The 55,358-nt window shown below is 62.9% G+C and carries 59 protein-coding genes (1 of these 59 running past the window's edge); 23 read left to right on the top strand and 36 right to left on the bottom strand.

From position 1 onward, the window contains the following. The 6 genes from AC0L28_RS29620 to AC0L28_RS29595 all read right to left on the bottom strand — a co-directional run. Nucleotides 1–1,052 carry the 5' portion of an NTP transferase domain-containing protein gene (locus tag AC0L28_RS29620; protein WP_128173196.1) on the bottom strand. 571 nt of this gene lie to the left of the window's left edge, so only the first 1,052 of its 1,623 coding nucleotides appear in the window; it begins with the start codon at nt 1,050–1,052; its stop codon lies beyond the left edge, outside the window. Further along, nucleotides 1,049–1,753 (bottom strand): XdhC family protein, encoded by a 705-nt coding sequence (locus AC0L28_RS29615; RefSeq protein WP_473481758.1) that lies wholly within the window; start codon nt 1,751–1,753, stop codon nt 1,049–1,051. The genes AC0L28_RS29620 and AC0L28_RS29615 overlap by 4 nt, the downstream gene beginning before the upstream one ends. 67 nt (nt 1,754–1,820) lie before the next feature. Further along, nucleotides 1,821–2,159, bottom strand: coding sequence for an XdhC family protein (locus tag AC0L28_RS29610; protein WP_027154201.1), 339 nt, complete (start codon nt 2,157–2,159; stop codon nt 1,821–1,823). Between the two features lie 28 nt (nt 2,160–2,187). Then, nucleotides 2,188–3,438, bottom strand: coding sequence for a vWA domain-containing protein (locus AC0L28_RS29605; RefSeq protein WP_287237543.1), 1,251 nt, complete (start codon nt 3,436–3,438; stop codon nt 2,188–2,190). 3 nt (nt 3,439–3,441) lie between these two features. Next, on the bottom strand, nt 3,442–4,371 hold the full coding sequence (locus AC0L28_RS29600) for an AAA family ATPase (protein WP_287228940.1): 930 nt from the start codon (nt 4,369–4,371) through the stop codon (nt 3,442–3,444). Between the two features lie 32 nt (nt 4,372–4,403). Then, entirely contained in the window at nt 4,404–4,898 is a 495-nt protein-coding gene (locus tag AC0L28_RS29595) for a flavin reductase (RefSeq protein WP_123150093.1), read from the bottom strand. A 192-nt stretch (nt 4,899–5,090) separates the two neighbouring features. On the opposite strand from AC0L28_RS29595, the gene AC0L28_RS29590 reads away from it, so the two are divergent. Continuing rightward, on the top strand, nt 5,091–6,164 hold the full coding sequence (locus AC0L28_RS29590; RefSeq protein WP_473481755.1) for a branched-chain amino acid ABC transporter substrate-binding protein: 1,074 nt from the start codon (nt 5,091–5,093) through the stop codon (nt 6,162–6,164). Further along, entirely contained in the window at nt 6,164–7,165 is a 1,002-nt protein-coding gene (locus tag AC0L28_RS29585; protein WP_023798235.1) for a P1 family peptidase, read from the top strand. The genes AC0L28_RS29590 and AC0L28_RS29585 overlap by 1 nt, the downstream gene beginning before the upstream one ends. Before the next feature lie 23 nt (nt 7,166–7,188). Here the strand turns inward: AC0L28_RS29585 and AC0L28_RS29580 are convergent, their stop codons facing one another. Further along, on the bottom strand, nt 7,189–7,443 hold the full coding sequence (locus AC0L28_RS29580; RefSeq protein ID WP_128246624.1) for a DUF2171 domain-containing protein: 255 nt from the start codon (nt 7,441–7,443) through the stop codon (nt 7,189–7,191). 142 nt (nt 7,444–7,585) lie between these two features. Between AC0L28_RS29580 and AC0L28_RS29575 the strand changes: the two genes are divergently transcribed. Genes AC0L28_RS29575 through purB form a run of 3 tightly spaced genes read left to right on the top strand, consistent with a single transcriptional unit; the run spans nt 7,586 to nt 10,193 of the window. Then, nucleotides 7,586–8,311: a DUF2259 domain-containing protein gene (locus AC0L28_RS29575; RefSeq protein WP_473481753.1), complete on the top strand. Its 726-nt coding sequence runs from the start codon at nt 7,586–7,588 to the stop codon at nt 8,309–8,311. After that, entirely contained in the window at nt 8,308–8,826 is a 519-nt protein-coding gene (locus AC0L28_RS29570) for a hypothetical protein (protein WP_473481751.1), read from the top strand. Before AC0L28_RS29575 ends, AC0L28_RS29570 begins: the two co-directional genes overlap by 4 nt. A 59-nt stretch (nt 8,827–8,885) precedes the next feature. Further along, complete coding sequence (gene purB, locus AC0L28_RS29565; RefSeq protein ID WP_473481749.1) at nt 8,886–10,193, top strand: adenylosuccinate lyase; 1,308 nt, start codon at nt 8,886–8,888, stop codon at nt 10,191–10,193. Between the two features lie 178 nt (nt 10,194–10,371). Here purB and AC0L28_RS29560 read toward each other — a convergent pair whose 3' ends face one another. Continuing rightward, on the bottom strand, nt 10,372–11,184 hold the full coding sequence (locus AC0L28_RS29560; protein ID WP_473481747.1) for a VOC family protein: 813 nt from the start codon (nt 11,182–11,184) through the stop codon (nt 10,372–10,374). Nucleotides 11,185–11,490: 306 nt separating this feature from the next. Here AC0L28_RS29560 and AC0L28_RS29555 point away from each other — a divergent pair, with 306 nt between their 5' ends. Further along, nucleotides 11,491–12,039 carry an RBBP9/YdeN family alpha/beta hydrolase gene (locus AC0L28_RS29555; RefSeq protein ID WP_023798242.1) on the top strand — a complete coding sequence of 183 codons (549 nt, stop codon included), beginning with the start codon at nt 11,491–11,493 and terminating at the stop codon, nt 12,037–12,039. Here the strand turns inward: AC0L28_RS29555 and AC0L28_RS29550 are convergent. Both AC0L28_RS29550 and AC0L28_RS29545 read right to left on the bottom strand, forming a co-directional pair. Next, nucleotides 12,036–12,809 (bottom strand): HpcH/HpaI aldolase family protein, encoded by a 774-nt coding sequence (locus AC0L28_RS29550; RefSeq protein WP_473481745.1) that lies wholly within the window; start codon nt 12,807–12,809, stop codon nt 12,036–12,038. The genes AC0L28_RS29555 and AC0L28_RS29550 overlap by 4 nt on opposite strands. 212 nt (nt 12,810–13,021) lie before the next feature. Next, the gene (locus AC0L28_RS29545) at nt 13,022–13,342 is read right to left on the bottom strand and encodes a DUF1476 domain-containing protein (protein ID WP_091591813.1); all 321 of its coding nucleotides are present in this window, start codon (nt 13,340–13,342) and stop codon (nt 13,022–13,024) included. A 277-nt stretch (nt 13,343–13,619) separates the two neighbouring features. Between AC0L28_RS29545 and purC the strand changes: the two genes are divergently transcribed. From purC to AC0L28_RS29520, 5 genes are read left to right on the top strand one after another with little or no spacing between them, the layout of a single operon-like run. Continuing rightward, a complete protein-coding gene (gene purC / locus AC0L28_RS29540; RefSeq protein ID WP_023798245.1) occupies nt 13,620–14,414 on the top strand; it encodes a phosphoribosylaminoimidazolesuccinocarboxamide synthase in 795 nt (264 codons plus the stop codon). 42 nt (nt 14,415–14,456) lie between these two features. Continuing rightward, entirely contained in the window at nt 14,457–14,699 is a 243-nt protein-coding gene (purS, locus tag AC0L28_RS29535; RefSeq protein ID WP_023798246.1) for a phosphoribosylformylglycinamidine synthase subunit PurS, read from the top strand. 18 nt (nt 14,700–14,717) lie between these two features. After that, the gene (locus tag AC0L28_RS29530; protein WP_091591367.1) at nt 14,718–14,972 is read left to right on the top strand and encodes a hypothetical protein; all 255 of its coding nucleotides are present in this window, start codon (nt 14,718–14,720) and stop codon (nt 14,970–14,972) included. Beyond that, nucleotides 14,969–15,637 (top strand): phosphoribosylformylglycinamidine synthase subunit PurQ, encoded by a 669-nt coding sequence (gene purQ / locus AC0L28_RS29525; protein ID WP_473481743.1) that lies wholly within the window; start codon nt 14,969–14,971, stop codon nt 15,635–15,637. Before AC0L28_RS29530 ends, purQ begins: the two co-directional genes overlap by 4 nt. Nucleotides 15,638–15,681: 44 nt before the next feature. After that, nucleotides 15,682–16,098: a hypothetical protein gene (locus tag AC0L28_RS29520; protein WP_473481741.1), complete on the top strand. Its 417-nt coding sequence runs from the start codon at nt 15,682–15,684 to the stop codon at nt 16,096–16,098. Nucleotides 16,099–16,242: 144 nt separating this feature from the next. On the opposite strand, the gene AC0L28_RS29515 is transcribed toward AC0L28_RS29520, so the two are convergent. After that, complete coding sequence (locus AC0L28_RS29515; RefSeq protein ID WP_473481739.1) at nt 16,243–16,449, bottom strand: DUF1127 domain-containing protein; 207 nt, start codon at nt 16,447–16,449, stop codon at nt 16,243–16,245. A gap of 132 nt (nt 16,450–16,581) precedes the next feature. Here AC0L28_RS29515 and AC0L28_RS29510 point away from each other — a divergent pair, with 132 nt between their 5' ends. The 5 genes from AC0L28_RS29510 to AC0L28_RS29490 all read left to right on the top strand — a co-directional run bounded on the left by AC0L28_RS29510 (nt 16,582) and on the right by AC0L28_RS29490 (nt 22,544). Next, complete coding sequence (locus AC0L28_RS29510) at nt 16,582–17,994, top strand: aminotransferase-like domain-containing protein (protein WP_473481737.1); 1,413 nt, start codon at nt 16,582–16,584, stop codon at nt 17,992–17,994. A gap of 129 nt (nt 17,995–18,123) precedes the next feature. Further along, nucleotides 18,124–20,364, top strand: a complete 2,241-nt coding sequence (purL, locus tag AC0L28_RS29505; protein ID WP_473481735.1) for a phosphoribosylformylglycinamidine synthase subunit PurL — start codon at nt 18,124–18,126, stop codon at nt 20,362–20,364. A gap of 80 nt (nt 20,365–20,444) precedes the next feature. Then, nucleotides 20,445–20,678, top strand: a complete 234-nt coding sequence (locus tag AC0L28_RS29500; protein ID WP_023798252.1) for a BolA/IbaG family iron-sulfur metabolism protein — start codon at nt 20,445–20,447, stop codon at nt 20,676–20,678. 175 nt (nt 20,679–20,853) lie between these two features. Next, complete coding sequence (grxD, locus tag AC0L28_RS29495; protein WP_023798253.1) at nt 20,854–21,189, top strand: Grx4 family monothiol glutaredoxin; 336 nt, start codon at nt 20,854–20,856, stop codon at nt 21,187–21,189. A 110-nt stretch (nt 21,190–21,299) separates the two neighbouring features. Then, nucleotides 21,300–22,544: a multidrug effflux MFS transporter gene (locus AC0L28_RS29490; protein WP_473481733.1), complete on the top strand. Its 1,245-nt coding sequence runs from the start codon at nt 21,300–21,302 to the stop codon at nt 22,542–22,544. Nucleotides 22,545–22,557: 13 nt separating this feature from the next. On the opposite strand, the gene AC0L28_RS29485 is transcribed toward AC0L28_RS29490, so the two are convergent. The 8 genes from AC0L28_RS29485 to AC0L28_RS29450 form a co-directional block, all read right to left on the bottom strand. Next, entirely contained in the window at nt 22,558–22,791 is a 234-nt protein-coding gene (locus AC0L28_RS29485) for a hypothetical protein (protein WP_244529057.1), read from the bottom strand. 270 nt (nt 22,792–23,061) lie between these two features. Then, nucleotides 23,062–23,808 (bottom strand): pyridoxal 4-dehydrogenase, SDR-type, encoded by a 747-nt coding sequence (pldH, locus tag AC0L28_RS29480; RefSeq protein ID WP_473481731.1) that lies wholly within the window; start codon nt 23,806–23,808, stop codon nt 23,062–23,064. Between the two features lie 31 nt (nt 23,809–23,839). Beyond that, nucleotides 23,840–25,018 carry a pyridoxamine--pyruvate transaminase gene (gene ppaT / locus AC0L28_RS29475; RefSeq protein ID WP_473481729.1) on the bottom strand — a complete coding sequence of 393 codons (1,179 nt, stop codon included), beginning with the start codon at nt 25,016–25,018 and terminating at the stop codon, nt 23,840–23,842. Nucleotides 25,019–25,044: 26 nt separating this feature from the next. Then, entirely contained in the window at nt 25,045–25,851 is an 807-nt protein-coding gene (gene pldA / locus AC0L28_RS29470; RefSeq protein ID WP_473481728.1) for a 4-pyridoxolactonase, read from the bottom strand. A gap of 48 nt (nt 25,852–25,899) precedes the next feature. After that, complete coding sequence (locus tag AC0L28_RS29465; protein ID WP_023798259.1) at nt 25,900–26,835, bottom strand: putative B6 ABC transporter permease subunit 1; 936 nt, start codon at nt 26,833–26,835, stop codon at nt 25,900–25,902. Nucleotides 26,836–26,839: 4 nt separating this feature from the next. Next, a complete protein-coding gene (locus AC0L28_RS29460) occupies nt 26,840–27,937 on the bottom strand; it encodes a putative B6 ABC transporter permease subunit 2 (protein ID WP_473481726.1) in 1,098 nt (365 codons plus the stop codon). Further along, nucleotides 27,934–29,502 carry a putative B6 ABC transporter ATP-binding protein gene (locus AC0L28_RS29455; protein WP_473481724.1) on the bottom strand — a complete coding sequence of 523 codons (1,569 nt, stop codon included), beginning with the start codon at nt 29,500–29,502 and terminating at the stop codon, nt 27,934–27,936. The genes AC0L28_RS29460 and AC0L28_RS29455 overlap by 4 nt, the downstream gene beginning before the upstream one ends. A 78-nt stretch (nt 29,503–29,580) precedes the next feature. Next, nucleotides 29,581–30,609 (bottom strand): putative B6 ABC transporter substrate-binding protein, encoded by a 1,029-nt coding sequence (locus tag AC0L28_RS29450; protein ID WP_287193466.1) that lies wholly within the window; start codon nt 30,607–30,609, stop codon nt 29,581–29,583. Nucleotides 30,610–30,712: 103 nt separating this feature from the next. Between AC0L28_RS29450 and AC0L28_RS29445 the strand changes: the two genes are divergently transcribed. Then, on the top strand, nt 30,713–31,132 hold the full coding sequence (locus AC0L28_RS29445) for a hypothetical protein (protein WP_373420402.1): 420 nt from the start codon (nt 30,713–30,715) through the stop codon (nt 31,130–31,132). A 39-nt stretch (nt 31,133–31,171) separates the two neighbouring features. Here the strand turns inward: AC0L28_RS29445 and AC0L28_RS29440 are convergent, their stop codons facing one another. From AC0L28_RS29440 to AC0L28_RS29405, 8 genes are all read right to left on the bottom strand, one after another. Beyond that, nucleotides 31,172–32,182, bottom strand: coding sequence for an ABC transporter substrate-binding protein (locus AC0L28_RS29440; protein WP_023798264.1), 1,011 nt, complete (start codon nt 32,180–32,182; stop codon nt 31,172–31,174). A gap of 33 nt (nt 32,183–32,215) precedes the next feature. Further along, a complete protein-coding gene (locus tag AC0L28_RS29435; RefSeq protein ID WP_128168454.1) occupies nt 32,216–33,031 on the bottom strand; it encodes an ABC transporter permease in 816 nt (271 codons plus the stop codon). Next, the gene (locus AC0L28_RS29430; RefSeq protein ID WP_023798266.1) at nt 33,028–33,870 is read right to left on the bottom strand and encodes an ABC transporter ATP-binding protein; all 843 of its coding nucleotides are present in this window, start codon (nt 33,868–33,870) and stop codon (nt 33,028–33,030) included. Before AC0L28_RS29430 ends, AC0L28_RS29435 begins: the two co-directional genes overlap by 4 nt. Nucleotides 33,871–33,994: 124 nt before the next feature. Further along, the gene (gene fhmpcd1 / locus AC0L28_RS29425) at nt 33,995–34,924 is read right to left on the bottom strand and encodes a 5-formyl-3-hydroxy-2-methylpyridine 4-carboxylate 5-dehydrogenase (RefSeq protein ID WP_473481796.1); all 930 of its coding nucleotides are present in this window, start codon (nt 34,922–34,924) and stop codon (nt 33,995–33,997) included. Continuing rightward, entirely contained in the window at nt 34,924–35,544 is a 621-nt protein-coding gene (locus AC0L28_RS29420; protein ID WP_473481722.1) for a glutathione S-transferase family protein, read from the bottom strand. The genes fhmpcd1 and AC0L28_RS29420 overlap by 1 nt, the downstream gene beginning before the upstream one ends. A gap of 25 nt (nt 35,545–35,569) precedes the next feature. Next, nucleotides 35,570–35,977: a RidA family protein gene (locus AC0L28_RS29415; protein ID WP_027154168.1), complete on the bottom strand. Its 408-nt coding sequence runs from the start codon at nt 35,975–35,977 to the stop codon at nt 35,570–35,572. Between the two features lie 9 nt (nt 35,978–35,986). Then, nucleotides 35,987–37,120, bottom strand: coding sequence for an LVIVD repeat-containing protein (locus AC0L28_RS29410; protein ID WP_473481720.1), 1,134 nt, complete (start codon nt 37,118–37,120; stop codon nt 35,987–35,989). Between the two features lie 72 nt (nt 37,121–37,192). Then, nucleotides 37,193–38,344: a cupin domain-containing protein gene (locus tag AC0L28_RS29405; protein ID WP_473481718.1), complete on the bottom strand. Its 1,152-nt coding sequence runs from the start codon at nt 38,342–38,344 to the stop codon at nt 37,193–37,195. A 26-nt stretch (nt 38,345–38,370) separates the two neighbouring features. Here AC0L28_RS29405 and AC0L28_RS29400 point away from each other — a divergent pair, with 26 nt between their 5' ends. Further along, nucleotides 38,371–38,604 (top strand): hypothetical protein, encoded by a 234-nt coding sequence (locus tag AC0L28_RS29400; protein WP_473481716.1) that lies wholly within the window; start codon nt 38,371–38,373, stop codon nt 38,602–38,604. 16 nt (nt 38,605–38,620) lie between these two features. Here the strand turns inward: AC0L28_RS29400 and AC0L28_RS29395 are convergent, their stop codons facing one another. Continuing rightward, on the bottom strand, nt 38,621–40,249 hold the full coding sequence (locus AC0L28_RS29395) for a GMC family oxidoreductase (RefSeq protein WP_473481714.1): 1,629 nt from the start codon (nt 40,247–40,249) through the stop codon (nt 38,621–38,623). A gap of 210 nt (nt 40,250–40,459) precedes the next feature. Here AC0L28_RS29395 and AC0L28_RS29390 point away from each other — a divergent pair, with 210 nt between their 5' ends. Both AC0L28_RS29390 and AC0L28_RS29385 read left to right on the top strand, forming a co-directional pair. Continuing rightward, nucleotides 40,460–41,137, top strand: coding sequence for a FadR/GntR family transcriptional regulator (locus AC0L28_RS29390; RefSeq protein ID WP_027154164.1), 678 nt, complete (start codon nt 40,460–40,462; stop codon nt 41,135–41,137). A 46-nt stretch (nt 41,138–41,183) separates the two neighbouring features. After that, nucleotides 41,184–42,728: a GMC family oxidoreductase gene (locus tag AC0L28_RS29385; protein ID WP_473481712.1), complete on the top strand. Its 1,545-nt coding sequence runs from the start codon at nt 41,184–41,186 to the stop codon at nt 42,726–42,728. Nucleotides 42,729–42,801: 73 nt separating this feature from the next. On the opposite strand, the gene AC0L28_RS29380 is transcribed toward AC0L28_RS29385, so the two are convergent. The 6 genes from AC0L28_RS29380 to AC0L28_RS29355 form a co-directional block, all read right to left on the bottom strand. After that, nucleotides 42,802–43,629: an inositol monophosphatase family protein gene (locus AC0L28_RS29380; protein ID WP_473481710.1), complete on the bottom strand. Its 828-nt coding sequence runs from the start codon at nt 43,627–43,629 to the stop codon at nt 42,802–42,804. Next, nucleotides 43,619–44,506: a tRNA 2-thiocytidine(32) synthetase TtcA gene (ttcA, locus tag AC0L28_RS29375; protein WP_473481708.1), complete on the bottom strand. Its 888-nt coding sequence runs from the start codon at nt 44,504–44,506 to the stop codon at nt 43,619–43,621. Before ttcA ends, AC0L28_RS29380 begins: the two co-directional genes overlap by 11 nt. Before the next feature lie 137 nt (nt 44,507–44,643). Then, nucleotides 44,644–45,261: a 30S ribosomal protein S4 gene (gene rpsD / locus AC0L28_RS29370; RefSeq protein WP_023798277.1), complete on the bottom strand. Its 618-nt coding sequence runs from the start codon at nt 45,259–45,261 to the stop codon at nt 44,644–44,646. Nucleotides 45,262–45,583: 322 nt separating this feature from the next. Beyond that, nucleotides 45,584–45,772: a DUF3008 family protein gene (locus AC0L28_RS29365; protein WP_023717374.1), complete on the bottom strand. Its 189-nt coding sequence runs from the start codon at nt 45,770–45,772 to the stop codon at nt 45,584–45,586. A gap of 62 nt (nt 45,773–45,834) precedes the next feature. Then, the gene (gene murI / locus AC0L28_RS29360; RefSeq protein ID WP_473481706.1) at nt 45,835–46,647 is read right to left on the bottom strand and encodes a glutamate racemase; all 813 of its coding nucleotides are present in this window, start codon (nt 46,645–46,647) and stop codon (nt 45,835–45,837) included. A 151-nt stretch (nt 46,648–46,798) separates the two neighbouring features. After that, the gene (locus AC0L28_RS29355; RefSeq protein ID WP_473481704.1) at nt 46,799–47,647 is read right to left on the bottom strand and encodes an RNA methyltransferase; all 849 of its coding nucleotides are present in this window, start codon (nt 47,645–47,647) and stop codon (nt 46,799–46,801) included. Between the two features lie 217 nt (nt 47,648–47,864). Here AC0L28_RS29355 and AC0L28_RS29350 point away from each other — a divergent pair, with 217 nt between their 5' ends. Together AC0L28_RS29350 and AC0L28_RS29345 are read left to right on the top strand one after the other, a co-directional pair. Further along, complete coding sequence (locus AC0L28_RS29350; RefSeq protein WP_128168446.1) at nt 47,865–49,076, top strand: NADP-dependent isocitrate dehydrogenase; 1,212 nt, start codon at nt 47,865–47,867, stop codon at nt 49,074–49,076. Between the two features lie 8 nt (nt 49,077–49,084). Continuing rightward, nucleotides 49,085–49,711, top strand: coding sequence for a glutathione S-transferase family protein (locus tag AC0L28_RS29345; protein WP_473481702.1), 627 nt, complete (start codon nt 49,085–49,087; stop codon nt 49,709–49,711). A gap of 206 nt (nt 49,712–49,917) precedes the next feature. On the opposite strand, the gene alaS is transcribed toward AC0L28_RS29345, so the two are convergent. Beyond that, a complete protein-coding gene (gene alaS / locus AC0L28_RS29340) occupies nt 49,918–52,584 on the bottom strand; it encodes an alanine--tRNA ligase (RefSeq protein WP_473481700.1) in 2,667 nt (888 codons plus the stop codon). A 286-nt stretch (nt 52,585–52,870) separates the two neighbouring features. Then, nucleotides 52,871–53,968 carry a recombinase RecA gene (gene recA / locus AC0L28_RS29335; RefSeq protein ID WP_023798282.1) on the bottom strand — a complete coding sequence of 366 codons (1,098 nt, stop codon included), beginning with the start codon at nt 53,966–53,968 and terminating at the stop codon, nt 52,871–52,873. A 276-nt stretch (nt 53,969–54,244) separates the two neighbouring features. Between recA and AC0L28_RS29330 the strand changes: the two genes are divergently transcribed. Beyond that, the gene (locus AC0L28_RS29330; RefSeq protein WP_473481698.1) at nt 54,245–55,165 is read left to right on the top strand and encodes a carbohydrate kinase family protein; all 921 of its coding nucleotides are present in this window, start codon (nt 54,245–54,247) and stop codon (nt 55,163–55,165) included. The last annotated feature ends 193 nt before the right edge of the window (nt 55,166–55,358 follow it).

Below are 55,358 nucleotides of genomic sequence, written 5' to 3'. Positions count from 1 at the left end.
GCCAGCAGCACGATATCGACCTTCAACTCGGCACTCTCAGACTTTGGCGCCGGCAGCTGCTCGCGCGGCTGTGGCCGGGTCGGGATTTCCATCAACAGACCGCCGACACCCATGCCGGCAATATCCTCGGCCGTCACGTCGAGATCGGCGATCAACCGGTCCAAAACCCAGTCGAAGCCGTTCTCCTTGGGGCTGCGGGCGCAGCCCGGCGCGCCGATGACGCGCTTGCCGGCAAGCGCGCCGAGCACCAGGAGATTGCCGGGATCGACCGGCATGCCGGCGCGGATGACGGTGCCGCCGGCCTGCTCGATCGCTGCAGGGATGACGTCGCCAAAATCGCTCATCGCCGATGCGCCGAAGATCACCACAATATCGTTGTCACGCGCCATCGAGCCCGCAGCATCCGCAACGGCGCCAACGTCGTGCGGCGTGCGGCGCTCGGCCGTCAGCCGGCCACCTGACCGCGCCAGACGGGCTTCGGTGACCCGCAATGTCTTGTCGAGCACACTCGGCTTGATGCCGGGCAGAACCGTCTGGATGACGCCGATACGCACCGGCTGATAGGCATTGACGGCAAAGATCTCGCCGCTGGCGCAGATCCTTGCCACCGCATCGACCAGGGCGGAAGCAACGGCGAAGGGAATGATCTTCACGGTTGCGACCATCTGGCCGTTTTCGACCGGTGCGTGCTGCGCCAGCGTGGCGATGGTGATGGTCGGATCGACGGCGTTGATGGCGTTGATCATCGCGGCATCGACCGTGAAGATACCGGCCGCCTGGGCGTGCAGATTAACCCGGCCGGTCGCGGCGGGCTTCGCCTCGACATTGCGATGGATCATGCTTTCGGCGATCTTTTCGGCGGCAGCGTCCTCGCTCAAATCATCGAGAGCAAGAACGGCCGCGACGACCTCAGAAATCCCTGCTGACTTGAGCAAAGTCACATCCTCGGCGCTCAGCCTGTGTGCCTTGCGCAAGCGCCGTTCTCCGGCCGTGGTGGCATGCGCAAGCACTGCGCCTTCGGCCGTATCTACGGGGATTGGCCCAAACTTCACGCCACCGCGTCCTTGGATTCGAGGCCGCGCGAACGAAACGCCTGGATCGCTTGCGCCAACACCGCCACAGCTATTTCGGCCGGGCTCGCCGCACCGATGTCGAGACCGATCGGCGCGTGGATGCGGGGGATCTGGTCGGCGGTCGCGCCCAATGCCAGCAGGCGTTCGACCCGCTTCGCATGAGTCTTGCGGCTGCCGAGCGCACCGACATAGAAGCAGTTGGCGTCGAGCGCCGCCTTCAGCGCGAAATCGTCGATCTTCGGATCATGGGTGACGGCGGCCAGCGCCGTGAAGCTGTCGAGCGGCTGGCGCTTCAGGATATCCTCCGGCCATTCGGCATGCAGCGCGACATCGGGAAAGCGGTCTGCGGTGGCAAAGGCCGTGCGCGGATCGACGATTTCCACGGGGTAGCCGGCGATCCTGGCCATCGGCGCCAGTGCCTGGCTGATATGGACTGCGCCGATCACCACCAGGCGCGGCTGCGGCAGGTAGGCGTTGAGGAAGAAGGTTCGCCCTTCCGCCTCGACCGACCCGGAATTTCCTGATCGAAACGCCTTGGCGATCGCAGCGCCCAATTCGCCGGCGACCTGATCGCCCTCCCTCACGATGCGATCGCGGCCATCGCCGAGATCGGTGACCAGGATCACCGCGCGGCGGGCGCGGCGTTCGGCGTTCAGCGTTTTCAGCGCGTAGGGATCCATCGAAATATCTCTTGTTTAAGCATGATTCTTGTCGGCAAACCGGTTCCCACTTTGCGGGATCATGCTTCTAACCCAACCGCTCGACATAGACCTTGATGCGGCCACCGCAGGACAGGCCGACCTGCCAGGCGGTCTCGTCGGCGACGCCGAACTCCAGCATCTTGGCCTTGCCGCTGTCGATGACGTCGACCGCCTCGGTGACCACCGCGCCTTCGACGCAGCCACCAGAGACGGAGCCGTGGAAATTGCCGTCCGCGTCGATGACAAGGTGGCTGCCGACCGGGCGCGGCGCCGAGCCCCAGGTCTCGACCACGGTGGCAATGGCGACATCCTTGCCGTCTTTCATCCAGCCTTCCGCGATGATCAGCGGATCGCGGGCCTCATCGAGATAAATGCTGTTTTCCATCACCGTTTCTCCCGGAGAAAACATATGACTATGCGGCGTCTCTCGCGCCACCCTCAATCCATCTGCGTGGGTCGACGGAGCGCGCCGAAGTCTTGTCCAGCGACGCGCACAGGTCGGCGAGCGCATCGAGATTGTGCACCGAGCGGAATTCGTCGACATGCGGCAGCATCGCCTTGACGCCGCGGGCGCGCGCCTCGAAGCCGTCGAAGCGCAGCAGCGGGTTCAGCCAGATCAGCCGCCTGCAGGATTTGCGCAGGCGCTCCATTTCCTCCGACAGGCCGGCAACGTCGTCGCGCTCCAGCCCGTCGGTGATCAGGAGAACCACCGCACCCTGCCCCAGCACACGCCGCGACCACAACCGGTTGAATTCGGCCAGCGTATCACCGATGCGGGTGCCGCCCGACCAGTCCATCACCGCCGCCGAACAATCGGCGAGTGCCGCGTCAGGATCGCGATGGCGCATCTGCCGCGTCAGATTTGTCAGCCTGGTGCCGAAGACGAAGGCGTGCACGCGCCGGCGCTTTTCCGTCAGCGCATGCAGGAAATGCAGGAAAATGCGCGTGTACTGGCTCATCGAACCGGAAATATCGGCAAGCACGACCAGCGGCGGGTGAACCTCGCGCGGCGACCGGAATTTCGGCAGGATCAGTTCGCCGCCTGTCCGCGCGGCCGAACGCATCATGGCGCGCGGATCGATACGTCGGCCATGCGCGTTGGATTTGAAACGCCGTGTCCTGACCATGTCGAAGGGCAGCCGCAACTCGGCGATCGCCTTCTTGGCGTCAGTCATCTCGGCGGCGTTCATCTGGGCAAAATCCTTGCCCCTCAGCACCTCGTTGCCGGAAAACGTGAAGCGAGCGTCGACCTCGATCTCGGGGATTTCCTGCACCGGCTGGTTCTTCTGGTGGCCCTCGAACATTGCCTGGCTGACGCGGTTTTCCGCAGCCCGCGGCTTTTGCTTCTCTCTGATATCAGGCGCCACCGGCGAAAACATCGCCAGCATCTTTTCGATCAGCTCGTGCGATTTCCAGAACAGCCGGAAAGTCTCGTCGAAGGTAGGGTGATCTTCGTGCCGCGACACCAGTACGGCGTGCAGCGTCCAGTAGAAATCGTCGCGAGAGCCGATACCGGCGGCAAGCACCGCCTCGATCGCATCCTTTACCGAGGCCGGGCCGACCCGCATGCCGGCCTTGCGTAGGGTGCGGGCGAAATAGACGATGTTATCGGCGATCCTCCCATCGGGCGTGGCCTCTTTCGGTTCGGGATGCGGCGTTGCCATCGCCTACTCCGCCGCCGAAAGCTCGGCCTTCACCTCGTTGAGGATGCGCCGGCCTTCGCCCTGTTCTATACGGGCAATGTCGTCTTGGTATTTCAGCAGCACGCCGATCGTGTCGGAAACGGTTTCCGGATCGAGCGCCACCTTGTCGAGTTCGGTCAGCGCGCTGGCCCAGTCGATGGTCTCGGCAACCCCCGGCACCTTGAACAGCTCGATCTGGCGCAGCTTCTGTATGAACGAAACCACCTCTGCCGACAGCCGGCTGTTGGCCTGCGGTACTTTTCTGCGCACGATCTCCAGCTCGCGCTCGGCATTCGGGTAGTCTACCCAGTGATAGAGGCAGCGGCGCTTCAGCGCGTCATGGATCTCGCGGGTGCGGTTGGTGGTGATGATGACGATCGGCGGCTCCTCCGCCTTGATCGTGCCGAGCTCGGGCACCGTGACCTGGAAGTCGGAGAGAATTTCGAGCAGGAATGCCTCGAAGGCCTCGTCGGTGCGGTCGAGCTCGTCGATCAGAAAGACCGGGGCGGCGCCCGCCTTGCCGGTCAGTGCGTCGAGCACCGGGCGGCGGATCAGGTATTTTTCGGAAAAGACGTTGCGCTCCATGTCGGAGCGGTCGACCTTGCCGGCCGCCTCTTCCATGCGGATCTCGATCATCTGCGCGGCGTAGTTCCACTCGTAGACGGCGGACGAGACGTCGAGGCCTTCATAGCATTGCAGGCGGATCAGCCGGCGGCCGAGCGCTTGCGCCAGCACCTTGGCGATCTCGGTCTTGCCGACGCCGGCCTCGCCCTCAAGGAACAGCGGCCGCTTCATGCGCAGCGATAGAAACAGCACGGTCGCCAGCGACCGGTCTGCCACATAGTCCGCACCGGTCAGCAGATCGAGCGTCTCATCGATCGTCCGCGGTGCGGGACGCGGTTTCAACTCGGTCATTCTTTCTCCGTGGGTGCAGCCATCCAGGGCCTCTACAGAGCGTGATAGCCGCGGTCGTGATAGATCAGCGGCCGCAAATTATCGCCGGTGCGCAGGCCTGTCACCTTGCCAAAAAGCACACGGTGGGTGGCCAGATCCTTGGTGTCGATCAGTTCGCAGTCGAACACGGCGAGCGCGCCCTTCAGCGTCGGCGCACCGGTCGAGATCACGTCCCAATCGCCCAACGCAAAACGTTCCTCGACGGGCAGACCTGTGAGGCCGGAAAAGCCGACCGACAGCGCCTCCTGGTCCGAAGCCAGCGTGTTCAAGGCGAACCTGCCATTCTTCACGAACGGCTCATTCTTGGGATTTTCGCAATTGAGGCAGACCAGGATGGTCGGCGGCGTGTCCGAGACCGAACAGGCTGCAATGACAGTCGCACCGCGCCTGCCGGCGGGACCGTCGGTGGTAACCACATGGACGTGGCCGGCAAAATGGCTCATCGCGTCGCGATAGGCCTGCGGCCCTATGTCGTTCTTCTTCAGCACCGGCGATTTCCATTGGTTTGAAGCGAGGTGAACCGAACCGTTATATATGGCGGCATATTGCATGCCACAAGCGAAGTGGTTGACATGCATCTTGAATTTCGCGTGTTGCGTGAAAGCTGACCAGCCTTTAGGTCTTGGCAGGAAGTGGCTCCGGCAAACACGCGACCGGTGCAGAGGAATTCTTTCGCTCGCATGCGACCCAGGACAACGACAATAGCGGTGCTGGCCTGGCTGTCTCTCGCCGGTGATGCGAACGCTGACACGCTGCTGGTCGGCGTCGCAGCACCACTGTCCGGGCCGTCGGCGATGCTTGGCAAACAGATCGAGGCGGGCGCCGGCCTGGCGGCAGCGGCGAACGGTGCTCAACTCAAGGTTGTCGACGACGCCTGCACGGCCGATGGCGGGGCTGCAGCGGCGAGGGAATTCGTTGCGTCGAAAGTCGGCGTGGTCGTCGGCTTCCTCTGCACCGAGGCGATCGAGGCGGCACTGCCGATCCTGAAGGACGCCAACATACCGGTCATCACCGTTGGCGTGCGCACCGAAAGTCTGACCGACCGGCGCGCCAAGACCGGCTGGCCGATCTTTCGGCTTGGGCCGCGTGGCGATGACGAGCGCAACGCCGTCGCCATCAATCTCACCCGCCAATGGCAGAACGAGCTGTTCGCCATCATCGACGACGGCACGATTTACGGCCGCGAAATCGCCGAGACGCTTCGGGCGGCAGCCGAGCAGGCGGCGCTGAAACCGGTGTTCGTCGACACATTCAGGCCGCAGCTCGACAACCAGATCGGGCTGATCGGGCGGCTGAGGAAGGCCGGCGCAACGCATGTCTTCGCCGGCGGCGACGGCGAAGACATCGCCATCATGGGCCGCGACGCCGGCCAACTCGATGCCGGCATTATTTTTGCCGGCGGCGAAGCGCTGCGCACAGCGCCCGGCGACGTGCCTTATGCCACGGGCACGCTGATGTTTGCGCCGCCCGAATGGGCCGATGTCGCCGACTCCAGGGTGCTCGAAAGCTTTGCCGCACAAACGATCGTGCCGGAGGGCTACACGCTGCCGGCCTATGCAGCGGTCGAGATCGCCAAGGCGGCGACAGCCCTGGCGGACCCCCCCGGCAAGCCATTGGCCGATGCGCTCGCCGCGCATGACTTCAGCACCGCGATCGGACCGATCCGCTTTGACGGCAAGGGCGACTTGACCGAAAACCTTTATCGGGTCTTCCGTTTCAACGGCGCAAATTTCGTGCCGGCGGAGGCCAAATGATGTTTCGCACCGGGCCGCGCAATCTCATCACCGATGTCGCCGGCCTGCGTGTCGGCAACGCTTCCGATGTGAGGCTGAAGTCCGGGGTGACCACCATCGTCTGCGACGAGCCGGCAGTGGCCGGTGTGCAGATCCTGGGCGGCGCGCCGGGCACCCGCGAGACCGACCTGCTCGAGCCGCACAATTCGATCGAGGCGATCCATGCCGTGGTGCTTTCGGGCGGCTCGGCGTTCGGTCTCGATGCCGCCTCCGGCGTGCAGGCGGCACTACGCGAAAACGGCATCGGCGTGGAGGTCGGCGGCTTTCGCGTGCCGATCGTGCCGGCGGCGATCCTGTTCGACCTGCGCAACGGCGGCGACAAGGACTGGGGCCGCTATCCGCCCTACCGCGATCTCGGCTATGAGGCGGCACAGGCAGTCGGCATCGATTTTCCGCTCGGCACGGTCGGCGCGGGCACCGGTGCCCTGAGTTCCGGCCTCAAGGGCGGCCTCGGATCGGCCTCGACGGTGCTCGACAGCGGGGTCACCATCGGCGCACTCGCCGCCGTCAATCCGACCGGCTCGGTGACGATCGCCCGAAGCAGGCACTTCTGGGCAGCGCCCTTCGAGATCGGCGACGAGTTCGGCGGGCTTGGTTATCCCGCGCCGATGCCGGCGAACGCGAAAAGGATCCTGCTGAAATTTCGCGACAAGCACGTCGGAGGCAACACGACCATCGCCGTCATCGCCACGGACGCCCTTCTCACCAAGGCCGCCGCAAAACGCCTGGCGATATCAGCGCATGACGGCTTCGTGCGCGCCATTTGGCCGACACATACGCCGGCCGACGGCGATCTGGTTTTCGCGCTGGCGACCGGCAAGAGCGGCATCGAGCTCGCGCCCAACGACGCCATCGAGCTTTATGCTGCGGCCGGCGCCACCATGGCGCGCGCCATCAGCCGCGGCGTCTTTGCCGCAACGCCCGCCGATGGCGACCTGTTTCCGGTCTGGTCGTCGCGCTGAATGCGGGCTGCCATGGCCCGTCATCAGGTGGGGTCGGATTTTTCCTCCTCGAACGTGACCGCGACATCCGAATTTGCCGACAGCCGGACTTTCTGGCCCTCGACTTCGGCTACGAGGCTGAGCGGAATGAAGTGGTGATGCCCCCTGTGGGCGCCCTCGCCGCTGTCGCGCTTGGTCAGCTTGATTCGGTGTCCCTCAACCTTGTCGACTGTGCCGACATGAACGCCGTCGGCGCCGATCACTTCCATATGTTCGCGAATGCTGGCTGCATCGGTCATTGTGGGTTCTCCATTTCAAGCTGCCAACATAAACAAATGACGGCACGATTGGATGCATCGGGTTTGCGTCTCAGAGGGCACGACGTTTTGAGGATGTCGTGATAGTGATCGAAACAACGCTGGCTGCTCAAACGGAAATCCGATGCGAATTCTCGTCCTGTTTGCTGTGTCCCTCCTCGCCCAGTTTGCAACCTCGCTCGCCGCGCATGCCGGCGATGTTGCCGAGCTTGAAATCCTCGGCTTCACCGGGGATGGCGGCGCCTTCGCCTTCGAGGAGTACGGCGTCCAGGACGGGTCGGGGTTTCCCTATGCCAATCGCTATTACATCAACACCGCCGACGACAGTTTTCTCAAGGGCACACCGATCAGGGTGCGGCTTGACGACGAGAACGCAACGCTCGACGCGGCGCGTCTTGCAGCCCGGCAGAAAGGCGAAGCTATCATCAAACAGGCGGAATTGACGGCGAATCGCGGCATCACCGCCGGCTCCAACCCGGTGACCGAGCTTTCGGCCGATCCGTTCCGCATGGTGGTCAACCCGCGGCCGATCTTTTCGCCGGTCGATGATCCGCTCGAGTTCCGACTCGACGAGATCGGCATGAACGATACCGAAACCTGCCAAAACCTTGGCGAGATCAACGGCTTTCGCCTGTTGCGCATCGAGGCGAAAGGCGGCGGCAAGACTGAACTCCTGCACGAAGACAAGTCGATCCCCAAAAGCAGAGGCTGCCCGAACGGCTATCGAATCGGCGCGGTGCAGACATTTTCCATGCAGGGCCTCAGCGCCTATGCCGTGCTGATCGCGGTGCGCCAGTACGGCTTCGAAGGGCCTGACTATCGCTGGATCGCGGTGACCGGCCGGCTGTGACGTCGCTCCCCGCCATACGCAACGGCGTCCTGGATCGCATCCGCAAGGCCTTGCCGTCGCCGTCCGCCGCAGTTTGCGGCGCGCTGCTGTGGGCCGCAGCCATGGGCGCCAGCGCACTTGTCAATCTGCTGCTGGACGACTGGGTGACCCCGGCAAATATCCGCTTCGTCTCGTTGCTCTATGCGGCGGGCGGTGCGCTGGCCTTTCCGGTTGGCCTGTTCCTGGCGCGGCTCGTCTCGCTCGGGCGGCATTGGCAAGTAGCCTTGGCGGCCGCGTTTGTCTGCCTTCTTGCCACCACGATCGGCTTGACCGGTGGGCTCTTTGCGCTGCAATACCGTTCCTACTATGCCCAGTGGCATGAACCTGCACTGACCATTGGCTGGTCCATCCAGTTCGTGCACACCATGGCAACGGCGTTCTATCAATTCATCGTGCTGGGCATCCGGCTTTATTTTCCGCTCGGTTTCATCGCGCTTGCTCTCACCTGCATCTGGTTTGCACGGCAGCAGCGTTGAGCATTTTGTCTGCCTCTGTTACGACGCGGGCGAACGCCCTCGCAAGTCAGGACTGACCGATGATCCCTCGCTACTCCCGGCCGGAAATGGTGGCCATCTGGTCGCCCGAAAACCGGTTCCGCATCTGGTTCGAGATCGAGGCCTACGCTTGCGACGCGCTGGCCGAGCTCGGCGTGATCCCGAAGGAGGCCGCCAAAACCATCTGGGAAAAAGGCGGGGCCGCCAAGTTCGACGTCGATGCGATCGACGAGATCGAGCGCGTCACCAAGCACGACGTCATCGCCTTCCTCACCCACCTCGGCGAATTCGTCGGGCCGGACGCCCGCTTCATTCATCAGGGCATGACCTCCTCGGACGTTCTCGACACCTGCTTTGCCGTGCAGCTCACCCGCGCCAGCGACATCCTTCTGGCCGACATCGACGGCCTGCTTGCGGCGCTCAAGCGCCGCGCCTTCGAACACAAGGACACCGTCACCATCGGTCGCAGCCACGGCATCCATGCCGAGCCGACCACCTTCGGCGTCAAGCTGGCGCAGGCCTATGCCGAATTCTCGCGCTGCCGCGAGCGGCTGGTGCACGCCCGCGAGGATATTGCGACATGCGCCATATCAGGTGCAGTCGGCACCTTCGCCAATATCGATCCCTATGTCGAAGAGCATGTGGCGAAGCAACTCGGATTGAAGCCGGAGCCGGTGTCGACGCAGGTGATCCCGCGCGACCGCCATGCGATGTTCTTTGCGACGCTCGCTGTCATCGCCTCGTCGATCGAACGGCTGGCGACAGAAATCCGCCATTTGCAGCGCACCGAGGTGCTGGAGGCCGAAGAGTATTTTTCGCCCGGGCAAAAGGGCTCGTCAGCGATGCCGCACAAGCGTAACCCGGTGCTGACCGAAAACCTCACCGGGCTTGCCCGCATGGTGCGTTCGTTCGCGCTGCCGGCGATGGAGAACGTGGCGCTCTGGCACGAGCGCGACATTTCGCATTCGTCGGTCGAGCGCATGATTGGCCCGGATGCGACTGTGACGCTCGATTTCGCGCTATCGCGGCTGACCAGTGTCATCGACAGATTGCTCGTCTATCCCGACAACATGCTGAAGAACATGAACAAGTTCCGCGGCCTCGTGCATTCGCAGCGTGTGCTGCTGGCGCTGACCCAGGCCGGCGTCAGCCGTGAGGACGCCTACCGGCTGGTGCAGCGAAACGCCATGAAAGTATGGGAGCAAGGCGCTGATTTCCTTGAGGAACTTTTGGCTGACAAGGAGGTCACCGCAGCCTTGCCCGAGGCCGAGATTCGTGAAAAATTCGACCTTGGCTATCATACCAAGCATGTCGACACGATCTTCAAGCGCGTGTTCGGAGAAGCGTGAGGCCACGCGGATTTGACCGGTCCCAGCCGGCGGTTCCAAGCTGGAGCACCCCTCATCCGACCGCGGAGCCTGTCCTCGGGCTTGCCGGAGGCAAGACCCGTGGGCGGCCACCTTCTCCCACAAACAAGGGGAGAAGGTAAGACGGCATCGACCTCGCCGCACCGTCAGGTTCGAATAATCAAGCCTTGCCGGGAACGGTCCTGATCACCGTTCCCCACGGGTCCTCGCGCGTCGCTGCATCAGTCACATTGTCGGACCGCATTTCGACCCAGGCGAGGCCGGACCGGGAAGGATCGCGACGGCCGGCGCCGGCGCTCTGCCACGAATTGGCGCCGATGTGGTGATGGTAGCCGCCTGATGACAGGAACACCGCCGCGCCACCATATTTCGCCATGGTATCGAAGCCGAATTCCTGGTGCCACCAGGCCTCGGCGTCTTCCGGCCGTCCGACGCGCAGATGGACATGGCCGATGATGCTGTTGTCCGGCATGCCCTGCCAGGCGGCATCGCCGGCCGGCACGTCGGCGACGACCGACGAAATGTTGAGCCGTTCGGTCGCCATCGCTATCTTGTCACCATTCCACTTCCAGCCCTCATGGCGGCGGTCGGAATAGATCTCTATGCCGTTGCCTTCGGGATCGGTCAGGTAGAGCGCCTCGCTGACCAGATGGTCGGAAGCGCCGTCGATGCCGATGTTGTTGGCGATGGCGTGGTTGATCCAGCGCCCGAGGTCGGCCCGGCTGGGCAGCAGGAAGGCAGTGTGAAACAGGCCGGCGCTGCGCGGATCGTCGGGCTTCGCCGCTGCATCCGCCTCGATGTCGAGCAAGGGACGATTGGCGGCGCCCAGCGTGATCGTGCCCCCGGCGCGGCTCAGTTCCCGCAGACCGACGACGTTGCGATAATAGGCAGCGAGATTTTCGGCATCGCGCGCGCGCAACCCGACGCGGGCAACACTGACCGGGGTCGTGGCGGCAAAGGGCAGTTCGCTCATGAAAGTCTCCGTTTGGGCGGCCTTCGACGAAATCTCCAAAGCCAGGAGCCCGGCGCTACCTACCATTGTTCGTCGTGTCAGTTCCAAATCCTGGGTCTCATGTACACGGCAGTTTCCTTTCCCGATGACAGATCGTCGATCGCGATCGTTCACACAAGACGGCAAGAAGCGAACATGGTGTTCACTATTTGTGAGTATTGCACGGGTCAGACCCAGTTTTGCGCATGATCTTGTCCAAAAACCGCTTCACACTTTTTGGGATCATACGCGGTTGCACGAAACCGTGTCCCTCGCTACATGCGCGCCATGAAAGTCAGGGATGCAGACATTCTCATCGTGCCGGGCTACACCAATTCCGGTCCCGACCATTGGCAGAGCCGCTGGCAATCGAAATTGTCGACGGCGCGGCGCGTCGAGCAGGCGGAATGGTCGAAGCCAGTGCGCGAAGACTGGACGGCGAGCGTGGCGAAGGCGGTCAACGAGGCCGAGCGACCGGTCGTCATCGTCGCGCACTCACTCGGCGTCGCTGCCGTGATCCAGGCAATGCCGCAGTTCCAGCGTCCGGTCGCCGGAGCCTTCTTCGTGGCGCCGCCCGACGTCGCCAACCCAGAGATAAAACCCAGGCACCTGATGACCTTCGGCCCTTATCCGCGCGAGCCGCTGGCATTTCCCTCGGTCGTGATCGCCAGCCGCAACGACCCGTTCTGCACCTTCGAGGTGGCCGAGGACATTGCCGGCGCCTGGGGCTCGCTGTTCATCGACGCCGGCGAGGCCGGACATCTCAACGCCGATGCCGGCTTCGGCCCGTGGCCGGAAGGCTCGATGACTTTTGCGAAATTCCTGACGGACCTTTAGGGGCCTATCGAGTCCCTCACGCTCTTCAGCAGGGTTTTTGCGCCCAGCCCGATCAACGCGTGCTCGGAGCCCATCGCCAGCAGCCGATAGCCCATCGACACCACACGGCCGGCGATGGCCGGCTCGATGACGTAGATCGCGGCATGCTTGCCGGCCTTGCGCGTCCGCTCGGCGATCGAGGCGACTGTTTCCATCATGCTTTCGAGCGTCGAGTTGACGGCGGCGCCGTTCGACCAGGCAATCGAAAAATCCGATGGCCCGAGGAAGATGCCGTCGATACCCGGCGTGTCGAGGATGCCGTCGAGTGCATCGAGCGCGGCGCGCGTTTCGACCATGGCGAAGGCCATGGTGCGCGCGTTGCTGTCGCGCAGCCAGTCGGCATAGTCGCCCTTGCCATGACGCGGAAAGGCATAAGTCGGGCCCCAGGAGCGCTCGCCGAGCGGCGGATACTTCATGGCGGCAGCGAACAGCCTGGCGTCCGCCACCGAATTCACCATCGGCGCAATCACCGCCTCGGCGCCGAAATCGAGCGCGCGGCTGGCCATGTCGAAGCGGCCGACCGGAATGCGCACCAGCGCCGGTTTGTTGGCGGCCAGCACCGGCCCAAGGCCGCGCAGCACGCTGTCCTCATGATGTCCGCCATGCTGCATGTCGAGGGTGACGGCATCGAAACCCTGTCTGGCAAGAATCTCGACCGTCAGGGCATCAGGCACGCCGGACCATGCGGTGCACAAGGTTTCATCGGCCACAAGGCGTGACTTGAGGGACATGGGCGCCTTCCTTATTCGACCTCGCATCGGCCCAAAATCGCCGACAAAGTCGGCCCGACGCGAGGAGTCAAAGTTTTAGAGCGTACTTTCCGAATGGATGCACGTCACTCTAATGCAATTCAGCCGGAAACAGCTGCAAAGGCAAAGAAAAACCGCCCGGAGGGGCGAGGCGGTCGATTGGTCCAGCGTGTCGATTGGCTCAGAGCAAAGGGTCAGGTGTTCTTGATCTGCTCGATTGCCTGCGCCATCAGATCGTCCATGGTGCGGCGAATCTGGTGGTCCGACTGGACGACCCCGGCTTCGTCGAAATCCTTGCGGATCTTGCGGAAAACGTCGTGGTCGCCGGCTTCCTCGATATCGGCGAGGACGACCTGGCTGGCATAGGCTTCGGCGTCGGCCCCGGCCTTGCCGAGCTTTTCGGCGGCCCACAGACCGAGCGCCTTGTTGCGGCGCGCCGCAGCCTTGAACCGGAGTTCCTCGTCGATTACGAACTTGCGCTCGAAGCCCTCCTCGCGATCTTTCATGCTGCTCATGGCATCCCTCCGGTCAAATCCGATTTGGTTGGCAGTCGAAATATGTGTCTTGCCCAGCACAAACCAAAAGGCCGCGGGCCGGTCAATATGCTACATCACTTGCTGCGCTGCGGCATTTCATTCTGGAAAGCGGTGATTGAAAGGATTTGCCGATTGAGCAAACACTGCGATTGGGATAGACACCGGCATTGAACCCCTACCGTTGCCGCACTAATTTAGGCGTACGGACAGGAACTGGTCGCTTGCCGCCTGCCCGGAAATCCAGAGAAAAGATCAGATGAAAAATCGCCGCCGCATTTATGAAGGCAAGGCCAAGATCCTCTATGAGGGCCCTGAGCCGGGAACACTGATCCAATTCTTCAAGGACGACGCGACCGCTTTCAACAAGAAGAAGCACGAAATCGTCGATGGCAAGGGCGTGCTCAACAACCGCATTTCCGAGCACATCTTCAACCATCTCAACCGGATGGGCATTCCGACCCATTTCATCCGCCGGCTCAACATGCGCGAGCAGCTGATCAAGGAAGTCGAGATCATCCCGCTCGAGGTGGTCGTGCGCAATGTCGCCGCCGGCTCGCTGGCCAAGCGTCTCGGCATCGAGGAAGGCACCGTGCTGCCGCGCTCGATCATCGAATTCTATTACAAGGCCGATGCGCTCGACGACCCAATGGTGTCTGAAGAGCACATCACGGCTTTCGGCTGGGCAAGCCCGCAGGAGATCGACGACGTCATGGCGCTGGCCATCCGCGTCAACGACTTCCTCTCCGGCTTGTTCATGGGCGTCGGCATCCAGCTTGTCGACTTCAAGATCGAATGTGGCCGGCTGTTCGAAGGCGACATGATGCGCATCGTCGTTGCCGACGAGATCTCGCCGGACTCGTGCCGTCTGTGGGACGTGGCGACCCAGGACAAGCTCGACAAGGATCGATTCCGCCGCGACATGGGCGGTCTGGTCGAAGCCTATCAGGAAGTCGCCCGCCGCCTCGGCATCATGAACGAGAACGAGCCGCCGCGTCCCGCCGGACCAGTGCTCGTCGCCTCGACCGATGGCCTCAAAGGCAAGCCGCACTGAGATTTCTTGCCGCTCAACACGTCGAACAGGAGCATGTCCAGCGTGATCAAGGCCCGCATTACCGTCACTCTCAAGAACGGCGTGCTCGACCCGCAAGGCAAGGCGATCGAACACGCATTGTCCGGGATGGGCTTTGACGGCGTCGGCCAGGTTCGGCAGGGCAAGGTTTTCGACGTCGAGCTTGCTGAGAGCGACAAGGCCAAGGCCGAAGCCGATCTCAAAGCCATGTGCGACAAGCTTCTGGCGAATACGGTGATTGAGAACTATAGTGTGGCCATTACCTGAGGTTGTGCCGGAGGGCAGATGGCCGAGATTGATGGAAGCTTGATATTTGAAGTCCTCAAGTCCATTCAGTCGCGTCTGGACAGGATGGATTTGACGCTCGGGGAGGTAAAGTCCGAGCTTGGCTCTATCCGCGGCCATCTCATCGCCACCGAGGGCGACGTGAAGAACATTTATGGCGTGCTGGCTCGCCAGGACGAGCGCCTGGAACATATTGAACGCCGCTTAGACCTGCGCGAGCTTGCCGAAGCCCAGAGGCCTTACGAACCGAAATGAAATCAGCCGTCGTCCTCCTGCCAGGCCTCAACCGTGACCGCGACATGATCGCGGCGCTGACCAAGATTTCGGGAACGCCGCCGGTCACCGTCTGGCAGACCGACACCGAAATTCCCGACGTCGACCTGATCGCCATTCCTGGCGGCTTCTCCTTCGGCGACTATCTGCGCTGCGGCGCCATTGCCGCGCGCATGCCGGTGATGCGGGCGGTCGCCGAAAAGGCGGCCATGGGCGTCATGGTCATCGGCGTCTGCAACGGCTTCCAGATTCTGGTCGAGGCCGGCCTTTTGCCGGGCGCCTTGATGCGCAACAAGTCGCTGAAATTCGTCTGCCGGCAGGTCAAGCTGCAGATCGCCAACGCCAACACGATGTTCACCCGCCGCTATCAGCCGGGCCAGATCATCCGCTCGCCGGTGGCGCATCATGACGGCAATTATTTTGCCGACGCCGAGACGCTGCGCAGGCTCGAAGGCGAAGGCCAGGTCGTGTTCCGCTATGCCGAAGGCACCAATCCCAACGGCTCGATCAACGACATTGCCGGCATCATCAACGGCCAGGGCAATGTGCTCGGCCTGATGCCGCATCCCGAGAACCTGATCGAAACAGCGCATGGCGGCAGCGACGGCCGGGCACTGTTCGAAAGCGCGCTTGGCATCGCCGCTTGATTCTTCAGCGTTCATCCTCTTCTCGAATTCTACATAGGCGCCGCATGAGCCCGAGACAGACGATCGCCCGCCTCGCTCTCGTCGCCGCCGTCGGCCTTGTGCTCGCCTCCTGCCAGTCGAAGCCGAAGAGCGCACCGGCGCCTTCTGGCAAGAGCGCGGCGCTGCTTGCCATGGAACAGGTGGCGATCGCCGCCCACAAATGCTGGATCGCCAGCAAGGATCCCGCCTTCAAGCCCTATCAGATGGCCAACGAGCTGAATTCGTTCACCGGCACGCCGCGCTTCCTGCTGGTCCCGGTCAAGCATTATGGCGGAAAGCCGTTGCTGGTCGTGCAGGCGCAGGGCAATTCACGCCGGGTTGACGTGTACGGTCCGCTGATGGCCGAACCGCTCGGCGCACGCATCGGCTCGGACATTGCCCGCTGGCAGGCTGGCAATCAGGCCTGCGGTGCGGCTGCATAGGGCTGTGCGCCGCTTCGCGCAGGTCGCCGGTCTGGGCATCGGCCTGGCCGCCCTTGTCCTGCAAATCTGCATCACCGTTCAGGCGTCGATGGCAGCCGGCCGCAGTTTTGTCGGCTCGCTGGTCTTCTATTTCAGCGCGTATTCTCAGTCCCAGAACGGCCTCAGACCCTCACGATGGGCGTCGGCACGCGAGATGCCGATATCCCTAAGCTGATCGTCGGTCATCTCCAGCAAGACCAGCCGGCTGCGCCGGCGATCCAGCAAGTTGCCGATCCGGTTTGCGAGTGAGTTGACCATTCGCACCAGGCGACGGACATAGGTTTGCCGGCCTGACGGGCGGGCTCCGGGCAATCCAGCTCTCATGTAACGGATTGTATCGATTGCAGCCATTTTCTTGCTACCAAAATTCGAGATTGTATCTATTTGTTGCGCGGTCACATATGTATTGACTCTCAAAACGGTGCAATATAGAAAATTGTCACTATGACAAATTGGCTTCCCGACCTTTCCGCCGGCTCCGGGCCGCTCTATCAGCGGCTTGCAGATTCCATCGAAACGGACATCGACCGTGGCTTGATCGCCGCCGGGGCAAAATTGCCGCCGCAGCGCGATCTGGCATACGACATCGGCACGACCGTCGGCACGGTCGGCAGGGCCTACCAATTGTTGCGCGAGCGGGGCCTGGTGAGCGGCGAAGTCGGACGCGGAACCTATGTGCTTGGCCGGCATGACACCAAGACCGATCTGCTGGCGCCCGACCCGCAGGTGGAAGGCACGCGCTATATCGATGCGCCTCGCGGCAAACTGCGCTTCGACAGCACAGCTGCGCCTGATACCGGCCAGGGCGCCATTGTCGCCGATGTGCTTTCGCGCACGGCGCAGGAGCATCCGTACGAGATTTCAAGCTATACGCGGGATTTTCCCAACCGCTGGGTCGAGGCCGGCTGCAGCTGGCTGTCGCGAAATTCGTTTCGCCCAAGCCCCGATGGCATCGTTCCGACGCTCGGCACCCATGCCGCGGTTATGGCGGCGATTGCCGCGCTGACCACGCCCGGCGACTATATCGTCTTCGAGCACCTCACCTATTCGCAGATTTCTCGCAGCGCCGGCCTGATCGGCCGCCGCACCGCGCTGGTGACGTCGGACGCGGAAGGGCTCGATCCGGAGGATTTCGAGCGCGTCTGCGCGCAAAAACACCCGAAAATGATGTTCTTGATGCCGACGGCCAAGAACCCTACATTGGTGACGCTGTCGGCAACGCGCCGTGAGGCCATCGCCCGCATCGCGCGCGAATACAATGTCATCCTGATCGAGGACGATCTCTATGGCGATCTGACCGACGACCCGACGCCGCTCCTGGCCGAATATGCCCCCGAACGGACCATCGTCGCCGGCGGCCTGTCGAAATCGGTTGCGGCCGGCGTTCGCGGCGGCTGGCTCGCCTGTCCGCCGGCCTATCGTCACCGCATCCGGGTCGCTCACAAGATGCTGACGGGCGGCCTCCCCTTCCTGCTGGCGGAACTGTGTAGCAGACTGGTTCTGTCCGGCCAGGCCAGCGAGATGCGCAAGCGCAGCATCGTCGAGATCAACGCGCGCGTGGCGATCGTGCGCGAGACACTAGCCGGGTTCGACTTCAACGCACTAGACAATGTGCCCTTCATCTGGCTCACCCTGCCCGATCCATGGCTTTCCGGCACCTTCAAGAACGCCTGTCTCGAACATGGCGTGCTCATCGACGATGAGGACGAGTTCAAGGCCGGCCGTTCCGAGCAGGTTTTTCACGGCGTGCGGTTTGGGGTTTCACAGCCGGAGCGACGCGAGGACATCGCGGGCGGTGTCGGCGTGATCCGGCGGCTGCTGGACGAGGGCCGAGCCGGCTACGACAGTTTCTCCTGAACCGGCTTGAAACCGGCGGGCCGAGTGGCGATCTTTCGCTACTGCATCGTTTTTGTCGCTTGATGGGTGTATCGGCTGCAAAGCTTGCGATAAGACGGGACTCGATCCCAAGGACATAAATTGCCGCCCATGACCATTTCCAATTCCGTGCCGATCACTCCGGAACTCGTTGCCGCGCACGGGCTGAAGCCCGACGAATATCAGCGCATCCTCGATCTGGTCGGGCGCGAGCCGAGCTTTACCGAGCTCGGCATCTTTTCGGCGATGTGGAACGAGCACTGCTCGTATAAATCCTCGAAAAAGTGGCTGCGCACGCTGCCCACCACCGGGCCGCAGGTCATCCAGGGTCCGGGCGAGAATGCCGGCGTGGTCGATATCGGCGACGGCGACTGCGTCGTCTTCAAGATGGAGAGCCACAACCACCCCTCCTTCATCGAGCCCTATCAGGGTGCGGCGACCGGCGTCGGCGGCATCCTGCGCGATGTCTTCACCATGGGCGCGCGGCCGATCGCGGCAATGAACGCGCTGCGCTTCGGCGCGCCGAACCATCCCAAGACCAGGCACCTGGTTGCCGGCGTCGTTGCCGGCGTCGGCGGCTACGGCAATTCCTTCGGCGTGCCGACGGTCGGCGGCGAAGTCAATTTCGACGCGCGCTACAATGGCAACATCCTGGTCAACGCCTTTGCGGCGGGGCTGGCCACGACCGATGCGATCTTCCTGTCGGAAGCCAAGGGCGTCGGTCTGCCGGTCGTCTATCTCGGCGCCAAGACCGGCCGCGACGGTGTCGGCGGCGCCACCATGGCCTCGGCCGAATTCGACGACAGGATCGACGAGAAGCGGCCCACCGTTCAGGTCGGCGACCCGTTCACCGAAAAATGCCTGCTCGAAGCCTGCCTCGAACTGATGGCGTCCGGTGCCGTCATCGCCATCCAGGACATGGGTGCTGCCGGCCTCACCTGCTCGGCGGTCGAGATGGGCGCCAAGGGCGACCTCGGCATCGAGCTCGACCTCGACAAGGTGCCGGTGCGCGAGGAGCGCATGAGCGCCTATGAGATGATGCTGTCGGAGAGCCAGGAGCGCATGCTGATGGTGCTGCGCCCCGAAAAGGAAAAGCAAGCCGAGGCGATCTTCCACAAATGGGGCCTCGACTTCGCCATCGTCGGCAAGACAACCGACGATCTGCGCTTTCGCGTGCTGCACCAGGGCGACGAAGTCGCCAATCTGCCGATCAAGGACCTTGGCGACCAGGCGCCGGAATATGACCGTCCCTGGACCGAGCCGAAGAAGCCGGCGCCGCTGGCGGCCGGCGATGCACCGCAAGCGGATGTCGCCGAGGCGCTGCTGAAACTGCTTGGCGGGCCCGACCTGTCCTCGCGCCGCTGGGTATGGGAACAATACGACACGCTGATCCAGGGCAATTCGCTGCAGCTTCCGGGTGGCGATGCCGGCGTGGTGCGCGTCGAGGGCCATCCGACCAAGGCGCTCGCCTTCTCCTCCGACGTGACGCCGCGCTATTGCGAGGCCGACCCTTACGAGGGCGGCAAGCAGGCGGTGGCCGAATGCTGGCGCAATCTTACCGCCACCGGCGCCCTGCCGCTCGCGGCCACCGACAACCTCAATTTCGGTAATCCGGAACGACCCGAGATCATGGGCCAGTTGGTCGGCGCCGTGAAAGGCATCGGCGACGCCTGTCGCGCGCTCGGCTTTCCGATCGTCTCCGGCAATGTCTCGCTCTACAACGAAACCAACGGGCAAGGCATCTTGCCGACGCCGACCATCGGCGGCGTCGGACTGATCGCCGACTGGTCCCAGATGGCGCGGATCGGCTTTGCCGCCGAGGGCCAGATGATCCTGCTGGTCGGCGCGCCATCGATGTGGGGAACGCATCTCGCCCAGTCGGCCTATATGCGCGACATTCATGGCCGCACCGACGGCCCGCCGCCGCCGGTCGACCTCGACCATGAAAAGCGCGTCGGCGACCATGTACGCACTCTGATCGCCTCCGGCGTCGTCACATCGGCGCATGACGTTTCCGATGGCGGCATTGCCGTTGCGCTGGCCGAGATGGCGATGGCCTCCGGCATCGGCGCGACCGTCCCCGGCCTGGTCGGGACCGACCCGATCCCGGTCTGGTTCGGCGAGGATCAGGGCCGCTACCTCTTGACGCTGTCGATCGATCCGCAAAGCGAGGAATGGGACGCCATTCGCGAACAGCAGAGCAAGCTCGGCATCTTCGCGCCGTGGATCGGCTCGACCGGCGGCAGCGACCTGAAACTCGGCGAGGCGCGGGCGATCCCTGTCGGCGAATTGACCGCCGCCCACGAATCCTGGTTTCCTCGCTTTATGGCAAATGAGGTCGTGGACCCCTGATTTGATCGAACGGGGTCGTTGCGGTGTGGTTCATCCGCCGTTTCGATCATATCTATGAGATCTGAACAAGGAATCCTCGCATGGCAATGGACGCGCACGACATCGAACGGTTGATCAAGGAAGGCATTCCGGACGCCAAGGTGACGATTCGCGACCTGGCCGGCGACGGCGACCATTATGCGGCCGAAGTGGTGGCCGAAAGCTTTCGCGGCAAAAGCCGCGTCCAGCAGCACCAGATGGTTTACGACGCGCTGAAGGGCAATATGGGCGGCGTGCTGCACGCGCTCGCACTGCAGACCAGCGTGCCGGAATAAGCTTTTTTAGGGCTTTGCTGGCTTGGGAAGATAGCCGTCCGATGCTCTTGGCCCAGGCCATCCTTTGCGCCATTTGCGTGACGAGGGCGGCAAACGTCTTGTTTCAGGCAACCTATGGGTTTATTTGAAAGGGAATGTTTCGAGCCCGACTCCCGCGGGCATGAAAGGATTTTCTATGAGCGGTATCAACGACTACATCGACAGCGAAGTGAAGGCCAACGACGTCGTTCTCTTCATGAAGGGCACGCCCGGTTTCCCGCAATGCGGATTTTCCGGTCAGGTCGTGCAGATCCTCGACTATATCGGGGCCGACTACAAGGGCGTCGACGTGCTGACCTCGGCCGAGCTGCGGCAAGGTATCAAGGAATACTCCAACTGGCCGACGATCCCTCAGCTCTACGTCAAGGGTGAGTTCGTCGGCGGTTGCGACATCGTCCGCGAGATGTTCCAGGCAGGCGAACTGCAGACGTTCCTCGTCGAAAAGGGCGTCAGCGTCAAAGGCGCCGCCTGACGGACATTTAGGGCACTTCGCCAAGCTGATTATCTCCCCGGTATCGGGGCACAAGACGAATGAATGCGCCGGTGCGCCGGCGCTTTTTCGTTTGAAGATCGGACTTTGCCGTGGATCAGCATGCAGAAGCGCAGCAACAGGCGGAAACCTTGCCTATTCCGCGCTGGGAATTCATCGCGCTGTGCGCGGCGTTGATGGCGCTCAACTCGCTGGCCATCGACATCATGCTGCCGGCGCTGCAGCAGATCGGCGCCTCGCTGCGCGTGGAAAATGAAAACCACCGCCAATATGTGATTGCCGCGTACATTCTCGGCTTTGGCGGCGGACAGCTCTTCTTCGGGCCGATCTCGGACCGCTTCGGACGCCGCGCTCCGCTCGTCGTCGGACTGGTCATCTATGTCGCCGCGGCGATTGCGGCGGCGATCGCCCCGACATTCGCTACGCTTATCCTGTGCCGGGTGGTGCAAGGCATCGGCGCCGCGGCCACACGCGTCATCGCCGTCTCGATCGTGCGCGACACGTTCGATGGCCGGCGCATGGCTGAGGTGATGTCGCTGATCTTCATGGTGTTCATGGCCATTCCGGTGGTGGCGCCAGGCATCGGCCAGTTCATCATGCTGTTTGCCTCCTGGCACTGGATCTTCATCACCATGGCGGCCGGGGCGCTGATCGTGTCGGCGTGGGCGCTGCTGCGGCTGCCGGAAACGCTGCATCCCGAATATCGCCGGCCGCTTACGGCATCATCCGTCCTTGGCGGTTTCCGCATCGTGCTGACCAATCGCATCGCGCTATGCTATGCCTTCGCCAGCACTTTTGCCTTCGGTGCGATGTTCGGCTTCATCAACTCGGCGCAGCAGATCTATGTCGACGTCTTCGGCGTCGGCGAGATGTTCCCGCTGATTTTCGCAGGGATCGCCGGCGTGCTCTCCTTTTCGAGCTATCTGAATTCGCGCCTTGTCGGCCGCATCGGCATGCGCCGCCTGTCGCAAAGCGCGCTGCTCTTGTTTCTGGCCATCAGCCTCGCCTGGCTGGTCGTTTCCATCCAGATGAAGATGCCGCTCTGGCTTTTCATCACCTTCTTTGCCTGCACGATGGTCCCGTTCGGCGCACTCGGCGCGAATTTCAACGCGCTCGCCATGGAGCCGCTCGGCCAGTTGGCCGGGACAGCGTCGTCCATTCTGGGCTTCATGCAGACCTTCCTCGGCGGCGTGCTCGGCACGCTGATCGGCCAAGCCTTCAACGGCACGGTGACGCCCTTGGCCGCCGGATTCTGCAGCGTTTCGCTTGGCGCATTGGTGATGGTGCTGATCGCCGAGCGCGGCAAATTCTTCCAGCCGCAGAACCCGCCGGTTTAAGGCCGAACGCTTTTCAGGATTCATCCCCGCTCGCTGCGGTGAAGCGAGGGAACAGCAAACGCCCTGCGATCGCCCCACCCATCCTGTCCGAAACCGGCAGTGGCAGAGCCTTGTCGAGGGCCTCGAGGACGGAAGCGACGAAAGCCCGGTTGAGGCTGCCATCATCCCCCAGACGGGAGTAGGTGGCGCGAGGCTTGCCGATAAGTGTGCCGTTTCGGCGAATTGAGAACTGCAGCGTCAGGGTCATGCCCGCGGTTCCGGGCGGCGGCTCCCAACAGGCGACGATCGCGGAGAACATCTCGTTTATGGTGTCGACGGGTTCGGGACTGCGACAGCCGCGCTCCCGCGATGTTGCCGCGTTAGGCCCGGCAACCAGGGCAAGGGTAAGGGCGACAATTGCGGACCGAGGTTTCATCTCGGGTCTCCGGTTTCGCGCGGATAAATGTAATCGAAATTTTCGACTAAAGCTTCCATCGAGTATCAGCGCTGCGGATGGATCCTTTCAGACGTCGGCGCTTTAGTGACGCACCATGCCGGCGTCGACATTCAGCGTCTGGCCGGTGATCCAGCGTGCGTCATCCGAGGCCAGGAACGACACCACATCGGCGATATGTTCCGGCTGCCCTTTGCCTTTCATAGCCTGCAGCATCTCGACGAAGCCGAACGCCTCGTTGTGCGGGCTCGCCTTGACCCCATCGCTCTCGATCAGGCCCGGCGTCACCGCGTTGGCGGTGATGTTGTATTTGCCGAGTTCTGTGGCGAGCGCCCTGGTGAAGCCGACGACGCCGCCCTTGGCCGCGACATAGGCCGCCATGTTCGGCGTGCCGGCAAAGAAGCTGTTGGAGGCGATGCTGATCACCCGGCCGGCCTTGCCGGCGGCACGCATCTGGTCCGTTGCCGCGCGGCTGACGATGAAGGTTCCGGTCAGATTGACGTCGATGATCTTGCGCCAATGGTCGAGGTCGACATCGTCCCAGGCGACGAAGGGCACGATGCTGGCGTTGTTGACCAGGATATCGATGCCACCGGTCAGTGCCTGGATCTCGGCGAACAGCGCCTTGACGGATGCCGGATCGGAAATGTCGGCGGCGATCGCCTTCGCTTTTGCGCCGATCGCCGCCACCGCCGCTTCGGCGCCTTCCGCATTGATGTCGCTGACGATGACGGTCGCGCCATCGGCGGCCAAGCGCGCGGCGATCGCCTTGCCGATGCCTTGTGCGGCCCCGGTAACCAGGGCGGTCTTTCCCGCAAGCCGTTCAGTCATTTCCGTGCTCCATGTGATCTGTGACTTCATCTCAGGCGTCGGCGTCGATAACGGCGAGCGCCGCGTCGATGCCTTTGCCGACCGCGAGCTTTTCGCCCAAAGCACTCATCGCGCCGCCAAGTGCCGTCAGCGCCGCGATCGCATAGATCGGCTGGGCGGTCGGGCCCATATGGCCGATGCGCGTCAACTTGCCCAATGTCTCGCCCCGGCCCGACGAGAACACCACGCCGTAACGGGCGCGCGCAGCCTGGCGAAGCGCCTCCTCGTCGATGCCTTCGGGCGTCCGGACGGCAGTCGTGGTCGGCGATGCGATGATGTCGCTGGCCGCCCAGATCGACAGACCCAGCGCGGCGACGCCGGCGCGCATGGCCTTGGCGGTGAGCGCGTGGCGCGCCCACACCGCCGCCGGTCCCTCATTGAGGTAGAGGTCGAGCGCGACGTCGAGCCCGTTCATCTCCGCGACGGACGGCGTGAACGGAAACGGCTTGTCCTTCGACCACGCATGCTCCCAATCGACGATGCTGAGCATCGACGCGCGCGGCGCCAGTGGATTGGCCTTCATTTTCGCCCAGGCCCGCTCGCTGACGCCCATCATCGTCAGCCCGGGAGGCGCGCCGAGGCATTTGTTCGGGCCGGTGACATAAATGTCGGCCTTGCAGTCCTCCGGATGCGTTTTCATGCCGCCGAAGGACGAAACGGCGTCGATGATCAGATAGGCGCCATGCGCCGAAACCAGCGCGCCGATGGCATCGATCGGGTTGATGGTGCCCGACGGCGTGTCGTGATGGCAGACGGAAACGATGCTGATTTCCGGATGCGCTTCCAGCATTGCCGCAACCGCCTGCGGGTCGATCGCCTCGTTATAGGGCACCTCGATTTCGAGCAGATGCGGCGAATAGCGCTTTGCCCAATAGCCAAAACCCTTGCCGTAGACTCCCGAGGCAAGGTTGAGCACGACGTCGTCTGGCGTGATCAGGGAGGCTGCCGCGGCCTCCAGGCCAAGGACCGGCTCGCCATGCAGAATGACCGGCTTGTTGGACAGCCGCATCGCCTTCTGCGCCTTGTCGACCACAGCCTCGTAAAAGAGCTGGAACGCCGGGTCGTAATCGTAGAGCACGGTGCGGCCGAGGCCGCGCAGCACATCGGGATAGGCGTTCACCGGCCCGGCGGTGAGCGTGATGACCGGTTCGGCGTGTTCGAGATAGCGCATGGTCTTTGTCTCTTCGTTGGCGGCGGTCAGCCGTAGAATTGCGTGCCGGTCCGATAGGTCTTGAAGTTTTCCATGTCGTGCGAATACATCAGCTCGGCCCCATAATCCTCGGCGAGCTTCTTCACCTTGCGCATCGAGTTGACACCCGCCACCGGGTCGATGTGGAAGGCCGCCTGGCACAGCGTTTCAAGGCTCTTCTGCGTGTAGGCCGCATCGATGGTGAACATGATCGGCTTGCGCTTGGGAAATTCGACCAGCAAGCTGTAATGGCCGATAGAATGGCCGGGCGTCGAGATCAATTTGACCCCCCTGGCAAGCTCGACATCGCCGTCGATGCCCTCGAAGGTCGAGTTGGCCCGCGTCGTGCCCTCCAGCAATTGCGCGGTCGCGCCACGCGCTTCGGCAGCCTCCGCCGAAAAGCTCAGATCCGAATAGCCAAGGTGCTCGAAAGGCTGAGGATTGCAGGCCTGCGGCACCTCGGTGCGATGACAGATCTTGTTGGCATGCGGAAAATACTTGTTGCCGCCGCAATGGTCGAAGTGGAAATGCGAGTTGACGACGACGTCGATATCCTTCGGCTCGAGGCCGAGCAGCGCCAGGGCGCCGGGAATGGTCTGGTGCTTTTCCTGGATCGGCTTTTCGAAAGGCAGCACCTTCATGACGTGGTCGTAGTCGTAGCCGGTGTCGATGAGAAACCGGCCCTCGGCATGCTCGATCAGGATCGAATAGACGGGAAAGCGCACTTCGCCGCCGGGGCCGCGATTCCAGAACACGTGATAGCCGTCGAGAACGAGCGAGCCACCATCGAGCAGGTAGACCTTGGTATCCGACATTTTGTTCTCTCCTCTGTTGGCGCGGGTCCCGTCCGCGCCTGAACCGGATCAGCGCACGCCGCGCTCGTATGGAATGCCGAGCGCTGCCGGCAGGCTGGCCCGCCGGCCGAACAGAACCAGCATGATCATCACCGCCAGGAACGGCAGCATCTGGATGACGTCGGTTGGTATGTTGATGCCGGCCACCTGCATGGCTGTCGTCAGCGACAGGCACACGCCGAACAACAAGGCACCGAACAGCACCCAGACCGGGCGACCACGCGCCAGCATGGCCAGCACGATTCCGAGAAAGCCCGCGCCATTGGTGATGAAGGGAATGAACAGGCCGGCGCCGACATTGGCGAGAAAGGCGCCGCCAAGCCCTGCCAGCGCTCCAGTCGTCAGCACGGCGATGGTGCGGGTTCGTGCGACGTCGATGCCGGCGACGTCAAGCGCGGCCGGCTTGTCGCCCGCCGCCTGCAGGTTCAGGCCGAGCTGCGTGCGCCGATAGATGTAGCCCATGGCGAAAACCAGTGCTACCGCCAGGTAGACGATCAGATGCTGCCTGAACAACGCCGGCCCGATCACCGGAATGCCCGACAGCAACGGAATGACGGTCACATCCACCGCTGGCAGGCGGGGATAGCTGCGCGAAAACTGGAAATGGTGGAGCAGCGCCGTCAGGCCTTCAAGTCCCAATGTCAGCGCTATGCCGATGACGATCTGGTTCAAGCCGATGCGCACGCAAAGCAGCGCCATGACCAGCGCCACGGCGATACCGCCGCCGGCGCCGGTGAGAAAGCCCAGCCACAGCGATCCGGAATAGAAGGCGCCGACGAAGCCGAGATAGGCGCCGGCCAGCATCATGCCTTCGATGCCGATGTTGAGCACGCCGGCCCTTTCGGACATCTGTTCGCCGAGGCCAGCCAGCAGCAGCGGGATCGCCGCGGTGACGGCGCCAAACAAAAGCGCGCTGAGAAAGACTTCGCTGAACAGCCCGGTCATAACTTCAGGCCCTCCGCGACTGATTGTAGCGGTGATCGATGTATTCGGCGAGCGCGAGCACGATCAGCACGATGGAGACCAGCACCAGCGTGAAATGATTGGGCACGCCGAGGCGGCGGGCCGCGCTCTCGCCGCCAATCGACAGCACCGAAAGCAGGAACACGAAACCGATGGCGGCAAAACCGTTCATGCGGGCGAGGAACACGACGGGAATGACCGCCAGCCCATAAGCGGGGTTCCAGTCGGCGCGGACGTTACCCTGGACGCCGAGGATATCGACAGCGCCGGCAAGTCCGGCCAGCCCGGCCGAAATGGCGAAGACGGCAATGGTGAGCTTCGGCACGCCGAGCCCCGCATGGATGGCCGCGCGTGGGTTGGCCCCGACGATCCTCAGCTTAAGGCCGAAGGCCGTGCGCGTCATCACCAGATGTACGGTGATGATCGCCGCCAGTCCCAGAAGCAGGCCGCTGGTGATGGTCGTGTCGAGCAGACGCGGCAGCCGGTCCTCGACCGGCAAGGTGCGGGTCTGCGGCACGGTCGTGCCCGGATCGCGAAACACCAGCTTGACCAGCACATTGGCAAGCGAGGTGCCCAGGAACGTCATCATCAGCGTGGTGATGATCTCGTTGACGCCCTGATAGGCCCGCAAAAGGGCCGGCACCAGCGACCAGAGCATCGCAACCGCCATGGCGATGACAAACGAGCAAATCAGCGCCAGCCAGGCAGGCATGACTTCCACGAAGAGCGGCGCGCTGGCGGCGGCCGTTACCGCGCCGAGCAGGAACTGGCCATCGCCGCCGAGATTCCACATGCCGGCGCGAAAGGCCACGATCAGGCCAGCGGCAAGAAACAGCAGCGGCGCCATGCGCGTCAGCGTCTGCTGGATGCCGAGCGGCGACAAAAGCCCTCTCTCGAGCACAAAGCCATAATAGGCAAGCGGGTCGACGCCGACGGCAAGCAGGATGCAGCCGGCGATGATAAGCGCGGCCAGTATAGGGCCGATGGTCATCAGCAGCCGATGCTGGATATCGCGGCGCGTGACCACAGCAGCCGTGGCATCGAGTGCGGTTGCGCCGGCGGCTGGGACGGTGTCGATGCTCATGCGGCAAGTCCGATCATCAAGCGACCGATCTTGGAGCGGGCATCGCCGACATTCTCGACCGTGCCGACCAGCGAGCCGTTCGAGATGACGGCGATGCGGTCGCACATGCTGAGCAACTCCTCCAGGTCGGTGGAGATGAGCAGCACGGCAAGGCCGCGTGCCGCCGTATCGCGGATTCGCTGGCGCGAAGCCAATGTGTTGGCGAGATCGAGCCCATAGGTCGGCTTGTTGAAGATCACCACTTTTGCGCCTTCGGCGAGTTCGCGCGCCAGCAGCACCTTCTGGATATTGCCGCCGGAGAGCCGGGCGACCGGCGTTTTCAGGCTGGGCGTGCGCACGTCGTATTCGCGGACGAGCTGAGCGGCGCGCTTGTCGATTTCAGCGCGCTGCTCGACGCCGTTGCGCCAGAAGGGAGCGGCGCCCACCTGCTTGAGGAAGAAGTTGATCGAGACCGGAAAAGTCCCGACCGTGCCCTCGCCGAGCCGGTCGTCGGTCAGGTAGCGAAGGCCTCGCTCACGGCGTTCTCCGACGCTCAGCGCCTCGATGGGCGCGCCCTGCAGCCGCACCGAACCGCTCACCGTCGCCCGCTGGCCAGCCAGCGCTTCCGCCAGTTGCTTCTGGCCATTGCCGTCGATACCAGCGATGCCCAGCAGCTCGCCTGGACGGATGTCGAACGAAATCGATAACAGGCCCGGCGCGTCGTCTGTCGATGCGACCGCGAGTTCATGGACCTGAAGCAGCGGAGCCGCTCCGGCGTGAATGGTGCGAACCGGACGCTCGGACGCTTCCGGGTCGTCTTTCTGCTTGCCGAACATCAATTCGACGATCTCCGAAACGATCGCCTGCTCGCCTAGCGCGCGAAACCGCTCGGGAGGAATTTCGCCGACCTTGCGGCCGAGTTTCAGCACCGAGATTCGATCGCCGAAAGCCGCCGCCTCCTTGAGCTTATGGGTGATGAAGACGATCGCCAGCCCCTGCTCGACAAGGCGGCGCATCAGCGCGCCCAGTTCATCGATGCCCTTCGGCGTCAGCATCGAGGTCGACTCGTCGAGGATCAGAAGCCGGCTGTTGCGCACCATCGCGCGCAGGATCTCGACCTGCTGCTGTTCGCCGAGCGAGAGTTCCGAAACCTTGGCATGCAGCTTGACCGTGATACCGAGCGCCCTGGTGATTTCGGCGACGCGCACTTCCAGCTCCTCGGTCTTGGGCCGCTGCCACCACGGGCCGCCGAGCAACAGGTTTTGCGCGACCGTCAGCGTCGGCACCAGCATCACGTGCTGGAATACGGTTCCGATGCCGAGCGCCAGCGCATGGCGCGGCGAGGTGATCGCGATAGGCTCGCCGTCGACCAGTATGCGGCCCTCGTCCGGCTGCTGCAGGCCGGACAGCATGCCGATCAAGGTGGATTTTCCGGCGCCGTTTTCACCGAGCAGCACATGCACTTCACCCGGACGGATCGCCAGATCGACGCTGTCGTTGGCGACGACGCCGGGAAACCGCTTGGTCACGCCTTCAAGCGCGACGATGTCGCGCTTGTCGACCGACAATGAGGTCGCACTACTCATGAAGCCAAGGCCTTGAAAACATGAAATCGGTCCGGCGGGGTGAATTGTCACCCCTCCGGAAGTCTGCATTGAAGCGCCTTACTGGGCGACGCTGGTCATCAGCGCCCTGACTGCTGCTGCATCATAGACCGGATCGACCTTGGTCTTGCCGGAAATGATGTCCTCGCGCAGCGTCTGGATCTCCGCCCATACATTGTCCGGGATCGCAGCGGTTTTCAGAAGCTTGACCGAATCGTCCTTGAGGCCGATCGAGTAGCTCTTGGTGCCGAACGTGTCGGCCTTGAGGTCGGCGATCATCGCCGCATAGACCGGCTCGATGTTCCAAACCACCGACGACAGCAGGAAGCCTTTGTCGATCGGCGTCTTGTCGCCGATGACGTCGATGAAATAGACCTTGCCGCCATCGCCGGCCTTGGTCGTCTCGACCGCCTGCAGCATGCCGAAGCTCGAGCCGTTGCCCTGGCCGAAGATGATGTCGGCGCCCGATGCGATCACGCTTTCGGTAACGCGCTTGCCGCCGGCCGCATCGCTGTAGGCGGCGGGTCCGATCACCGCATAGGTGACCTTGACGTCCGGGTTCTCGGCCTTCACACCTTGCGCGAACGCCGCCGACTGCGAGTTCCACGACGGAGGCTCGCCGGACACGACGATGCCGACCGACTTGGAACGCGACATCTTGGCGGCGAGACGGCCGGCAAGGTACGCGCCTTCGTGACCGCTCAGCGTGTAGTCTGCGACGAGCCCAGCCTCCAGGCCGGTCGGCGTGTCGACGATCGCCACTGGCACCTTGGTTTCCTTGGCGATTTCGGGAGCCGCGGTGTTGTACCCGCTGGCATGGGCAATCAACAGGCTGGCGCCGTCGGCCGCCAGTTCGCGCAATGTCGGGCGCACGTCGCCATAGCCGAGCCCCTGCGCCGTCACTATCTCGACACCGGCAGCTTTGGCCGCTGCCTTGGCAGCGTCGATGCCTTGCTGGTTCCAGCCATAATCGGTGCCTTCTTCCGGCGTCAGGATGGCAATGGACTTGACTTCGGCGGCAAGTGCATTACCCAGCAAGAGGCCGCTTAATATAACAGCGCTTACGCTACCCTTCAGGAACTTAGACATGTTACCCTCTCTGTTCGGTTGACCCAAGATATTCTTATTGTTATTGCGCAAAAGCGAGGTAGACTGCCTGAACAATTCCACACGGAGTTCAGGCAAGGTGGTTGTGCGATACATTCTTCCGATAATTCTGGCGTTCACATCGTTCGCCAACGCGGTTGAATTGCGGCACATCACTGTGCGAACCGGCACCGAAGGGCTCGATCCGGTGCCGCTGACGATCTCGAATGCGGGGCGTGAGGCGCTTTCCTGCAATGCAGACTTCGCCCACTGGTATTCGGCCACGATCGCCACCGCGGCGCCTGGCAAGAGCGCCCGTGTCGAGCTGTGGTTCGATCCAGAAACCGGGACATTTGCGATCCTCAACGACAAGCGCGAAAACCTGCCCGTCGAGCGGCTGTGGTGCGGCCTCGCCAGACAGGCATACGCCACGCGCGTGCAAATCGTGCTCGACCGGACCAGTGGAAGAAAGGGGCAAATGGCCGTGACCTGCAGCAGAGCGGACGACAGGCTGGTCTGCCGGTAGACGCTCGCTTTTTGCCAGGTCAGACACCGCCCCCGACCTTCACTCTGCCGCCAGGAATTTGTCGGTGAAGACGTCGTCGGCCGACAGGGCCGTTTTGAGCACGCCCTGATCCGTCAGCGTCTTCAAGGTCTCTTCCCATTGGGTCTTCGTCATCCAGCCGAGGCCGTGTTCCTTCGTCGCCGGGCTGTTGAACGTCGAAGCTATGTCGGCCTTGAGCTGGGCCAGCAGCACATCCTTCTTCTCCGCATAGCCAGGAACGGCCTTGGCAGTGATTTCGGCAGCTTCTTCCGGATGGGCCGCGACATAGTCGAAAGCCTCCCTGTAGGCCTTCACGAAGCGGCGCACGACATCGGCATTGTCCTTGATCATCGCTTCCGAGGTGAACAGTCCCGAGCCATAGGCCTTCCAGCCGTGATCCGCGCCGAGCATGATGCTCAGCGACCCTGGGCCGCCAGCCTTGGCTTCAAGTTCTGGCACTTCGGCGTCGAGATAACCGACGACCGTCTGGACCCGTCCGAGCAGCAGGTAGCTTTCGTACGGCGGCGAGACGCTGTTGAGCGTCATGTCCTTCTCGCTCATGCCGTTGGCAGCCAGGAAGCCCCTGAAGAAAATGTAGGTGGAGCCCGCCGGGTGGATGCCGATGGTCAGGCCTTTGAGGTCTGAAGGCTTGGTCAGCTTGAGCGTCTTGGCGAGCGAAATAATGCCCAGCGGCGACTGCTGGTTGACCGCCGCGAGCGCCACGACGGGAACATTCTGCGACCTTGCCACGGCAAGCGTGGGAAGATCGCCGAAGCCGAATTCAGCGTTGCCGTTACCCACCAGCCGCATGGCGTCAGGCGAGCCGGACCCTTTGCGGACCTCGCTCACATCGATGTCGTTCTTGGCGAAGAAGCCTTTTTCCATGCCGACAAAGAACATGGCGTGATTGCCGCGCACCACCCAGTCGAGCTGGACGTTGACCGTGTCCGCCGCCAGCGCCGCGTTCGAGAAGCCAAGCGCGCCGACAAACGCCGCAAAGGTGGCTGCCTTGATAAGAGAGCGTCTCAGCATTGTCTGTTCCCTTTTTTGGTTGTTCGAAAGATCCTAGGCCTGGCTGAATTTCGGCGCCCACGGCACCACGACACGTTCAAGAATTTCGGCTGCGTAGTAGAAGGCGATGCCGAGCACTGAAACCAGCAGCAGCGCCGCGAAAACAAGGGCCGTGTCGAGTTGGGTCGACGCGAATTGGATGACGTAGCCGAGCCCGTCCGAGGCTCCGGCAAATTCGCCGACGATGGCGCCGATCACGCTCAGGGTCGCGGCTATCTTGGTCCCGGCCATCAGGCTTGGAAGCGAGTGGGGGACACGGATCCTGAACAGGATCTGGGTCGGGCTGGCGCCGACCGAATTCATCAGCGACAGAAGCGAACGGTCGACCGATTGCATGCCGGCCAGCATCGACAGCGTCACCGGGAAGAAGGCGATGACCAGAATCAGACCGATTTTGGGAGCGAGCCCATAACCGAACCAGAGGATGAAGATCGGCGCCAGCGCGACCTTCGGCACATTCTGGAACAGCACGACGAGCGGGTAGAGCGCGCGGCCCAGCCAATCGAAGCGCACGATGACGAGAGCAAGCGCAATGCCGACTATGACCGAGACAAGAAAGCCAAACAGGATTTCGCCTGCCGTGACCACCGTCGCCTGCATGAGAGTGCCCCACTGCGCGACCAGCGATTTCGCAATCTCGGATGGGGCAGGAACGATAAAGGAAGATATCGAGAATATCCGCACCGCGGCTTCCCACACCACGATCGTCACCAGCAGAAGGATAGCCGCCGGAAGCCAGCTGCTCGTTGCCGCGTCCCAGCCGGAAACCGGTTGCGGCGATGAGAGATTCATGAGGGGTTGCCTGCTCACGTCGCGCCTCCCGGCTGGTGACTGGAGCGCAGCATCGTTCGAAGCTGAAGCACCAGCCTGACGAATTCGGGGACTTCGGTCACGGAAGCGTCGCGCGGATAAGGCAGCGGAATGTCCAGGCTCTGGGTAATGCGTCCCGGTTTGATTCCCAGAACATGGACCTGGCGCGACAACTGAATGGCTTCGTCGATCGAATGCGTCACGAAGACGATCGTCTTGCCGGTCCGCTGCCAGATCTCCAGCAGCGACTGGCCCATCGAGTCGCGGGTGATCGCGTCAAGGGCGCCAAACGGCTCGTCCATCAGCAAGACCGCCGGATCGAGCGCCAAAGCCCGGGCGATGGCAACCCGCTGCCGCATGCCGCCAGACAGTTCGTTTGGGCGCTTGTGGGCGGCATCGCCAAGTCCCACCAGATCCAGCATTTCCTGTCCACGTGCCCGCAGCGCCGAGCGCGACATCGATTTGTCGGCGATGCCGAGCAGCATCGAGGCATTGTCGACGGCGTTTTTCCACGGCAGCAGATTGGCATCCTGAAATACCAGACCGATCATCCGCTTGCGCGCCGCTTCGCCTGGCGAAACGCCGGCAACCGAGACACTGCCGCTGCTCGGATTTACCAACCCAGCCAGCACTTTGAGCAGCGTACTCTTGCCGCAACCCGAAGGGCCGATCAGGGAAACGAACGAGCCTTGCGGAACTGCAAGGTCTATATCCCTGAGGATCAGCTGCCGGTTGCGATCCGTGCCCATGACCACCGAAACGCCTTTGGCGGAAATGAGGTCGTCGTGGCGGATGTGGGTCGGTCGGCCGCCGGCGGGTCGAATGGTTTCAACCTGCATGGTCGATCACCCCATGCATTGTGATTGGCCGCAGCAGCGCTGTCTTGATGGCACAGTCCGCATGAACGGCCAACCGGGTGAAGTCCCCGGCATAGCCAGCCTCATGCCTAACTCGTGCCATCGGCTACTCCCGGCCCTCGAGGATGCGGCGCACCGCCACCAGCTTGCGCGCCCGTTCGCCTTGCAGCGCCCTTATCTGCTCGGGCGTATAGGAGAACATGCCTTCGCCCGACTTGATGCCGAACTTCGATGCACCGGTCTTCTCCAGCACCATCGGCGCCACATCATCCCGATTGGAGAGATCGGCGTTCAGGAACGAAGAGACGGATTTGTAGATATCGAGGCCGGCCATATCGAGCAGTGCCATTGGCCCGATGACGGCGATCTTGTAGCCGATGCCCCAGGATACGCAGGTGTCGAGATCCTCCGGTTCGATGACGCCGCGCTCGACCAGATCCACCGCTTCACGCAGCAGTGCGTAAAGCACGCGATTTTCGACGAAGCCGGGAACGTCTTTCTTCACGACCACCGGCAACAGCCCGACCGAGCGGATCAGGTCGCGTATCGTCGCCACCGTTTCCGGCGCGGTCTTCTCGTCGCCGATCACCTCGATCATTGGGATGATGTGCGGCGGGTTCGACCAGTGCATGCCGACCATCCTGTCGGGGTGCGAGATATGGGCCTGCAGCTTGGTGATCGGAATACCCGACGTGTCCGAGGCGACGATCACCGAAGAGCCGATCAGCGGGTCGATGGCGCGATAGGTTTCGGCCTTGGTGTCGATATTCTCAGGCACATTCTCGATGACCAGTTCCGCCCCATCGACGGCCTCGGCGATGGTGCGGACGAAGCGCACCGTGCCGGCGCCCGTTGCCGGCACGTTGATGTCGAGACGGTCCAGAACCCCGCCGGCGATGTCGAGCGTGCCGCGGGCGCGTTCGACCGCGACATCGGAAACATCGTACGCCGCCACGGCGAGCCCGCCGCGCGAAAGCCGCGCGGCGATGCCCGGACCCATCGTTCCCAGTCCGATGAGAGCGGCGCGCTTGATCATCATGCGGCCTTTGCGGGAGCCGCAGCGGTTGCCGCCTTGAAGGCTGGACGAGCGGCGATTGCGGCGACCCAGCGCTCGAGATTGGGCAGCGACGGCCGGTCGATCTTGAAGTCGATGCAACGTTTCAGGATCGGTGCGCAGGCGATGTCGGCAATGGTCAGCTTTCCCAGCGCCAGGAATTCCTTGCCGGCCAGATGCCCGTCGATGATCTTGAGCTGCGCCACCAGGTCCTTGACCTGTTCCTTGTATTCGGCGGTCTGTTCCTCTGGCGTCAGCTTGGCGCCCTTGAAGGCAGCCATATAGCCGGGATTGACCGCCGCCAGCAGAAAATCCATCCAGCGCTCGACCTCGGTCTTTTCCGCAGGGGTGGCGCCATTCAGCCGCTCACCGCCGGATGTCGCGAGATAGCGCAGGATGGTGTTGGACTCCCAGATCACGGTGTCGCCGTCGACCAGCGTCGGGACTTTCGACGTCGGATTAAGCGCCTTGTATTCGGCCGTCTGGGTGTTTTCGAACTGGCGGCCGTAATCTTCGCGCTTGTATGGCGCGCCAAGCTCTTCGAGCATGAAGAGCACCTTTTGAACGTTGCCCGATGTCTGGCGGCCTAAGAGCTTGTACATATCATCTCCTCGATTGTGTCGTGGCCTACTTGCCGGCCGGCAGCGGCTTGTAGACGATAGCGTCCATTTCGATCTTGGTGTTGATGACGGCCTTTGCCTCCACCGTCGTGCGCGCCAGCACCGCGTCGCCGATCCCTTCGAGAAACGCCTTGTTATAGCGGCCGAAGTCGCGCGTATCCTCGAGATAGGTGGTGATCCGCACGACATCGGAGAGCGTTGCGCCCTCATCGGCAATGACGCGCGCGATGGTCCTCAGCGTCGCCAGCGTCTCTTCCTCGATTGTGCCGCTGATCATGTTGTTGTTCTCGTCCTTCGGAACCTGACCGGAGACGAAAATGAAATCGCCGGCACGCACCGCCGGATGAAACGGCAGGTTCGGATTCTTCTTGCCGATGGCGTAGTGGCTGGCGGATTTTCGCGTGCTGTCGCTCAACCTATCCCCCTAGAGAACGCTGGTATCGATGATATCGACGCCACGGACGCGGTCGATAAGGTAGACGATGCCGCGATCGTCGACGGTGACGTCGTTGGAAGACGATCGCTCGGCGCCGTCAGGCGCATCGGGGACGAAGTGGCCGACCTCCTTGGGTACGAACGGGTCGGCGATGTCGACCAGCCGCAGCCCCTGCGCGAACCATGCAAACGGAATGATGGTGCCCTTGAACCGCTCGGAAGGCTGATGGCAGCCGGTCATTGGCGGTTGTGGTTCGCCATCCGGGTCGAGGCCAGGCACCTGGAAGGTCGAGATCGGCAACGGGTTCGTTTCGTCGGTGATGTCGTAGATCCAGGTGAAGGCCGGCGGCGAAGGTCGGAGCTTGGCGACATCCTCGTCCGCCACCACCATGATGTTGCGGCCCTTGAGCGGCTGCGGGATCGGCAGGCATGTGTGCGTGGGATGCGGGAAGCTCGGGCTCGAATTGACATGCGAGACAAGCTTCGGCTTTGAAATGTCGGAAATGTCGAGGATGAACAGGCCGTGATGCCAGTAGCTGACATAGAGCCGGTCGCCCATGCGTAACGGATGGTGGCAGCGCGGCGTGACGTAATCATGCCACGGGTACTCTTCACCGCCGCCGGTCCATTGCCCCGGTATCCACCAGCGGCCGATTTCGACCGGATTTACCGGATCGATCAGGTCGAGGATCATCACGATGTTGCCGACATAGCCGTCGGCAGTCGGCGAGATATAGGCATAGCGGCCGTCATAGTCGTAGCGATGCACGCCATGGCCGCCGGTTATCCACTTCGAGATCAGCCTCGGCTCCGCCGGTCGGGTCGTATCGTAGAGCGCCAGGCCACCGCCGAAATCGGCCGGGCCCGCATTGCCGAAGCGCTCGTGGTTGATGATCATCAGACCGTCCTGGGCGCGCACCTTGTGCGAGTGCCAGCCGGGCGGAACGTCGATCGTCGCGACCTTCTTGGGATTGCGCGGATCGGAAATGTCGACAAGTGTCGTGCCGCTCGGCGGACGCATGTGGCCGATATAGAGAATGTTGCCGTCGACCCAGACCTGACCACCGCCCGGACAGTCGACATGGCCGATCTGCTTTGTGTTGAACGCCGAAACCAAATGCATCCGCCCTTGCTGCTGAACCGTCTCTTTCGATGTCCGCGCCATTATGGCGGCGCGGACGGTTTCCGCTGCAAACTAGACGATGCGGAGCAGATCGCCGGCCTGGTTGCGGCCCCAGCGCTTGTAGAGCAGCAGCGCCTTCTGTGTCGGCGCATCGGTCGCGCCGAAGAAGATGACCGGCTCGGTCGAGGAGCCATTGATATGCTCGACCCAGCAACCGCCCGGTATGGCGATCGTGTCGAACTGGTTCCAGTCGTAGCGCTTGCCGTCGATCATCGAATGGCCATTGCCGCGGAACGGCGCCAACAGCAGGCTGGCGGTCTCGCGCTGCGGCAGCGTCTTTTCGCCCGGCCGCAACATCTGCACGTAGAAGTTGATCGTGCGGAAGACCGGGCCGCCGGTGGTGGGGTCGACATAGTCGATGACGATGCCTTCATGCGGATCGCCGTCCCAATCCTTGTGCGCGTCGAGGATCGATTCCATCTTTTCCCAGCGATAGACATACATCGGCGACGACAGGCCGCCGCCGCGCTTGTGGTCGACGAAGCGCGGCATCAGGCCGCCCTCGCCATAGATTCGCTGCGAATAATCGCTCGGAAAACGCGCGGTCTGCACCTTCTTCTCGACTTCCTTGCCGTCGACCATCTCGGTGTATTTGTGATCGAAATGCACGGCGTGCAGCGTCTCGACCAGCGGCAGGTCGAGGACCGAAAGGTTGACCGCCTGTTCGCCGCCGACCGTGCCGTGATTGTGCCAGGCGTCGTTCGGCGTCAGCACCATGTCGCCGGGGCCGAAAACCACGTCCTCGCCCTCGACGCCGGTAAAATTGCCCTTGCCGGTCAGGCCAAAACGTATGGCGCTCGGCGAATGCTTGTGCGGCGGCATGATCTCGTCCGGATCATTCAGGCGGTAGGCGGTGTACATGGTGCTGACCGAGGCGCGCTTGGGCGCGAGCCCCGGATTGACCAAGATCAGCGACCGGCGCTCGCTGTCGTCCATGGTCACCAGTTCGGCGGCGCGCTGCAGCAGCGGCTCGATATCGGCATAGGACCAGACGAAGGGGATCGCCTTCGAGGTCGCCATGAGCTGCTTGATCTCGTCGTGATCGACGCCTTCCGACGTCGCCCAGAACGGGAACATATTCTTTTCGTAGAGGGCGTCATAAAGGCCCTTCAGCGCTGCCTTCTTGTTGGTGACGGTAAGGTCTGCCGGTTGCGCCAAGGACATCTCTGACACCTCTCTTCACGAAGAAAATGCGTTTAACCAACTCAACCGTATTCGGATTGGTTTTTCTGGACAATCCCAAAACTGAGAATTTTAAAAATTTTTGGTTGAGTGCTTCTATGGAGGCCGAATGGCCCCAAAAGGGGCAAAAAAGTCGAAAAGATGCGAGAAAATGGCCGGCGGATCGTATCATTGCGGCCGTGGCAATCGCTCGGCAGCCCAACCAACTCGAATTTTGTTTTCAACCAAAGGAACTTGGTTGAACCCGGGCGACAGCAATCAGGCGGCCATGCTTTGTTCAGCACGGCCGCGGATCAGGTCCGAGGCCTTTTCGGCGATCATGATGACCGCCGCATTGATGTTGCCGCAAACGAGATCCGGCATCACAGAAGCATCCACCGCGCGAAGGCCGGCAACGCCGCGCACCCGTAGTTGCGGGTCGACCACCGACTCCGCGTCGACACCCATGCGGCAGGTGCCGGCCGGATGATGCACAGTGATCGAGGTGTTGCGAATATGCTCATCGATCTCATCGTCGCTCTGGCATTGTGAGCCCGGAAAGAACTCCGAGGCGATGAACGGCGTCATCGACGGTTGTGCAGCGAGGTTGCGCGCGACGCGGAATCCGGCGCGAAGCGACTGCCAGTCGCGCGGCGAAGACAGGAAATTCTGGTGGATCAGCGGCGCGGCCAACGGGTCGTTCGACGCCAGTTCCACACTCCCCCTGCTCTCCGGCTGGACGGCGACGATGCGGGTCGCAAAGCCATCGGCGAAGGGCGCCTTGAATGGCGGCATGTAAGGCCATGCGGCAAGCGGCGCAGCCGTGAAAAGCAGCTGAACATCCGGCAACGGCCGGCTTGCATCGCTTTTCAGAAACGCCACGACCCCGCCGGGCACATCTCCCGAAAAGCCCTTTCCGGTAAAATAGGTCTTGACGAAATCCAGCCCGATACGATCGGCCCGCATCATCTTGAGGAATGGCCCCGGCTGCTTGCGCCGATACATCAGAATGACCGAGACATGGTCCTGCAGGTTCTTGCCGACCTGCGGACGGTCTACTTTCGTCTCGATACCATGCGCGGCGAGCTCGCCGCTATCGCCGATCCCCGACAGCATCAGCAACTGCGGCGTGTTGATGACGCCGCCGGCAAGCACGACCTCATGCCGCGCCAGCACCTGGTGGGTCGCGCCGCCCCTGGTGTAGGCGATGCCGATCGCTCGCCCGTCCTTCAGCATTATCCGCGTCGCCATCGCGCCGGTCAGCACCTTGACATTGCTGCGGCGCATGGCAGGACGCAGATAGGCCGACGCGGTCGAGCAGCGGCGACCGTTTGCGATCGTCATCTGCAGGCGGCCAAAGCCTTCCTGCACCGGGCCATTGTAATCGTCGGTCTGGGGATATCCGGCATCCCGGCTCGCCGTAGCGAAGGCATCGATCAGTTCGTCCTTGTAGCGGCAGAACTGCGTGTTCAGCGGCCCGCTGCCGCCGCGATAGTCGCTCTCGCCCTTTTCCCAGCGCTCCTGCTTCTTGAAATAGGGCAGCACCTTGTCGAATGACCAATCGGTGAGACCGCTGGCCGCCCAGCGATCGTAATCGCCGCGATTGCCGCGCACATAGGCCATGGCGTTGGTGGAGGAGGAGCCGCCGATGACCTTGCCGCGCGCACATTCGACCTTGCGTCCGCCGACATTGGCCTCGGGCTCGCAGAAATACATCCAGTCGTGACGGCGTTCGGTCAGGATCTTACCCCAGCCGAGCGGGATGTGGATCATCGGATCGCGATCCCAGTCGCCGGCTTCCAGGAGCAGCACGGAAACATCAGGATCTTCGCTCAGGCGGTTTGCAAGCACGCAGCCGGCCGACCCGGCGCCGACAATGACATAGTCGAATGTTTCCCCAAACGGCATGCACTGTCCTCGGGAGAAAACGGCCCCGCCGAGATGTGAGCCGTCAAAGAAACAACTGCGGCACTCAACCATCGCGCAACTGGTGTTGTCAACCATCGGACGCAGATGTAGATTGGTTGAGTTGGTTGAGTGCCGTGCTCATCGATTCCGTGTCACAACTGATATCGGGACATCGAGTCGACCGCTGCCGATCAGACAGGAGATTTGGTTTTGAGCGCATTCGAGCCGCAGATCGTATCATCGGATCTCGACGACATCATCGCAGCGGTCCGCCGCTTGCAGCAGGGCGGCGGCAAGCTTCCTTCCGAGCGTGACCTTGCCGAACATCTCAACGTGAAACGCCATCAGCTTCGCAAGGCGCTCGAGATGCTGCGCCAATCAGGTGATTTGAAACCGGCGCGCGCCAGGCGTGCGCCGACTGCCCTGCCCCGATATGGCGAAGAACTTGTCAGGGTAACCAACCCCATCGAGGTTCTGGAGTTGCGCCTGCTCATGGAACCGGGCCTCGCCCGGCTGGCATCGCTGCGCGCCTCCTCGTTCGAGACGGCCCGGATCATCGATGCGGCAACCACGCCGGAGAATGCCTCGTCGGGCGCGGTCGATTTCGCTTTTCATTCCGCCATCGTCGCTGCCGCCCGCAACCATCTTGCCGCCGAATTCTACAAGATGCTGCGCCAGGTTGGGGTCGATGCGCGGGTCAAGGTCGCACGGACCGCAGCACCCACCTGCCCTAAGCGGATCGCCGAGCGCGACGGCGAACATCGTCTGATCGCCGAAGCGATCTCGAAACGCGACCCCGAAGCAGCCGAAGCGGCCATGCGCGCGCATTTGCTATCCGTGCAAAGACGAATCACGGAGCGGTCGAATGCCGGCGCTTTTGCGGCATGAGCGTCTCGTATTCTAGCCAGACAGCCTGCTCGCGGGAACTTTCAAATTGATGCGTCATTTCGACGTGCTGGTCGTCGGCGCCGGATCTGCCGGCTCGGTGGTGGCTAGCCGGTTAAGCGAGGACAGCGCGTGCCAGGTCGGCCTGATCGAAGCCGGGGTCATGCCGTCCGATCCCGATATCGCCGACCCGTTGAAATGGACGATGCTGCAGGGCCGCGCCTATGACTGGGCTTATCGGACGGTGCCGCAACCCCTTACCGCAAACCGCGTCCACGAATGGCCGCGCGGGAAGATCGTCGGCGGTTCTAGCTGCCTGCATGCCATGGCCTATGTGCGTGGCCATCCCGATGATTTCCGGCCCTGGGCAGTAGCAGGCGGCCAGCGCTGGTCCTTTTCGGGCTTGTTGCCGGGCTTCGTCCGCAGCGAAGCTTTCACCGCCTTCGACGCGCCGTCGCGCGGCCGCAGCGGACCGTTGGACGTCTATCTGCCGGATGCGGAGGTCAGCCCCGTCGTCCGCGCCTATCTAGCCGCTGGACAGGCCATGGGGATCCCCGTCCTGACCGACCACAACAGCGGCGAACTCGCTGGCACGAGCCCTAATTCGCTGAACATCCGCGCCGGCAAGCGCCTGAGCGTCGCCGATGCCTATCTGCCGCCGGAGGTCATGGTGCGACCGAACCTCGCTCTGCTCACCGCTCACGAAGTCGAGCACCTCGTGCTGGAAGGCCAGCGGGCCACGGGTGTGGCTGTCGTGTGCGATGGGGAGAGCATGACGATCTCCGCCGACAGGATCATTCTTTGTGCCGGCGCGGTGTCGTCGCCGCTCATCCTCATGCGATCGGGCATCGGCGATCCGGATACGCTGAAGCGGGCGGGGATTCGCTGTCGTGCCGACCGGCGCGATGTCGGCCGCAATCTGCAGGACCATCTGCTGGCCCTTGGGAACGTCTACAGCACGAAAAAGCCGCTGCCCCCGTCGCGCCTGCAGCACTCGGAATCGCTGATGTATCTGCACGGCAGCGACCCGACCCGTTCGACGGGAAGCCCCGATATCGTACTCGCCTGCGTCGTTGCTCCATCGGCCGCAGTGGGCTTGAATGCGCCGCCCTACGGCTCGGCTTTCACGATACTCTGCGGCGTCACCCAGCCGACCAGTCGTGGGTGCATCGCACCGAGCGGGCCGGGCCGGAACGATGCACCGATCATCGATCCGCATTATCTCGAAACCGAACATGACCGGGCCGTTTTCCGGATAGCGCTGAAGACGGCGCGCGCGATTGGCCATCATCGAGCGCTCGACGAGTGGCGCGATGTGGAAATTCTGCCGGGATCACAGGTGCAGTCGGACGACGAGCTTGACGCTTTCATCGCCAGCGCTGCCTCCACACATCATCATCCTGCCGGCACGTGCAGGATGGGCGGGGATGCCGACGCAGTCGTCGACCCGGATTTGCGGCTGAACGGCTTCGACAACGCCTTCATCGTCGACGCGTCGGTGATGCCGATGATCCCGAGCGGACCCATCAATGCCGCGGTAGTCGCCATAGCGGAAACTTGGGCGTCAGTTCCGCCTAAAGCGCGTCGCGTTTGACCGCCGCATTAGCGCATGATCCCAAAAATCGGATCGGCCGGGCATGGCCCGAATCGGATCGATGCCAAACGGCCTATTCCGCCCAGAGTTCCCGGCGCAGTTCGCGCCAGCTTGCTTCGTCCGGTGCGACAAGAAGGCCACCGCCGACATGCGAAGGCCGATAGGTGCTGCCGTCGAAACGCGCGGCGTAACCACCGGCCTCGGCGTGGATCAGCACACCGGCCAGATGATCCCACGGCATCAGCTTGTTGTAGACGACGAAGTGGGCGTGGCCGCTCGCCAGCAGGCGGTATTCGTGAGCCGCGCAGCGATAGCCGAATTGCGACAAGGATTTCGTCTGGTTGCGCGCCAGCCGTGACCGTTCCGGCTCGGGCATATACTGCCAGGAAACCGCGCCGGTCATTTGTGAGAGCGGCGCAGGCTCGGCGACATGCACCTTCTCCAAAGTGCCATGCGCATGCCGTATGTGGCTGCCAGCACCGCTGGCGCCGATCAGCCAGTCCTTGCCGATGGGATCGTGAATGATGCCGGCGACGGTCTCGCCCTTCACCACGACGCCCAGCATGACGCCGAACAGCGGCACGCCGGAGGCGAAATTGAAAGTGCCGTCAACCGGATCGATGACGAAGGCGAGATCGGCTTCGCCGAGGCCCTGGAGCAGCGCCGGGTCGTCGGAGCAGGCTTCCTCGCCGACGATCATCGCCTGCGGGTAGCGCTCACGCAGCCTGACGGTGATGAGCCGCTCGGCACTCACATCGGCCTCCGTCACCAGATCGGCTGCCGAGGTCTTCTGGCGGACGTCGCCCTCATCCAGCCGGCGAAAGCGCGGCATGATCTCGGCAATGGCAGCGTCGGACAGAAGCTTGGCGAGCCAGTCGATTGCGGTATCGTCAAATGTCATCGGGAAGGTCTTGCCTTGCGGTCAGGGTCTCGTTGAGGGCGGCGAAATCGAACAGCTTTCTGTCGAGCAGATGCGAGGGCCGCACATTGGTCATGGCGTGGATCATCGTGTCCTTGCGGCCGGGCATGCGCTTTTCCAGGTCGTCGAGCATCGCCTTCATCGCATTGCGCTGCAAGCCGTCCTGGCTGCCGCACAGATCGCACGGGATGATCGGGAACTTCATGGCGCCGGCGAATTTTTCGAGATCGGCCTCGGCGCAATAGGCGAGCGGCCGCAGCACCATGACGTCGCCGTCGTCGTTGAGCAGTTTTGGCGGCATGGCGGCGAGGCGCCCGCCATGCAACAGGTTCATGAAAAAGGTTTCGAGAATGTCTTCGCGGTGGTGGCCGAGCACCAAAGCCGAGCAGCCCTCCTCGCGCGCGATGCGGTAGAGATGGCCGCGCCTGAGCCGTGAGCACAGCGAACAATAGGTGCTGCCCTGGGGAAGCTTGTCGGTCACCACCGAATAGGTGTCCTGATATTCGATGCGGTGCGCAATGGCGTATGTGTTGAGATAATCGGGCAGAATGTGTTTCGGAAAGTTCGGCTGGCCCTGGTCGAGATTGCAGGCCAGCAGGTCGACCGGCAGCAGCCCGCGCCATTTGAGATCGAGCAGCAACGCAAGCAGGCCGTAGGAATCCTTGCCGCCAGACAAGGCGACCAGCCAGCGATCGCCGGGCTTGACCATCGAAAAATCGTCGATCGCCTGACGGGCGAGACGCAGCAGCCGCTTGCGCAGCTTGTTGAATTCGACGGAGGACGGCACATCGGCAAACAGCGGATGAAAGCCGCCTGCGGCATCGGCGATCGGTTCGATTGTTTCTGGCAGCATGTTCATCGCGCGGCGGCCCCAAAAATCCTTGTTGCTGCCCGGAGTAGCGCATCGGCCCGAAAATCGAAATCGATTTTCGGAATCCTAAAGAAAAGGCCGCCTCGAGGGCGGCCTTCGATGATGTCGCAGATGAAAAAAATCGATCAGCGCGAATAGAATTCGACGACCAGGTTCGGTTCCATCTGCACGGCGAAGGGAACATCCGACAGCCCGGGGATGCGCCCGAAGGACGCCGTCATCTTGTTATGATCGACCTCAATGTAATCAGGCACGTCGCGCTCAGCCAGGCCTACCGATTCCAGGACGATCACCAGCTGCTTCGACTTCTCGCGCACTTCGATGACATCGCCCGGCTTGCAGCGGTATGAGCCGATGTTGACGCGCTTGCCGTTGACATTGATGTGGCCGTGATTGACGAACTGGCGAGCGGCAAAAATGGTCGGCACGAACTTGGCGCGGTAGACGACCGCGTCGAGACGCGACTCGAGCAGGCCGATCAGGTTCTCCGAGGTGTCGCCCTTGCGGCGGTTCGCCTCTTCATAGACCTTGCGGAACTGCTTTTCCGACACGTCGCCGTAGTGACCCTTCAGCTTCTGCTTGGCACGCAGCTGCAGGCCGAAATCGGAAAGCTTGCCCTTGCGGCGCTGGCCGTGCTGGCCGGGACCGTATTCGCGCTTGTTGACCGGGGACTTCGGGCGACCCCAGATGTTTTCGCCGAGACGGCGGTCGATCTTGTATTTCGCGGATTCGCGCTTGCTCATCGCATTCCCTTTCAAAAAGACACACCCGGCACCTCATGGTCCGGGTGAAGGAAACGCGCCCTCCTCTGGCCCCCGTTTTCGAGACCTGACAGGGTTCTCCCACGCAACGCGGCGGAAAACCCACGGGACACGTCATTGCACATAAAGAAACCACCGGACGTTGCGGCCCGGCGTTGGGGGCTGATTAGACGGAGATTTGACTGGTGTCAAGGTCGCGGTAGGCGTCGATGATGGCAGCCGATACGCCGCGGTATCCCCGCGCGCTGTGTGCGGGACCGCGGCTATCCAATCATGGGACCTGTCCTGCAGGTGGGACAAGCGGCTAGTGTTTCGATTTCTTCTCCGGCAGGCCCTTGCGCTTGGTCTCGGCGAACTCCTCGAGCTGCTTTTCGCTCATCGATTTGTACATTCCCTTCGAAGCGCCCTTGAGCTCGCTCTTCTTGGTCTCGCCACGCTTGGCGGACAAAGCCGCGCCGGCGGCTTTCTGCTGGGCTTTTGAAGTGGCTGGCATGATCGTTTCTCCCGTCTTGCGATGCGGGAAAAACGCACCGGTCGTGGTGATGTTCCCAGATATCAGGAAATCGCCAGCCCAAACCCCTGCATCAGGCGGCGAGTCGGGAAATCGACCCGCTTCGAGGTGAAGACAGCAAGGTCGGCGCCTTCCGGCAACGCCTCGCCGCGGTGGCTGGCCTCGGCATGCGCGAGCAGCGAGAGCGCCCGCCGCGCGATCGCCTCGGCGGGATCGAGCCAATCGACCGGCCAGGGTGCCGTCTTGCGCATGCGATTGGCCAGAAAGGGATAGTGGGTGCAGGCAAGCACGACGATGTCGGTCCGCAATTCGTCATGTTCGACGAAGCACGGCGCGATCTCGGCACGCACCGCCTCTTCATCGACAAAGCCATCGCGCATATAGACTTCGGCCAGTCCCGCCAGACGGTCGCTGCCAACCAGGCGGACATGGCATTTCTGCGCCCATTTGCCGATCAGGTCGCGGGTATACTGGCGCTTGACGGTGCCGGGCGTCGCCAGCACCGAAACCAACCCGGAGCGCGTGCGTTCCGCTGCCGGCTTGATCGCCGGCACCGTGCCGACGAAAGGATGAGCGGGAAATCTTTCGCGCAACGCATCGATGACCAGAGTCGAGGCGGTGTTGCAGGCGATGACCGAAATGGCCGGCGAAAAACGATCAAGCAGCTTGCCGAACAGCTCCAGCACATGTGCCCTCAGTGCCGCTTCCTCCCAAGCCCCGTAAGGGAAAGCCGCGTCGTCGGCGACATAGACGAAGCGGCGGTCGGGCATCAGCACCCGCGCTTCGCGCAGCACCGTCAGGCCGCCGATGCCGGAATCGAACATCAGGATCGGGCGGGCGCTTGAAGGATCGGTCATTGTCATCGTCTACAGGAGAAGGCGGAGAAGGCTGCGGGCCCGCGGCGGGAAGATGGTCACAAATCCCTATTCATCATTTTAGGCCTGATCCATCATTTTTGGGATGATGGACCACAGCAAATAACATTCGGTTACGGCTAGAGCCTGTCTCTCAGGCCTGGTCCTTGTCTGTCGCCTTGGCGGCGCGGGCCGCTGCCGGAAGCCGCCTGGGATCATCGCCCGGCGATCCGTCGCCGCGCGGCATGGCCGGCGAAAACCTGTCCAGCGATGATATTATGCCGCGCAGCACCTTGAGCTCCGGCTCGGCGAAGCCGGCGCGCGTCAGCACCGCGCGCAGGTTGTCGACCATTTTCGGCTTCTTCGCCGCCGGGCGGAAATAGCCGCGCGCTTCGAGCGCGCCTTCCAGATAGGCGAACAGGCCGTGCAACTGTTCCTTGGTCGCCGGCATCATGTCGGGACTGGAAAAGTTGGTTTTGGTCTCGTCTTCCAGGCCCGACTTCATCCACTCATAGGACATCAGCAAGGCGGCCTGGGCGATGTTGAGCGAGGAGAAGGCGGGATCGACCGGGAAGGTGGCGATCTCGTCGGCGAGGCCGACCTCGTCATTGTAGAGCCCGAACCGCTCGCGGCCGAACAGAATGCCGGTGCGCTGTCCGGATCGCTGCCGCGCTCTCAGCGCCCTGCCCGCCTCGACCGGTCCGCGCACCGGTTTGAAATTATCGCGCGCGCGCGCCGTGGTGGCGAAGACGAAATTCAGGTCGGCGACCGCCGAGGCCAGATCGTCATATACTCCAGCGGCATCGATGACGTGGTCGGCGCGGCTCGCGGCAGCGCGCGCCTTTTCGCTCGGCCAGCCGTCGCGCGGATTAACGAGGCGCAGTTCGGACAGACCGAAATTCGCCATGGCGCGCGCGACCATGCCGATATTCTCGCCGAGCTGCGGCTCGACCAGGATGATCGCCGGGCCGGTGGCAGGAAGGATGTCGTTGCTGGCTTGCATTGTCTCAATGAACTGCTGTTTGCGGCATTTCAGCGTCCCCTGCCATATCCGGCCGCGAAAATGAAGCTTTGGCAGGCAACGCCCGATGCCAGGGGCGAGCCCGCTGGGGCGGATCGCCGTTTGCGCGGCCAAAAATGCTTTGATATACGGGCCGCATCCCCGGCCAAAGCCATGCGGGCAAGGCCGTTCCGATCCCCAACAATGAGGCATTCTTTCCATGGCGAAGATCAAGGTGGCGAACCCGGTCGTCGAACTCGACGGCGACGAGATGACCCGCATCATCTGGCAGTTCATCAAGGACAAGCTGATCCACCCCTATCTCGACCTCAAGCTTGAATATTACGACCTCAGCGTTGAGCACCGCGACGCCACCAACGACCAGGTGACCATCGATTCGGCCAATGCCATCAAGAAGCACGGCGTCGGCGTGAAATGCGCGACGATCACCCCCGACGAGCAGCGTGTCGAGGAATTCGGGCTGAAGAAGATGTGGAAGTCGCCGAACGGCACCATCCGCAACATCCTCGGCGGCACCATCTTTCGCGAGCCGATCATCATGAAGAACGTGCCGCGGCTGGTGCCCGGCTGGACCAAACCGATCATCGTCGGCCGTCATGCCTTCGGCGACCAGTACCGCGCCACCGACTTCCGCTTCCCCGGCAAGGGCAAGCTGACGATCAAGTTCGTCGGCGAAGACGGCCAGGTGATCGAGCATGACGTGTTCGAGGCGCCGGCCGCCGGCGTCGCCATGGCCATGTACAATCTCGACGACTCGATCCGCGAATTCGCCCGCGCCTCGCTCAATTACGGCCTGCTGCGCAACTACCCGGTCTACCTCTCGACCAAGAACACCATCCTCAAGGCCTATGACGGCCGCTTCAAGGACATTTTCCAGGAAGTCTACGAGGCAGAGTTCGAAGCCGAGTTCAAAGCCAAGAAGCTGTGGTACGAGCACCGGCTGATCGATGACATGGTTGCCTCCAGCCTGAAATGGTCGGGCGGCTATATCTGGGCCTGCAAGAACTATGATGGCGACGTTCAGTCGGACACCGTGGCGCAAGGTTTTGGGTCGCTCGGCCTGATGACCTCGGTGCTGATGACGCCGGACGGCAAGACGGTGGAGGCGGAGGCGGCGCACGGCACCGTCACCCGTCATTATCGGCAGCACCAGAAGGGCGAGGAAACCTCGACCAATTCGATCGCCTCGATCTTCGCCTGGACACGCGGCCTGGCGCACCGCGCCAAACTCGACGACAATGCCGAGCTGATGCGTTTTGCCGAGACGCTGGAAAAAGTCTGCATCCAGACCGTCGAAGCCGGCTTCATGACCAAGGATCTGTCGCTGCTGATCGGTCCCGACCAGCCATGGCTTTCGACCACCGGCTTCCTCGACAAGATCGACGAGAATCTGCAGAAGGCGATGGCCTGACCAGCGTTGTGAGCAGGCCCGTCGTCTACGGGGCGGACTACAGCGTCTATGTACGCATCGTCCGCCTCGCACTCGAGGAAAAAGGCATCGGCTACGAACTTGTGCCGGTCGACATCTTCGCGGCGGACGGCATTCCGGGCTGGTATTTCGACCATCAGCCGTTCGGCCGCATCCCGGCCTTCGAGCATGACGGGTTCCGCCTCCACGAGACCGGCGCGATCGCCCGCCATGTCGACGAAGCGTTCGACGGCCCGGCGTTGCAACCGATCGAAGCCCGGCCTCGCGCACGTATGAACCAGATCATCGGCATGCTCGACGCCTATGCCTATCGAGCCATGGTCTGGGATGTCGCCGTCGAGCGGCTGGAGAAAACGGCGCCTGACGAGGCTTTGATCGCCAATGGGCTTCTGCAGGCGAGAACGACACTTAAGGCGCTCTCATCGCTGAAAGCCGAGGGGCCATGGCTGCTGGGCGAGCAACTGACGCTGGCCGACCTCCATGCAGCACCCATCATCGGCTATTTCGCCAAGGTCACTGAGGGACGGAAACTGCTGGCCGAGTTTCCAGATCTTCGGGACTGGTTCGCGCGCATCGCCCTACGGGAGAGTTTTGCCCGTACTGAAAAGGCTGGGTGACAAAGTCCGAAAGGCCGAGGGACAGCACCCCCCTCTGTCCTGCCGGACATCTCCCCCTCAAGGGGGGAGATCGGATGTCACGATTGTTTTCGCCAATTTTCGACGTTTGAGAAAAAGGCAGGGCAATGAAGCTGCCAATCTCCCCCCTTGAGGGGGAGATGTCCGGCAGGACAGAGGGGGGTGCCTCCCAGACCCCCAGCAACCGATCAGGCCGCCTCCAGAGCCGCCTTCACCGCAGCGATCGCGTCTTCGGCCCTTGAGGCGTCCGGGCCGCCGGCCTGGGCCATGTCAGGCCGACCGCCGCCGCCCTGCCCGCCCAAGGCCGCGGACGCCACACGCACCAGATCGACAGCGCTGAAGCGGCCGGTCAGGTCGTCGGTGACGCCGACCACGACGCTGGCCTTGTTGTCCTCGCCGGCGCCGACGAAGACGACGACGCCGGAGCCGAGCGACTTCTTGCCGGCATCGGCCAACGGCTTCAAATCCTTCGGCGCGACACCCGATACCGCCTTGCCGAGGAAGCCGACACCGGCAATGGTCTCGTTCTCGGCAGGCACGCCGGCTGGCGAGCGGTCGCCCAGCGCCAGTTTCTTGCGCGCTTCGGTCAGTTCTTTCTCGAGCTTCTTGCGCTCGTCCAACAGCGCTTCGACGCGCGCCGGCACGTCGGCCGGCGAGATCTTCAACGCCGCCGCAGTGGCCTTCAGCCGTTTGTCCTGCTCGTCGAGATGCTTTCTGGCCGCCTCTCCGGTCAGCGCCTCGATGCGGCGCACGCCGGCGGCGACGGCGCTGTCCGACACGATGCGCACCAGACCGATATCGCCGGTCGCCCTGACATGGGTGCCGCCGCATAGCTCGACCGAATAGGGCCGGTTGGCCTTGGCGCCATGCAAGCCCGTGCCCATCGAAACGACGCGCACCTCATCGCCATACTTTTCGCCGAACAGCGCCATGGCGCCTTCGGCAATGGCATCGTCGACCGACATCAGCCGCGTGGTGACCGGGCTGTTCTGGACGACGATCTCGTTCGCCATCCGCTCGACCACTTCGATCTCGTCAGGCGAGATCGGCTTGTTGTGCGAAATGTCGAAGCGCAGACGCTCGGGCGCGACCAGTGAGCCCTTCTGCGCGACATGGGTGCCTAGCACCTCGCGCAGCGCTTCGTGGATCAGATGCGTCGCGGAATGGTTCGCGCGCAGCCTGGAGCGGCGCGCATGGTCGACCTTCAGCTCGACGGTCGCGCCCGTGTCGACCGTGCCGTCGGCCACCTTGCCGAGATGCACGAAAAGCCCGTCGGCCTTCTTCTGCGTATCGGAGATCTCGATTGAGAACCCTTCGCCTGAAATGACGCCGGTATCACCCACCTGGCCGCCGGATTCGCCATAGAACGGCGTCTGGTTGACGACTACGGCAACCGCCTCGCCGTTGGCGGCGCTGTCGACGATCTTGCCGTCCCTGACCAGCGCCTGGATGAGGCCTTCCGCCTGCTCGGTCTCGTAGCCGAGGAACTCGGTGGCGCCATGCTTCTCGCGCACCGGGAACCACACTGTTTCGGTCGCCGCCTCGCCGGAACCAGCCCAGCTCTTGCGCGCCTCGGCCTTCTGCTGCTCCATCGCATTGGTGAAGCCGGCAAGATCGACCGAGATGTTGCGCTGACGGAGCGCGTCCTGCGTCAGATCGAGCGGAAAGCCATAGGTGTCGTAGAGCTTGAAGGCGGTCTCGCCATCCAGCATGTCGCCGGCACCCAGCTTTTCCGTCGCTTCCGAAAGCAGGCCCAAGCCGCGCACCAGCGTCTTGCGGAAACGGGTTTCTTCAAGCTTCAGCGTCTCGGTGATCATCTGTTCGCCGCGCACCAGTTCCGGATAGGCCTGGCCCATCTCGCGCACCAGCGCCGGCACCAGCCGCCACATCAGCGGATCACCGGCGCCCAAAAGCTGCCCATGGCGCATGGCGCGGCGCATGATGCGACGCAGCACGTAGCCGCGGCCCTCATTGGACGGCAGCACGCCGTCGGCCACCAGAAAGCAGGACGAACGCAAATGGTCGGCGATGACGCGGAACGATCCGACGGTGTCGGCATCCGGACCGCGGCCGAGCGCGGATGACGCGGCCTCGATCAGGTGACGGAACAGGTCGGTCTCGAAGACGCTCTCGACCCCTTGCAGAATGGAGGCCATGCGCTCCAGGCCCATGCCGGTGTCGATCGACGGGCGCGGCAGGTCGATGCGCTCATCCTTCGTCACCTGTTCATACTGCATGAACACCAGGTTCCAGAATTCGAGGAAACGGTCGCCATCCTCCTCGGGGCTGCCGGGAGGGCCGCCCCAGATGTGCTCGCCACGGTCGATGAAGATCTCCGAGCACGGACCGCAAGGTCCGGTGTCGCCCATCGCCCAGAAATTGTCCGAGGTCGGAATGCGGATGATACGATCGTCGGAAAAGCCGGCGATCTTCTTCCAGTAGCCGGCAGCCTCGTCGTCGGTGTGATAGACCGTGACCAGCAGCTTGTCCTTCTTCAGCCCGAACTCCCTGGTGATCAGGTCCCAGGCAAGCTCGATGGCGCGCTCCTTGAAATAGTCGCCGAACGAGAAATTACCGAGCATCTCGAAGAAGGTCAGGTGGCGCGCGGTGTAGCCGACATTGTCGAGGTCGTTGTGCTTGCCGCCGGCGCGAACACTCTTCTGAGCCGTCGTGGCACGCGAGTAGGGTCGCTTTTCCAGGCCGGTGAAAACGTTCTTGAACTGCACCATGCCGGCATTGGTGAACATCAGTGTCGGGTCGTTGCGCGGCACCAGCGGGCTCGACGCGACGACCTCGTGACCCTCCTTGCGGAAATAGTCGAGGAATGTCGACCGGATCTCGTTCACGCCACTCATGAATACTGCCTTTTAGCTTTTAGAGAGAGCCGCCGGCGCGGCCGACGGCAAATGGACATGGCCTTTTAGCCGCCGCGTTGCACCCTGTCCAGAAACACGGAATTGGGCCAATTTGCGGGGCTTGCCGGTCATCTCGTTGCCGGCCTGCCGGTCATCTCGGCGCCACCGCTGAAACGCAAACCGCCGGCGCTATGCCGGCGGTTCGAACGCAACAATACAGGACTCGATTACACAGGCTGGAGCTGATGCGCGGGAATCATGGCCAAACTCCGGCCACTGCCGAAGCCTACATGGCGCCGGCTTCGTCCTCGAAACCATCGTCTCCGCCTTCGGAACCACCATTCTCGAGGAACTTTTCCGCAATCAGCCCGGCATTCTGCCGTAGTGCCAATTCGATTTCGCGCGCCGTATCGGGATTGTCGCGCAGGAACAGTTTTGCATTCTCGCGGCCCTGGCCGAGACGCTGCGAATTGTAGGAGAACCAGGCGCCCGACTTTTCGACCACGCCGGCCTTGACGCCGAGGTCAACCAGCTCGCCGGTCTTGGACACGCCCTCGCCATACATGATATCGAACTCGACCACCTTGAAGGGCGGCGCCAGCTTGTTCTTGACCACTTTGACGCGGGTCTGGTTGCCGACGACCTCGTCGCGGTCCTTGACCGAGCCGATGCGGCGAATGTCGAGGCGCACCGAAGCGTAGAATTTCAGCGCGTTGCCGCCGGTCGTGGTCTCGGGCGAACCGAACATGACGCCGATCTTCATGCGGATCTGGTTGATGAAGATGACCATGGTGTTGGAGCGCGAGATCGAGGCGGTCAGCTTGCGCAGCGCCTGGCTCATCAGGCGGGCCTGCAGGCCGGGCAGCGAATCGCCCATCTCGCCTTCGATTTCGGCGCGCGGCGTCAGCGCCGCGACCGAATCGACCACCAGCACGTCGATGGCGCCGGAACGCACCAGCGTGTCGCAGATCTCCAGCGCCTGCTCGCCGGTATCGGGCTGCGAGATCAAGAGGTTTTCGAGGTCGACGCCGAGCTTACGGGCATAGACCGGGTCGAGCGCGTGCTCGGCATCGACGAAGGCGCAGATGCCGCCCTTCTTCTGGGCCTCCGCCACAGTGTGCAGCGCCAGCGTCGTCTTGCCCGAGCTTTCCGGCCCGTAGATCTCGATGATGCGGCCGCGCGGCAGGCCGCCGACGCCGAGCGCGATGTCGAGGCCAAGCGAACCGGTCGGCACCGTTTCGATCTCGACGACCTGCTCGTTTGCGCCGAGCCGCATGATCGAGCCCTTGCCGAAGGCACGCTCGATTTGCGACAGCGCCGCATCCAGAGCCTTTGATTTGTCCACCGTTTTGTCCTCTACAAGCCGCAAAGAATTCTGAGCCATGATACATCACCCCTTGGTCGTCAATGAAGGCCGGACAATCCGTAATCCCTATCAATTTGTACCTTTTTTGTTCTCGATTGGCAAGGGGATACAACCGATTGAAAAACCAACAATATCCGGATTTGTTCTTTTTTTGTTTCGTATTTTCACCCGGGATGCATCCCGGCTTCACCCGCAGGATTCTGCTAGGCATCTTCCGAATCGCGCCTCCGGTTGCCGGGTTCCGCCGGACAACCTAGTCTCCACCCGGCAGCAGCAAAGGTCATCTCACTGGGCATGATGAAGTCGCCGACGATCCTGGCAGTAGGCGGCGCCTATATCGAGCGGCGCGGCCAGGTTTCGGGCGCCTTCGTGCCGGCGGCGTCGAACCCCGGCACGATGCGCGAGGAAGTCGGCGGCGCCGTCTTCAATGCGCTGCGCTGCGCCGTGCGCCGCGGCGTCTCCGGGTCGCTGCTTTCGGTACGGGGCGGCGATGTTCTGGCCGATACGCTTTCACGCGCCATTGCTGCAGCCGGCATTGCCGATCTGTCCGTGGTGTTCCTCGATCGCACGACACCGAGCAACACAGTGCTGATCGACGGCGACGGCGCGCTGATCGCCGGCCTCGCCGACATGGCGCTCTACGACCTGGCACTTGCCAAGCAGATCCGCCGTGCCAAGGTGCGCGAGGCAATCAGCACCGCTGATGCAGTCCTTTGCGACGCAAACCTGCCGTCGGCGGCGCTCGAGCGGCTGGTAGCGCTTGCAGCCGACAAGCCCGTGTTTGCACTTGCCGTTTCGCCCAGCAAGGCGGCGCGGCTGACGCTGGTGCTTGAGTTTCTGGCGATGGCCTTCATGAACCGGCACGAGGCCGGCGCGCTTACCGGCGCCGACGTCGATGCCGACGAGCGTGGCATTGTCGACGGCCTAAGACGCGCCGGCCTGAAAAGCGGCGTGGTCACCGCTGGTGACGGTCCGGTGCTGGGTTTCGACGCGGCCGGCGCCTTCTCGATCCTGGCACCGAAAAAAGTCACGGTCGGCGCCGCCGATGCGCTGGCGGGCGCGACGATGGCCGCCCTGCTGCGCGGCCTGACGCTGGGCGCAGCGCTGCGCGAAGGCGTTGCCGCAGCAATGCTCGCCGTCGAGAGCGCCACCTTCACGAGCGCTATCTTTGCCGAGGCGCTGGCATTCGTGCCCGAGGCGCGCGACCTGGCATGAAATCCTGGATGTTGGCGCCGCCCCTCAACCCCCTGCCGGGACCTTCTCCCCGTGAAGGACGGGGAGAAGGGGCTTGGCCGCGACGCCGGCGCCCCCCCCCCCCCGCGGGGAGGGGGGGGGGGGGGGGGGCGCCCCGGGGGGGTGTGGGTTTGTGTGTGGGGGGGGGGGCGCCCCCATTTAAGGGCGCCCCCCC

It is taken from the genome of Mesorhizobium sp. WSM4847, assembly GCF_055811335.1.
The sequence above is the reverse complement of the archived record's forward strand: the minus strand, read 5'-3'. Positions and strand labels throughout refer to the sequence as shown.

Coding starts and splice junctions, on each gene's coding strand:
- AC0L28_RS29615 (WP_473481758.1), bottom strand. CDS start 1,753: ATGGATCCCTACGCGCTGAAAACGCTGAACGCCGAACGCCGCGCCCGC.
- AC0L28_RS29610 (WP_027154201.1), bottom strand. CDS start 2,159: ATGGAAAACAGCATTTATCTCGATGAGGCCCGCGATCCGCTGATCATC.
- AC0L28_RS29605 (WP_287237543.1), bottom strand. CDS start 3,438: ATGGCAACGCCGCATCCCGAACCGAAAGAGGCCACGCCCGATGGGAGG.
- AC0L28_RS29600 (WP_287228940.1), bottom strand. CDS start 4,371: ATGACCGAGTTGAAACCGCGTCCCGCACCGCGGACGATCGATGAGACG.
- AC0L28_RS29590 (WP_473481755.1), top strand. CDS start 5,091: ATGCGACCCAGGACAACGACAATAGCGGTGCTGGCCTGGCTGTCTCTC.
- AC0L28_RS29585 (WP_023798235.1), top strand. CDS start 6,164: ATGTTTCGCACCGGGCCGCGCAATCTCATCACCGATGTCGCCGGCCTG.
- AC0L28_RS29580 (WP_128246624.1), bottom strand. CDS start 7,443: ATGACCGATGCAGCCAGCATTCGCGAACATATGGAAGTGATCGGCGCC.
- AC0L28_RS29575 (WP_473481753.1), top strand. CDS start 7,586: ATGCGAATTCTCGTCCTGTTTGCTGTGTCCCTCCTCGCCCAGTTTGCA.
- purB (WP_473481749.1), top strand. CDS start 8,886: ATGATCCCTCGCTACTCCCGGCCGGAAATGGTGGCCATCTGGTCGCCC.
- AC0L28_RS29560 (WP_473481747.1), bottom strand. CDS start 11,184: ATGAGCGAACTGCCCTTTGCCGCCACGACCCCGGTCAGTGTTGCCCGC.
- AC0L28_RS29555 (WP_023798242.1), top strand. CDS start 11,491: ATGAAAGTCAGGGATGCAGACATTCTCATCGTGCCGGGCTACACCAAT.
- AC0L28_RS29550 (WP_473481745.1), bottom strand. CDS start 12,809: ATGTCCCTCAAGTCACGCCTTGTGGCCGATGAAACCTTGTGCACCGCA.
- AC0L28_RS29545 (WP_091591813.1), bottom strand. CDS start 13,342: ATGAGCAGCATGAAAGATCGCGAGGAGGGCTTCGAGCGCAAGTTCGTA.
- purC (WP_023798245.1), top strand. CDS start 13,620: ATGAAAAATCGCCGCCGCATTTATGAAGGCAAGGCCAAGATCCTCTAT.
- AC0L28_RS29530 (WP_091591367.1), top strand. CDS start 14,718: ATGGCCGAGATTGATGGAAGCTTGATATTTGAAGTCCTCAAGTCCATT.
- purQ (WP_473481743.1), top strand. CDS start 14,969: ATGAAATCAGCCGTCGTCCTCCTGCCAGGCCTCAACCGTGACCGCGAC.
- AC0L28_RS29520 (WP_473481741.1), top strand. CDS start 15,682: ATGAGCCCGAGACAGACGATCGCCCGCCTCGCTCTCGTCGCCGCCGTC.
- AC0L28_RS29510 (WP_473481737.1), top strand. CDS start 16,582: ATGACAAATTGGCTTCCCGACCTTTCCGCCGGCTCCGGGCCGCTCTAT.
- purL (WP_473481735.1), top strand. CDS start 18,124: ATGACCATTTCCAATTCCGTGCCGATCACTCCGGAACTCGTTGCCGCG.
- AC0L28_RS29500 (WP_023798252.1), top strand. CDS start 20,445: ATGGCAATGGACGCGCACGACATCGAACGGTTGATCAAGGAAGGCATT.
- grxD (WP_023798253.1), top strand. CDS start 20,854: ATGAGCGGTATCAACGACTACATCGACAGCGAAGTGAAGGCCAACGAC.
- AC0L28_RS29485 (WP_244529057.1), bottom strand. CDS start 22,791: ATGACCCTGACGCTGCAGTTCTCAATTCGCCGAAACGGCACACTTATC.
- pldH (WP_473481731.1), bottom strand. CDS start 23,808: ATGACTGAACGGCTTGCGGGAAAGACCGCCCTGGTTACCGGGGCCGCA.
- ppaT (WP_473481729.1), bottom strand. CDS start 25,018: ATGCGCTATCTCGAACACGCCGAACCGGTCATCACGCTCACCGCCGGG.
- pldA (WP_473481728.1), bottom strand. CDS start 25,851: ATGTCGGATACCAAGGTCTACCTGCTCGATGGTGGCTCGCTCGTTCTC.
- AC0L28_RS29465 (WP_023798259.1), bottom strand. CDS start 26,835: ATGACCGGGCTGTTCAGCGAAGTCTTTCTCAGCGCGCTTTTGTTTGGC.
- AC0L28_RS29460 (WP_473481726.1), bottom strand. CDS start 27,937: ATGAGCATCGACACCGTCCCAGCCGCCGGCGCAACCGCACTCGATGCC.
- AC0L28_RS29455 (WP_473481724.1), bottom strand. CDS start 29,502: ATGAGTAGTGCGACCTCATTGTCGGTCGACAAGCGCGACATCGTCGCG.
- AC0L28_RS29450 (WP_287193466.1), bottom strand. CDS start 30,609: ATGTCTAAGTTCCTGAAGGGTAGCGTAAGCGCTGTTATATTAAGCGGC.
- AC0L28_RS29440 (WP_023798264.1), bottom strand. CDS start 32,182: ATGCTGAGACGCTCTCTTATCAAGGCAGCCACCTTTGCGGCGTTTGTC.
- AC0L28_RS29430 (WP_023798266.1), bottom strand. CDS start 33,870: ATGCAGGTTGAAACCATTCGACCCGCCGGCGGCCGACCGACCCACATC.
- fhmpcd1 (WP_473481796.1), bottom strand. CDS start 34,924: ATGATCAAGCGCGCCGCTCTCATCGGACTGGGAACGATGGGTCCGGGC.
- AC0L28_RS29420 (WP_473481722.1), bottom strand. CDS start 35,544: ATGTACAAGCTCTTAGGCCGCCAGACATCGGGCAACGTTCAAAAGGTG.
- AC0L28_RS29410 (WP_473481720.1), bottom strand. CDS start 37,120: ATGCATTTGGTTTCGGCGTTCAACACAAAGCAGATCGGCCATGTCGAC.
- AC0L28_RS29405 (WP_473481718.1), bottom strand. CDS start 38,344: ATGTCCTTGGCGCAACCGGCAGACCTTACCGTCACCAACAAGAAGGCA.
- AC0L28_RS29400 (WP_473481716.1), top strand. CDS start 38,371: ATGCGTTTAACCAACTCAACCGTATTCGGATTGGTTTTTCTGGACAAT.
- AC0L28_RS29395 (WP_473481714.1), bottom strand. CDS start 40,249: ATGCCGTTTGGGGAAACATTCGACTATGTCATTGTCGGCGCCGGGTCG.
- AC0L28_RS29380 (WP_473481710.1), bottom strand. CDS start 43,629: ATGACATTTGACGATACCGCAATCGACTGGCTCGCCAAGCTTCTGTCC.
- ttcA (WP_473481708.1), bottom strand. CDS start 44,506: ATGAACATGCTGCCAGAAACAATCGAACCGATCGCCGATGCCGCAGGC.
- rpsD (WP_023798277.1), bottom strand. CDS start 45,261: ATGAGCAAGCGCGAATCCGCGAAATACAAGATCGACCGCCGTCTCGGC.
- AC0L28_RS29365 (WP_023717374.1), bottom strand. CDS start 45,772: ATGCCAGCCACTTCAAAAGCCCAGCAGAAAGCCGCCGGCGCGGCTTTG.
- murI (WP_473481706.1), bottom strand. CDS start 46,647: ATGACCGATCCTTCAAGCGCCCGCCCGATCCTGATGTTCGATTCCGGC.
- AC0L28_RS29355 (WP_473481704.1), bottom strand. CDS start 47,647: ATGCAAGCCAGCAACGACATCCTTCCTGCCACCGGCCCGGCGATCATC.
- AC0L28_RS29350 (WP_128168446.1), top strand. CDS start 47,865: ATGGCGAAGATCAAGGTGGCGAACCCGGTCGTCGAACTCGACGGCGAC.
- alaS (WP_473481700.1), bottom strand. CDS start 52,584: ATGAGTGGCGTGAACGAGATCCGGTCGACATTCCTCGACTATTTCCGC.
- recA (WP_023798282.1), bottom strand. CDS start 53,968: ATGGCTCAGAATTCTTTGCGGCTTGTAGAGGACAAAACGGTGGACAAA.
- AC0L28_RS29330 (WP_473481698.1), top strand. CDS start 54,245: ATGATGAAGTCGCCGACGATCCTGGCAGTAGGCGGCGCCTATATCGAG.